This is a genomic window from uncultured Draconibacterium sp. (assembly GCF_913060805.1).
Classification (GTDB): domain Bacteria; phylum Bacteroidota; class Bacteroidia; order Bacteroidales; family Prolixibacteraceae; genus Draconibacterium.
In genome coordinates this window covers 1-57671 of sequence record NZ_CAJXTC010000014.1, presented here as the reverse complement: position 1 = coordinate 57671, position 57671 = coordinate 1, and the positions used below count along the sequence as shown (strand labels likewise).

The following is a 57671-nucleotide window of genomic DNA, read 5'->3' as shown; positions in this document are numbered from 1 at the left end:
ACAATGGTTAATGCCGATGCTACAACAAAGGCGCAGTCGGAGCGAAGTGAACGAATACGACATTTTGTTGTTAAATCGGTATTATTGGAAATAGTCGGTAAAAAAATTTTACTTTTACTCCCCGAAATTGAATGGGTATGAAGCAGGTTAAACTAGCTGTTTTTGTTTTTATAATCATATTTTTAAGTGGTTGCGGATCGACCAGATATGGGCGCGATGCTACGCTGTCGCAGGATATTGGCGAATACTACAAAGCCATTGAAAAATACCGCAAGGCCAGAAAAAAGGAAAAGAACCGCCAAAAACGGATCGATTACGCCTATCAGTTGGCTGAATGTTACCGGGCAATCGGAATGTACGATTACGCCGCCCAGAACTACAAATTTGCCATTCGTTTAGGTTATGATGACACGGAAGCTTTGTTGCATTATGCCGATATGTTGCGCATTACGCAAAAATACGAAGAGGCTTACGAAACCTACCGAACTTATCTTGATTCGGTTCCGGGCGACCAGCGTGCTTTGGATGGTGTTGAAGCCATGCAAAAAACACAGGAATGGGTGGCCAATCCTACACGACACATCATAAACCCGATAAAAGAAATTAACTCGCGCGAGAGTGATTTCGCTCCTGTTTTTGTTGGTGGCCGCGATAACGAGATATTTTTTACGTCGTCGCGGGAAGCGTCAACCGGAAAAAAAGAAAGTATGATTACCGGGCAAAAATACACCGATATTTATCGTGCAACTTTTGGTATTCAACGGCAGAAATGGGAAAAACCCAAGTTGCTGGAAGAGGGAATGATCATTAACACAGGCGATGAAGAAGGCGCTATTACTTTAAGCTCAACCGGCGAAGAGATGATTTTTACGCGCTGCCGTTACGATAAATCTCAGCCTATGGGAGCCGAGTTGTATTCCACTTCGCAATCGCGAGGATCGTGGTCAAGTCCGATAAAATTACAAATTGTTGGCGACAGTATTATTGCTGCACATCCGGCACTTAGCCCCGATGGACTGGAGATCTATTTTGTTTCGGATATGGTCGGCGGACAGGGCGGAAAAGACATTTGGAAAGCAACGATTGATGGCGGTAGTTTTGGAAAACCGGTAAATCTTGGCCCCACAGTAAATACTTCGGGCGACGAGATGTTCCCGTTTGTTCGCGATAACGGAGATCTATATTTTGCCTCGAATGGCCACATTGGTCAGGGAGGTTTCGATCTTTTTCATGCCTACAAAAACGATGATGGAATTTTGGTGGTTGAAAATATGGGATCGCCAATGAATTCGCCTTCCGACGATTTTGGAATTGCATTCGTAACCGGCGAAAACAAAGGGATGTTCACCTCGAACCGCAAAGGATCGCGTGGCGATGATATTTACTCTTTTGTAGTTCCTCCGAAAGTTTACCAAATAGAAATTGACGTTTTCAATAAAGAAACTGCATCGCATCTCGATGGCTCGACAATGCGTGTGATCGGCACCGACGGAACCAACCTGAAAGTGCGCGCTCGCGGTGGTAAGTTTAAAATGAAACTGAAGCCCGAAACAGAATATGTTTTTGCGGCCTTTAAAGATGGTTTCCTGCGCGATAAAGCGGCGGTGAACACCATTGGAATGGAGGACAGTAAAGACTTCCGTTTTACCATGAATCTGACTCCAACCGATGCGCCGATAAAAGTTGATAATATTAACTACGAGTTTGGCAGCTGGGAATTACTCGAAAGCTCGAAAACGGCACTCGACACCCTGGTTGAGATATTGGTTTTTAACCCAACGATTACCATTGAGTTGATGGCACACACCGACTACGTTGGCAGCGATCAGTTTAACTTCGATTTGTCGCAAAAACGTGCACAAAGTGTAGTGGATTACCTGATTGAAAAGGGTATAAATCCGGATCGTTTGGTAGCGAAAGGTTATGGCGAAACATGGCCAAAAACCGTGAATCGAAAATTGGCTAATCAGTACGATTTCTTAAAGCGTGGCGATGAACTGACGGAAGAGTTTATTCTGAAGTTGCCTGAAGCGCAGCAGGAAATTGCCCGTGGAATTAACCGTAGAACGGAGTTTAGAGTACTGTCGACCGACTTTATCGAACGGTTTGATGCCGAGCCGGAAGGTTAATTCTCCTCGTCCGGTTCTTTTTCTTTTTCCTCAATTGGTGGTTTTACTACTTTTCGGGTAGAATAATAATCCGTCCGGTACATTTTACGCTTTTTCCGTTTTTGTACTGCTTTGTCAATTGCTTTCAACGGAACACCCAAAATTGGTAAGAAACTTATTGATCCGGCTTCGGTTCGCATCAACCGGTTGTGCTCGGTCATTATCGTTGTGGTTGGATCGCTCTCCGGTTTCATTTTATTGTACTTCAACGGTTTGTAGCTGTCTAAAAAGTCAAGGTTTTCCTGGGCGCGTTTTAAATCTGTTTTGTGCTCCGGGCTAACCACTATTTCAGGTATTTGCACATTTTCTGATTCCATGTTAACGATTGGGTTCTGCAGCAAATTATACACTTTAACCGATACGCGAAAATAGGAGATATGCGAGAATATCAGCGAGTCCTGGGCACTTACAGAAAGTTTAAAAACACCGTTGGCTCTTGTAATGTCTTTTTCTAAAGTTCTTGGATTTATTACATAAACATCGGCAATGGGGAGGCCTTCGTTATTCACCGTTTTTCCTTCGATGATAAAAGTAGGCGGGTCTTGGGCATACGCATTAATACAACAGGTAATGGCTAACAGAATGGTTATTGTTTTCATTTTTGTTTAGTTTTCAGCACAAAGATCGGGATTAGTTATTTTAAGGTTGCTGAAAAAAAACTAAACTATGTTAATTGATTTTATGGGCGAAAATGAGAATCTGAGGAGGCAGGAGTAAACGGAATTCGGAAGTAAAACGTGGTTCCTTTTCCGATCTTTGAGGTAAAACCAATATCTCCTTTTAGCAGATCGATGTTGCCTTTACAGATTGAAAGTCCCAAGCCAACACCGTCGTAAAACTCTTTATGTTCGTTATGCGCCTTTTGAAAACGTTGAAAAATGTATTGCTGTTTATCGAAAGCAATGCCAATTCCTGAATCTTCAATGGTAAATCTCAACATGTCTTTTTCAAGCTTGTAGCTTAATTTTATGGTGCCTGCTACGGTGTATTTATTGGCATTGTTCAGTAAATTCATAATTACCTGGCGAAGTTTACCTGCATCGGTAACAATGTAACTTTCTTCATCGCTCAGTCCTTTTTCGGCCACAAATTTTATCGAATCCTTTACAATGGGCTTAAAAGCTGCATTAATTTCATCGATCATATTGTTCAGCGTAAAAGTGTTTTCGAATACCTTTACATTGCCCGATTCAATCATGGAAATATCAAGCAGTTGATTAACGATATAAAGCAATTGGTTCGAGCTGTTTCGAATGATGGCAAGATACTGATGCACCTCTTCCTCATTAAATTCGTGGGTGTTCAGAATGTCGGAAAAACCAACGATACTGTTCATCGGAGTTCTTATCTCGTGCGAAATATTTTGCAGAAATGCAGTCTTCAGATCGTTACTTTTTTTCGCCTCGGCTTCAGCTTCGCGCAGTTTTTTCAGGTGCGATTTTAATAGCAAAAACAAAAGAACAGAGGTAGCGGCCACATAAAACCAGCCTTTGTAGGTTTGAAATTTCGTTAAGATTTCCTGATCGCTGGTAATCGTTAGCAAAAACTTATCGGAGAAAATGATCCAGAGCCCACCGATGAGGAGATAGATTAACGTGATTCGGTATTCAAATTTTATCTTTTTCATAAAACAGAAGCATAAAAATACAAATAAGTATTTTTACTGTTGTCAGGATTATCAAAAACGGGGGTAAAGTTAAATTTTTTCTCGAATGTCGTATGCAACCAGCACTTTACCATGCCTTACCAAAAGCATTCCGTTATAAATGGCCGGCCTCGACCAATACGGACCTGAACCATATTTTATTTTGAACTCACTAACTTTTTCAAACTTTTTCGGGTTTGCCTTCACGAGTGCCATATTGCCTCGTTTTTCGTCACACAGGTATAACATATTTTCGGCTGAGATTATCGGCCCTTTGGTATTGAAATCGGCAATCCATACAATTTCGCCAGTGTCCCAGTTCATGCAAATCCATTTTCCGCTTTGCCGGCCTGTAAAGTTCGAGCCATAAAGAAAACCATCAATCAGCACAACTCCGTGGTTGGCATTATCGAAAGTGTGATCGGCAAATTTTTCGGTAAACGACTTCCCGTCAGGAGCGATTTTCAACATCGACGACTTAACATCCCATCCGCTGGTAATCCACACACAGCTGTCGTGATAGGTAGGCACGTTGGTTAAAATAGTCGTATTGTCTCCATTATTATCGAGGTAATTATGATGAAAACTCCACATAATTTCGCCGGTTTCGGCACTCAGGCTAATAACATGCGTTTGGTTGGCCGTAATAATGTATTTTTTGCCACAGTGTTCAATCAGTGCGGGTGTAATGTTCGAGCGTTTGGCATGCATCGTTTCCGATTTCCAAACCAACTCTCCGGTCATTTTATCAAGCGCAACTACCATTGCTGTTTCGCCCCCGATCGATGCGATTACTTTGTCGTCAACCAAAAGTGGCGACTCGGAAACACCAAACATGTCCCAGTCGCTTTGATATTTTTCGTGTAAATCAACCTTCCAGATCGTTTCTCCGGTTTCCGCATTTAAGCAGGCCATCTGATCCAATCCCGATAGCAGGTACAACCGGTTATCTTCAAGTGTTGGTGTGCAACGTGCTTCCGGGTAAGAATTTTTCCAGGCTTTTCCATACGGTTTTTGCCAAAGAATATTTCCCCGCAAATCGAGGCAGCTCAAGTATTCCAATGAGTCGATATTTCCGGTGGTGTAAATTCTGTTGTCGGTGGCAATTGTTGATGCATTGCTTTTTCCAAGGTCTTCGACTACCCACAAGATATCGGGACCATTTTCCGGCCATTGTTTTAGCAAACCTTTTTCAGGGAAAACACCATCGCGGTTAGGACCGCGGAACTGAATTATTTGGGCTTCAAGGTTCAGGAAACAAACAAAACTAAAAATTACGATTAGGGAAAACGGCAGGTATTTCAACTTGAACATACTTATTTTTTTAACTGAACTTCACTTTCCATTACTTCTTTCAGGCGTTTTATCTGGTCCGGATTTCCCAAAACAAAAAGCTGATCGTTACGCGAAAGTATCATTTGCGGATCGGGATTAAAAACGTAACGGGCACCACTTATTTTTATTCCAATAATGTTGGCTCCTGTGGTTTCCCGAACTTTGAGCTCGGCAATTGATTTGCCTACAAAACGTTGTGCCAGGCGTTTGCACGAAACTTCTTCAAGCGTAACATCCTGCGATTTTTGCAGCAAAATATATTCGATAAACTCAACAACATCAGGTTGATGAACCAACTTTGCCATTCGCTGACCACCAATACGTTCAGGCATAATTACATTGGTGGCGCCGGCGCGTTTTAATTTCATTTGGCTTTCCAGTTCCGAAGCACGGCTGATAACAGTAAGTCCCGGGTTCATGCTTCGCGCGGTAAGCACTACAAAAACGTTGTCGGCATCGTTCGGTGTAGTTGCAATTAACGCGCGCGCCCTGTTAATTCCTGCTTGTTCCAGCGTTTCTTCGTGGGTTGCATCGCCCTTTATATACAACAGGTTTTCGTTCTCCCGAATTCGTGAAATCACATTGTCGCGTTTATCGAGAATAACAAACTCCACCTCGTTTTCGGCCAGTTCCATGGCTGCCTGTTCGCCATTTCGGCCATATCCCACAATAATTACGTGGTCTTTTAATTTTGCAATTTTTTTATCCACCCTGTACGTTTTTATATAGTTAGCCAATTCTCCGTCGAAAACAAAACGTGCCATATTTGAGCCTACATACACTACACTACCCAGACTTATAATAATTAAAGCAATGGTAAATATCTTTCCGTCGGGGGTTAATGGATGCGAGCCAACCTCTTTAAAACCAACGGTTGAGATGGTGATCACAGTCATGTACACACTGTCGAGCAGGGTCATTTCTTCGATGTAATAATAACCCATTGAGCCAAAAATTAAAATCGATGAGAGCAGACCAATTCCGATCTTGACAGTTTTGCTCGAAACCGCTTGAAATTTATTATACTGTTGGCTACTTGTTGGCATGTTAGTCGTCCTGATTTTATACTGATGAAACTAATTTCACCCCTAATTGGCAATTTAAACATTTTTTTGATTCACAGTAATAGTTTTTTAGTTGAAGTAAGGCTTGCGAATCAAAAGCTGAGCGCGCCTGAATACCCAAATCTGACCAATTTGAAATGATAGAATTGCTTTCTGCCGGAAGGTTTTCCAGAAACTCGAGCGCCCGGTTTTTTAAGTGGTGTTTGTTTTGTTTTTCGCCGTAAACAAACAAAAACGGAACGATAACATTGATAATCAGAATTTGGGCAGCGGTGTCGCCAAGTTCCTTTGGCTTAGTGTTTTTCGATGCTTTATTGAAATTGTAATGCGTGTCCCAGTATTCCGAAGCTTTCACCTTAAACAATTGTTTTAGTTCATCGGTAGATTCAATTTCCAGTATTTTTGAAAACAGACCTTCCGTTTGATAAATAAGCGCTGCCAGTTGCGAAATGCGAATAGTTGGAAAGTTCGGCGGACGCAGGCGCATAAATTTCCACAAATGGCCTTCAATTCCTTTTAGCTTGTACTTTTTGTACAGAAAAGAGTACTCCTCACGAAGCCGTATAAAATAATCGTCGCCCAGTAATTGTTGGTTCAGTAATCCGGAGTTTCCAAACAATAAAGCTTCCAACTGAAAAAGACTGTTTTTGTGTTTGAGCAAGGTTTGTACGGTAAGCGATTTGGCCAGTAATTCAAAGGGCACTGCATTAACTTTAAAACCAAACATTCGAGCCAGGATCTGAAAAAATGTCTCCTCCCAATTGTTGTTATTTTGCTCCAGTTGCTCAACGATTGCTTGTGTTTTTGTTTCCAGTCGCTCTATCATCAGTCGGTTAAAACCCAACTGCAACATAATCGGGTCAACTTTGTGGAACTGGTTTTCGCAGGCGATCCAGGTTTGTGCATTAATCAGGTTTTGGTAGTTGTGCTTTAGTTGCTCGGGGTAGTGCAAAATCAATGTCGGAATAAGCTCGCCATTAGTTCGGGTGACGGAAGTGTCGGCCGTTTCAACAACATGCAAAATAACATTATCGTAGGCTTTGTCGTTGGTATGCTCGTGTTTTTGCCAATCGGATGCCGATTTGTGGATTTCGATATTGCCGACCCAAATTGTGTCGTCTAATTTGATCCTGGCATTAAAAAAATCGGGACCGGAATCGGTATTTTTTCTGCCTTGGTCAATAATTTCCAGTCGATCGCCTTCAACGGTTTGTAACTGATTTGTTGCGAAAAGTTTGTTTTGCCAAATGTATTGAAGAAATTCTTCGGGCATATTTTGTGGGTCAGTCATTTGGGAATATTTTAGTTTCCCTTAAAAATAAGGAAAATGTTTGAGATTCCAGAAATTGATGGTCTGACTCTGAGTCAGGCTATCAATAATTTAGCTTGACATTTAAACGATTTACCACGATGAATACCAGGCCGCTAAGTTTATACGTATTCTTCTTTGTGTCCTTCGTGTCTTAGTGGTTTGTCCTTTAATTTGAAATTTTCTGAAAAATATCCCACAAAACAATTCCGGCACTTACCGAAATATTGAAAGAATGTTTGGTGCCGTACTGGGGAATTTCAATGCTGCCATCGCAAAGATCCACCACACTTTGTTTTACGCCTTTTACTTCGTTGCCAAAAACCAATGCAACTTTTTCATCGTCTGCAGGTTGGTAATCGGGCAGCATAATACTGTTTTCCACTTGTTCAATGGCATAAACTTTAAAACCTTCCTGCTGCAGTTTTTTTACCACTTCTTCGGTGTGCTCAAAATATTCCCAGTCAACCGATTTTTCAGCGTCGAGCGCAGTTTTCCTGATTTCGTTATTGGGAGGGGTGGCTGTAATCCCACACAGGTAGATTTTATTAATCAGTAAAGCATCCGATGTGCGAAACACCGAGCCAATGTTGTTGCAGCTTCTGATATTGTCGAGCACCACAACAATGGGTGTTTTGGTCGATTGTTTGTATTCCTCAACGCTTAAACGGCCAAGTTCTATATTTCTGAGTTTGCGCATAAATCTTTTCTTTTCAATGTCATTTACCAGTTGACTGCGGCTCGTCTGAATGGTTGCGACATACAACGCGCACCGCCACCGCCGCGCGCCAGTTCCGATCCGGCAATGGTTACCACACACTTTTTGTAATCGTCAACCGAAACTTTTCCCGAAATAATATCCGTAGCTGCAACTACTTCGTAACCGTTGTTGTTCAGCTCTTCAATGGTGTGAACGTTACGTTGGTAGCCAATTATTTTCCCCGGAGCAAAAGCCAAAAAGTTTGCACCACTATGCCATTGTTCACGCTCCTGAATCCACTCGTCGCTATTGCCTCCGCACGAAATCGGTTTTAAATCCATACCCAGTTTTTTCAAGGCTTTTGGTAGGTTTGGCATTTCTTCAATTCGGCTAACATTGCCATTTTCAATTTCAAGATGAATGGTTTTAAAACGACTCATTCCAAAAATTACCGGCGGATAAACCATACATTCATCGGTGTTCAGAAAAGTAAAAACCATGTCGAGGTGAATAAACGACTCGGGTGTTTCGGGTAGCTCCTGAACGATAATATGTTGTTTCCCTTTTTTCTGCTTTTTAATGTTTTCAATGATAAAATCAATACCCTGTGTGCTGGTTCTAACACCGGTGCCGATCACAAAAATATCGTCGCGGGCAATTTGTACATCACCGCCTTCTACCATCGATTTTCGGTTCACCATAATGTTCGACTCCGGTTTTGCAGGATTTAATACATGGCTCTCAATATCCGGGTGGTATTTGTAAATGGCCTCCATAATCAGCGATTCCCGCTCGCGCACCGGGTTGGCCATTTTACCGATCAGCATATTGTCATTCATTGCCATGGCCGAGTCGCGCGTGAAAAACAGGTTGTGCAAGGGACGCAGCAAAAAACGCTCGTTGCTCAGGTAATTGGTAAGGTTGTTTTTCTCCAGCACCACGCCTTCAATCAGCATTGTTGCCAATGTCTTTGCATCGGTATCAATCATTTGCTGGCACGAATCGATGTATTCGGTCATGCAGATTTCATTCAGCAGCTCTTTTTTTACTTCGTCAATAGCCAAAATGTCGGCCAGCAGATCCTTCACCTGGTATACCTTCGATACTTTTTTTAGCACACCCTCAAACTGGGCATATTCGGTCGAAGCAATCGATAGATTTAAAATGTCGCTGTACAGTGCACGTTCGGCATTTGCCGGTGTCATGTTTTCAACTTCCGAGCCCGGAGTGTGGATAATTACGCCTTCTAATTGGCCAATTTCTGAATGAACCGATGTTTGCATAATCGCGTATAATCTTTTGTTTTCGGGATCAAAGATATAAACTTTGCATGGTCTGTAATTGATTAACGATTATTTCATCTGTTTATAATTGGTTATTTTACGGCAACAGATGTAACTCGCATGATTATATTCACTCGCCGTTGTATGAAAAAAATCGCTCATTCAATGTGTATTACAACAGACTTTTTAGTATACTCGTTTCGTTCTACTTTTATGTTGCTAAAAATGTTTTGATGAGGAGGTTTGTCTTTATAACGATTTTTTTGATGGGAGCGTGGCTGGCCGGGGCGCAGGAAAACGATACTTCTGAGATTAATATTGGCTATGTTCAGGATGGCGACACGATAATTTTTAAGAACATAAAAGAGATACCTGTTTTCCCGGATCGGGAGTTTAAAAACAAACGACAATACAGGCGATACACGCGTTACATACAAAAAGTGAAGAAAGTGTACCCGCTGGCTGTTGAAGCGCGCGAATTGTTAAAAGAGTACGAGCCCGAATACTACGCTTTGGAAACACGGAAAGAGCAACGGAAATTAATGAAACAGCTTGAGAAAGAGTTGCTCGACAAACACAAAGAAGAACTGAAAAAGTGGTCGATTTCGGATGGGCGGATTTTGCTGAAACTCATCAATCGCGAAACGGAACGAACGCCATACAGTTTAATAAAAGATTTCCGTGGAGGATTTAGTGCTACCTTTTGGCAGGGAATTGCCAAACTTTTCCGAAACGACTTAAAAGCCGGCTACGATCCGGATGAAGAAGACCAGATACTGGAAGAAATAGTAACATTAATTGAATTAGGATACTATTAAAATGCGAGACCACATCAGAACTTTTATAGCCATAAAAATTGCTCCTAATAAGGAAGTACTGAAGCTGCTGCAGCATTTTAAAAACTTGTTTCCCAACGACCGCATAAACTGGGTTGACACCGAAAATTTTCATCTAACACTACGATTTATTGGTAACACAACACGCGAGCAACTGTACGAATTAGTCGATCGAATAGAGGATATATTTTCTGATAAATCGAAATTTGAGATTACCCTAAAAGGAACAGGCTACTTTAAAAGCAAAAATCAGCCACGCGTTTTGTTTCTAAAACTCAACGATTCGGAAGATTTGTTGCAATTGGTCCCGGAAATTGAGGAGCAGGTAGTTGCCTGTGGTTTTGATGGTGAGCAAAAAACATTCAGGCCACACTTAACTTTAGGCCGCATAAAATCGGTAGAAAACAGAAACCGGTTTTTCTCCATTTTAGATGAAATGCCCGCAGTAGAATACCAGAAAGTTGAAGTAAAAGAGATAATTCTGTTTCAGAGTATATTAAAACAAACCGGCCCCGAATACAGGCCAATAAAAACATTCCCATTAAAATGATTGCCAATACACCAAAACCACCTTATTACGCAGTGATTTTTACCACAGAGCGCAGCGCGATTGAAGAAGGTTATGCCGAAATGGCTCAACAAATGTTGGAACTGGCCAAACAACAGCCCGGATTTTTAGGTGAAGAATCAGCGCGTGATGGATTGGGAATAACCGTTTCGTACTGGGAGAGTTTGGAAGCCATTAAGAACTGGAAACAAAATACCCATCATTTGCAGGCACAAAAACTGGGGAAAGAAAAATGGTATAAAAAGTACAAGTTAAGAGTTGCTCTTGTGGAGCGCGATGCGGAATTTGGTTTTTAATACGGTTTATTTTCCGTTGCCTTTTACACTTACCATGACAGTGTAAATCAGGATTTTAAAATCGATGTACAAGGAGATGTTTTTCAGGTACATCATGTCGTAAGTTAAACGCTCCAACATTTCATCAACATTCGAAGCATAACCATATTTTACCTGTCCCCACGAAGTAATTCCCGGACGCAGTTTATGCAAGTGCGTGTAATGCGGTGCGCGTTTTACAATTTGTTTAATGTAAAATTCCCGCTCGGGACGAGGTCCAACCAACGACATACTTCCCTGGATTACATTGAAAAACTGTGGAATTTCATCGAGGTGTGTTTTACGCAGAAAGCGACCGATCGGAGTAATCCGTGCATCGTTTTCAGACGAAAGTGCAGGCGAGCCATTTTCTGCTTCGGCAACCATGCTTCGCAGTTTGTAAATATAAAATGGTTTCCCGTATCGTCCTACGCGCTGTTGCTTGTATATAATTGGCCCTTTGGATGTTGTTTTAATAATAAACGCCAGCACAATAAATACCGGGAAAAACAGGATTAGCGCAATTATGGAGAACAGAACATCCAACAATCGTTTCATGTTTTCCTGCCAACCGGGCATTAAGCCGTTACTGATCTTTATCAGCGGACTTCCGAAAATCGTGTTGGTTTTTGTCATTCCTGACAGCAAATCGTACAAATCGGGGATTCCCCAAATGGTGATTTGCCTGTTTTCAATAATCGTAAGAATTTCGCTCAGTTTATCGTGTTCGCTTGTTTCCAGCGCCAGAATAACTTCCTCAATTTGTTGTTTATCCAGAATGTCGATGATGTCTTTTATGTGGCCGAGCATGGGCAACTGCTCACTTAAAACGGAGTCGCTGTTTTCATCCAATTCGATAAAACCAACAAATTTATTTCCGGCAGGCCGCACCTGGCTCGACATTTCGTTGTATACTTTCAGCGCCTTCTCGTTACTTCCGATAATAAGCGTGTTAAAACCAATCTTACGTTTGTGAATTTTGTGAATGGTTTGTGTGGTCAGTATTAATCGGAAAATATAGGTGAGCGAAAAATGTAATCCGAAGAGCGTGAACACCAGATTGTAATAGTTTTTGTACGATCCAATCCAGTCGTCTAATAAAAAAGCAAAGAAAATTACCACCACGCCAACTATCGATGTGGAGAAAGTTTGTCCCAGTTCAAGCAGTCGCGATCGGCGATAAATATTATTGTAAAACCCAACAATGTAGTAAAATGTAATCCAAAAAGCAGGGATGATCAACAAGCCCAAATAGAATTGCGGAGTGAGTTCAAAAGGAACGTCCCATCCGTTAAAATACTGGGGTTCAATAATTTCTTTTCGGTACACAAAAAAAGCAGCCCAGGCAAGTGCTGCGGCAAAAAAATCGAAAAATAAATATTTGGCTGTTTGCCACGATTTATTCATTAACAAGCGATTAAGTCAGGTCGTTTTACAATCAGTATTTAAACGGCCTGTAATGCAAAATATTGCGGCAAAAATAGTTTTTTATTGGCATTAATGAATAGAAAACTGCGCTATCTTTTTGTTGATCTTTTGCGCCACGTGCATGGCAATTAAATAATCGTCAAGTGTCGATATTTTTTTGATCTTTCCTTCAATTGCCTGAATAAAAATATCCAGCTCGCTAATCCTGCAATCGTCATCAAATTCAATAGGCTCATTGTCAGACAAAAACTTCTCCTTGCTGAAGTTAAACGTAGCAAACTGGTTGTCGGAATAAATTCTGACTTTAAAATTCTTCAGCGACTCCAGCTTCCCGAAGTTCAGGTTAACAACCGACGCGTCGCCAAACTCCAGGCGAACGTTGGTAAATTTCGAGTTATTAAACCCCGGGAAAGTAACTGCTCCTATTTTTTTCGGAGAAATGCCCGTAACCTTCAACAGCATGAGCAACATCGGGTACAACGATTTCTTTTCGGTTACATCCTGCTCAAAATTTGAATAATCGATAAAAGCCGGTGTTTTTACATTTTTATTTACCCACTGAATGGCCGGAGAGAAATAATACGGATTGGTAACCTGCACCACCGATCGCGATTCGTTTATCAGTTTATTCAGTTCAGTACACTCGTCGATGGTGAGATCGGGATATTCCGCGCAAAATATGTGCTTCGATTTTTTTACAATTTCGCGCATAAATTTAAACGGCATGGGCGTTGAGTTGTCCATGATAATCACATCCGCGCGTTCAATTAATTCAACCCGGTTAAACTCCGGAATGGAATAATGAAAACCGGTCAGCTCTTCGCTTGATCCAACAGATGCTTTCCCAATAATATTTATTTGGGTATTTTTCTTGATCTCCATTACAAAAGGCTCAAGAATTTCAGTGTTCCCGATTAATCCAACATTCAGCATAGTGCGCTATTTAAAATGAATTTAAATGCAAATATAGAATACAGCCCAACATCTTTTAAATGTACCAGTGTTAATTTATCAACGTTAAATGTTAATATTCATTATGTGCAGCAACTGTTGTTGGTAACTATATTCGATTAATTTTGTGAACATAGCAACGTAAAAATGATAAACGAAACATCGCGACATAAAGGCTTGCGCAAGCGTTTGGTTGAAGGCCTGAAAGTGAAGGGTATCCGAAATCCATCGGTTTTGGAGGCTATTGGCAATGTGCCGCGCCATTTGTTTATGGACAGTGGTTTTATAAATTTTGCATACAAAGATCAGGCATTTCCAATAGGTGCCGGACAAACCATTTCGCAACCGTACACGGTAGGTTTTCAAACCCAGTTGCTTGATGTGCAAAAGGGCGAAAAAATTCTGGAAGTTGGAACCGGATCGGGTTACCAGGCTGCGGTTTTGGTTGAAATGGGAGCAAAAGTTTTTACTATTGAACGACAAAAAGAGTTGTACACAAAAACACATAAATTTTTGCCATCGATCGGGTATAAACCGGCTTGCTTTTTTGGCGACGGTTATAAAGGATTGCCCGATTTTGCGCCTTTCGATAAAATACTGGTAACTGCAGGTGCTCCATTGGTTCCGCCCGAATTAAAAACGCAGCTTAAAATTGGGGGGAAACTTGTTGTGCCGGTGGGTAACGATAAGCATCAGGATATGTGCGAAATTATCCGAACCGGCGAAAATGATTACACCATGAAAAAACATGGAGGCTTTGTTTTTGTTCCTCTCTTAAAAGGAACCGTAAATTTCTGATAAATGATAAAAGTTGAAAAATTTGTAGTAAACCCTTTGGGCGAAAACAGCTTGGTTTTAAGCGACGAAGCAACAAAAGAATGTGTACTTATTGATCCCGGGTTTTATTACGGAGAAGAGCAGGACGAGGTAAAATATTACATTGAACGAAACGAACTGAAACCGGTAAAAATTATTAATACGCATTGCCATTTCGATCATATTATGGGTGTTGATTTTATTCGCGACGAGTATAAAATCCCGTTTTATGCGCATGCCGACGATGCCTTTTGGGTAGATCGGGCTGTTGACCAGGGGAAAATGTATAATTTCGAAATGCAGCCGGTAAAACCCATTGATGAATTTATTGAAGAGGGACAAACGATTGAGTTTGGCGAATCAAGTGTTGAAGTTATTCATGTTCCCGGACATGCTCCCGGCCATGTAGTTTTTTACAGCAAAAACGATAATTTGTTAATTGCTGGCGATGTAATATTTTATGGCAGTATTGGCCGAACCGACTTGCCCGGTGGCGATTTTGATACTTTGATTACCAATATTAAAGAGAAACTTTTTCCGCTACCAAACGATACAAAAGTTTACTGTGGTCACGGACCGGAAACGACGCTTGGCTTTGAAAAAGAGAATAATCCGTTTTTAACCTGAAGGTAAACACTTTAAAATTGTTTAAAATCATGTTTTAGAATCGGTTGAGTTTATATACTTGCAGAAAAATTCACCTAAATAAATATTTCGAATGTCTCAGGATAGATTTGTCACCCGCCACATTGGCCCGCGAGGATTAGAAGTTGCCGAAATGCTTGAATTTGTTGGTGTTTCGTCGATGGAGGAATTATTGGAACAAACAGTTCCTTCAAACATCAGGTTGCAACAGCCTTTAAAAATGAAGGAAGGATTGTCGGAACGTAAATACTTCCGCCGTATTCTCGACCTGGCATCAAAAAATAAAGTATTCAATACTTACATCGGAATGGGATATTACGACACGATCACTCCCGCAGTGGTTTTGCGTAATGTACTTGAAAATCCGGTTTGGTATACTTCCTACACGCCATATCAGGCCGAGATTTCGCAGGGACGATTGGAGGCTTTGTTGAACTACCAAACTATGGTTTGTGGTTTAACCGGAATGGACATTGCCAATGCATCGTTGCTTGATGAGGCAACTGCAGCTGCCGAAGCGATGGTAATGATGGCCAACCTGAGATCGCGGAAAATGGTAAAGGCAGATGTGAATACCATTTTGGTAGATGAAAAGATGTGGCCACAAACGCACGACGTTTTAGAAACCCGTGCACTGCCGCTGGGATTCGAATTGAAAATCCTGCCAAAAGACGAATTTAATTTTGATGAGAATGTATTTGGCGTACTTGTTCAATATCCGAACTCGGATGGCGAAATAACTGATTATTCTGAATTGGTTGAAAAAGCGCACGAAAAAGAGATAAAAGTTGCCGTTGCTGCCGATTTGATGTCGCTGGCCATTCTGACTCCTCCGGGAGAGTGGGGTGCCGACATTGTATTTGGTAACTCGCAGCGTTTTGGCGTTCCAATGGGTTATGGCGGACCACACGCAGCATTTTTTGCTGCCCGCGAAGCTTTCAAGAGAAATATGCCGGGACGAATTATTGGCGTAACCAAAGATATACATGGTAACCGGGCGCTTCGTATGGCACTGCAAACCCGCGAGCAGCACATTAAACGCGAAAAAGCAACATCGAATATTTGTACAGCACAGGCGCTGCTGGCTATTATGGCCGGTTTCTTTGGTGTTTACCACGGCCCTGAAGGTATTATCGGAATTGCCGAGCGTATTCATAATATCGCTGCATTCCTTGCTATTGAAATTGAAAAACTGGGTTACACTCAAATCAATAAAAACTTTTTTGACACCATCCGTTTTGCGTTGCCAAAACATGTAATGCGCGAAGATATTGAATGGTTGTCGCACGAGCTGGAAATGAACTTCCGCTATTTCGAAAATGGCGATGTGGGTATCAGTATCGACGAAACTACCAACCCGCAGGATATTGGCTGGATTATCGAAGTGTTTGCAAAAGCTGCCAACAAAAAATGGCAGGTTGCCGAAGAATATCCTGAAGATTTTGAGATAGATGCTGCGTTTAAACGAACTTCGGAATTCATGACTGAGGAGGTATTTAATAAATACCGTTCGGAAACAGAAATGGTTCGTTACATTAAACGACTGGCTAAAAAAGATATTTCGCTAACACAATCAATGATCTCTCTGGGATCGTGTACCATGAAACTGAATGCAGCAACTGAAATGCTGCCGTTGAGCTGGATCGAATTTAACGGTTTGCATCCGTTTGTTCCTAAAAACCAGGCACGCGGTTACCAGGAAATGATGGAAGAACTGCGCCGCGATTTAGCAGAGATTACCGGAATGGCTGACGTAAGTTTGCAGCCAAACTCGGGAGCTGCAGGCGAGTATGCCGGTTTGATGGTGATTCAGGAATACCACAAGAGCCGAGGCGAAGGACAACGCGATGTAGTGATTATTCCTTCATCGGCGCACGGAACTAACCCTGCAAGTGCGGTTATGGCCGGTACAAAAGTGGTTGTGGTAAAATGCGACGAAAAAGGAAACGTCGACATGGAAGATCTTCGTGCCAAAGCTGAACTGCACAAAGACAATCTTTCGGCTTTTATGGTAACTTATCCATCTACGCATGGGGTCTTTGAGGCTTCAATTATTGAAATGTGTGAAGTGATTCACGAAAATGGTGGACAGGTTTATATGGACGGTGCCAACATGAATGCACAGGTTGGATTGACAAATCCACGTATGATTGGTGCTGATGTTTGTCACCTGAATCTGCATAAAACATTTGCAATACCTCACGGTGGTGGTGGTCCTGGTGTTGGACCGATTGGCGTTGCCAGTCACTTGGTAGAGTTTCTGCCATCGCACCCGATTATGAATAACGGCCACGTTGGAATAACGGCTGTTTCTGCAGCTCCGTGGGGAAGTGCTTCGGTATTGCCGATTACTTACGGTTATATTAAAATGATGGGTGCTGAAGGGCTAACAGAAGCTACAAAACTGGCCATTCTGAATGCCAATTATATTGCAACCGCTTTAAAAGATAACTACGGCATTTTATATACCGGCGAAAACGGTCGTGTGGCACACGAATTGATTTTAGAGTGCCGCCACCTGAAAGCTTCGGCGGGAATCACGGAAGAAGACATTGCTAAGCGTTTGATGGATTATGGTTTCCACGCGCCAACGCTGTCGTTCCCGGTTCATGGCACGTTAATGATCGAGCCAACAGAAAGTGAATCGAAAGATGAGTTGGATCGTTTTATCAGTGCTTTAAACTCTATTTTCGATGAAGTGAAAGAAGTGGAGAACGGTGTTGCCGACAAAGCAGATAACGTTCTTAAAAATGCGCCGCACACAGCCGAGAGCGTTTGTGCCGATGAATGGACACACGCTTATGGCCGCGAGAAAGCTGCTTATCCGTTGGATTGGGTGCGCGAGAACAAATATTGGGTGCCGGTTGGCCGTGTTGATAATGCATGGGGCGATAGAAACCTGATTTGTACCTGTGGTTCGCCGGAAGAATACGAAGCTTTTGCTGACTAAAAAATAAATATTGATATAAATATGGGAAGCCGTCTGAATTTTCAGGCGGCTTTTTTATTTTTGTGGCATGATCACATTTCCCAATGCGAAAATAAATATCGGGCTCAATGTTGTGGAGAAACGACCGGATGGTTACCACAACCTGGAAACGATTTTCTACCCCGTAAAATTAGCGGATGCTTTGGAAGTGATCGAAGCTCGGGAAACGGCTTTTACTTCATCAGGAATTGAAATTGATGCTGCTCCGGAAAATAACCTCGTTTATAAAGCTTATTCTTTGCTTGCCGGAGATTATGACCTTCAGCCGGTAAAAATGCATTTACATAAAGTTATCCCGTTTGGAGCGGGCCTTGGTGGTGGTTCTGCCGACGCAGCTTTTGCATTAAAAATGCTGAACGATTATTTTGAGTTGGGATTAGCAACAACAAAGCTGGAAGATTACGCTGCCCGAATTGGTGCCGATTGCCCGTTTTTCATCCAAAACAAACCCACTTTTGCACACGGCATTGGCGATCAGTTTAAACCGGTAAATCTCGATTTATCAGCTTACGAGATTGTAATCGTTAAACCGCCTTTTTCGGTGAGTACACCGCAGGCTTATCGAAATATCGTTCCTGCAAAATCGGATTTTAACCTGCTGGAAATTGATCAACTTCCCACCGAAGATTGGAAAACAGTGGTTAAAAATGACTTCGAAAAAAGCGTATTTCCGCAGTTCCCCGAAATTGAAGATCTAAAAAACAAGCTTTACGAAGCAGGCGCCGTTTACGCTTCCATGTCGGGGAGTGGCTCGGCTGTATTTGGCATCTTTCGCCATTCACCGACAAATTTGGATATATTCCTACCTGAAGGTATTTTTATTTACCGATAACCCCGGACGTTTACCGACCTTAAGAACTCATTAACATTTTTTTTATTCTTTTTAACAAAACGATATGTAACCTTTGTACTCGTTAATAGTCATATTAACTGAAAACAAGAAAACAAAAAAGTCCTTTACGAAGGCATTTGAAAACAAACAATTAGTAAGAAAACAGTTAAAAACAGAAAACATGAAAACTAGATTTAATTTAAAAACAGTTGCACTTATAATAGCCGTCATTTTTACAGTAGGAACAGCTAATGCAACAGAGAAAGTAACAAAAGCCTCGAGCCATGAAAACATTGTTGAAGCATCGTTAAACGTTGAAAACTGGATGACAGACGACGCGATTTGGAGCACTTCGGATGTATCGAATTTTGCTGAAGCGCAGGAAGAGTCGCTGAATCTTGAAAACTGGATGACAAACAACGATGTGTGGTCTACTTCAAGCGATTGGGCAGCCAATACCAGCGAAGCCGGCATTGAGTTGGAAAACTGGATGACTGACGACATTGCATGGGAAGTAGCACCAACAGCAACAGTAGAAACAGAAGGACATTTAAGCCTTGAGGACTGGATGATTAACGACAGAGTTTGGAATTTGTAGATAAATAGAAAACGCGATTAGTTTTATTTGGATTTTTGAGAGTTGCCGCTTAGTTGGGGCAACTCTTTTTTGTTTATATCCTTTGAGTATTTGCATAAAAAAAACCGCACAAATTAATTGCGCGGTTTCAATATCTCTAAACTCGTTACGAGTTACTTTGTCGGTTTAATCACAATCATTAAATGACGGTTGGGAATAACCTCACCTTTTTTGACGTGAATTTTTACGATCTCTCCATCAAAAGGCATGCGTACCTGGTTCTCCATTTTCATTGCTTCAAGCAATAAAAGTGTTTCGCCTTCTTTCACCTTTTGTTTTGGTTTTACAAAAAGATCGATGATCGTTCCCGGAATAAATGAATAAAGTTCATTCGGATCCGGAGACGTATAATTAACCCTGTTCTCAAACTTTTTGGTGTACGTAGTTTTGTAAACCGCACCTTGAACAACAAGATTTTTAAGCTCTTTTTCTTCTGCCATAATGCAATTCTTTAAGTGGTTTAAAACGGAGGAATTCCATGTTTTTTAGCTGGCATTGAAGCGCTTTTGTTTTCCGAAACCTGCAAGGCATGTAAAATGCGCGAACGTGTTTCGCTAGGCTCGATTACCTCGTCGATATAACCTTGTGCAGCAGCAACATAAGGATTGGCAAACTTTTGTTTGTACTCCTCGATTTTTTGCTGACGCATTTCTTCAGGATTCTCAGCTTCGGCAATTTCTTTACGGAAAACGATGTTTGCAGCACCTTCTGGTCCCATAACCGCAATTTCGGCTGTTGGCCATGCAAAAACAAAGTCGGCACGCAAGTGACGCGAGTTCATTGCAATGTAACCACCACCGTATGCTTTACGCAAAATAACGGTAATTTTTGGCACTGTAGCTTCGCTGTATGCATAAAGAATTTTTGCTCCGTGACGGATTACACCGGCATGCTCCTGGTCAACTCCTGGCAAGTATCCCGGAAGGTCTTCCATGGTAACAATCGGAATGTTGAAAGCGTCGCAGTAGCGGATAAAACGAGCTGCTTTGTCAGAGCTGTCAATATCCAATACACCTGCAAGAACCATTGGCTGGTTGGCAACAAAACCAACAGTTTCGCCATTCATTCTACCGAAACCGATAATAATGTTTGGTGCAAAATCTTCCATTACTTCCAGGAACTCAGAACCGTCGCTGATGCTTTTGATCACCTCGCGCATGTCGTACGGAATTCTTGGATCTGCAGGAACGATGTCCTCCACTTTTTTACCTTTTAGCGGCGCTTTTGGTTTGTGTGCCAAAGCTTTCCGTGAGTTGTTACGCGGAATATAACTGATAAGTGTTTTTATCTGCTCGAAACATTCCAACTCGGTTTGTGCATAAAAATGTGCGTTACCGGTTACTTCGGCATGTACACGTGCACCACCCAGTTCTTCCATCGAAACTTCTTCGCCCAATACCGATTTAACCACTGATGGTCCGGTAATGAACATTTTCGAAATGTTTTCTACCACAAAAACAAAGTCGGTAAGTGCAGGCGAATAAACCGCTCCACCGGCGCAAGGGCCAAGAATTACCGAGATTTGAGGAATAACACCAGAAGCCAGTGTGTTGCGGAAGAAAATCTCTCCGTAACCGGCCAATGAGTTAACACCTTCCTGAATACGAGCACCACCCGAGTCGTTGATACCAATTAAAGGAACGCGCATTTTCAGTGCGTGGTCCATAATTTTTGTAATCTTGCGGGCGTGCATTAATCCCAACGAACCACCTGCAACGGTAAAGTCCTGGGCGAAAACGCAAACCGGCTTATCGTAAATAGTTCCGGTACCAATGATAACACCATCTCCGTGTAGTTTTTTGCCTTCCATCCCAAAATCTTTGGCGGCGTGCTCAACAAATAAGTCGTATTCGTGAAATGAGTTTTTATCCAACAGGGCCAGGATACGTTCACGGGCTGTGAGTTTCCCCATCTTAACCTGTTTCTCAATGGCTTTATCTCCACCACCTTTTTGTACTTCTTTCTTTCTTTTACGAAGATCGAGTACGTTACTTCTTAGTGACATAAAGTATTTTTTTAGTTATAAATTTCCCGGTTGCAGACCGGTGTTATTTTTATTTAGCGTGGGCAAAATTATAATTTTTTTTAATTGCCGTGGACTTATGTATTCCTGTACTACGGAAATTAACCAACATAGGTTCAATGCCTTCGAATTATTGTATTGTATGTTTGAAAAATTGTTGGATATAGTAACATTTATCAGGCTTTGGTGGAAGCAAATGTTATTTCTGAAATTTACCGGGCAGCCCAGCGGTACACAAACAATGCTAGCACAGCATACACTATGTTAGGGAGCCAGATTGCAAAAACGATTGGTACCGTGCCACTTACGGCAAATACGGTTGAAATTTGCATAAATAATATGTAGGAGAATGCCAGAAGCAGCCCCAAACCGATGTGTAGACCGAGTCCTCCTTTTACTTTTCGCGATGCCAATCCGGCGCCGATAAGCGTAAGAATAAAAGCCGCAAACGGATTCGCAATACGTTTATGTTTTTCAATTTCCCATTCGATAGTGTTCACCCCGCGCATCTTCATCAATTTAATTTCTTTAAGAAGTGATGGAGTGGTATATGTTTCCATTTCGTTTTTCAAACGTTGAAAATCGCCCGGAACCATATTTAGTGTGGTGTCCATGCGGTAACCTTTTTCGAAAGTTTCGTGATCTTCAAAAATATTACGTTTCCAGTATGAGTTAATTACCCATTTCCCGGTTTCTTTATTCCAGCTAATGTTTCTCGCTGTGAGTTTTTCTACCAATTCCGAGTCTTCAAAACGCTCCAACGTAAAGCGTTGCCCAACATTGTTGGCATTAAAACTTTGCATATAAATATAAGTGCCGGGTTCAATTTGCCGGTGAATATTTCGTTCGGTACCAACCGATTTGCTTTTAATATAATTGTGCCTGAAATTGTTCATGGTTTTATTGGCCGGCGGAATAACGTAGTTGCCCAACATAAACGAAAACAGTGCAATTACAAATGCCGAAACCAGGTAAGGCCGCATTAAACGTCGGTAAGAAACACCGTTGCTTAAAATGGCAATAATCTCGGTGTTGTAGGTCATTTTCGAGGTAAAATAAATTACCGCAATAAATGTAAACAACGGGCTAAACAGGTTGGCAAAATAGGGGATAAAGTTCATGTAATAGTCAAAAACAATATCCTTCAGCGGAATGTCTTTCGAAAGGAATTCGTCGAGGTTTTCAGAAATATCGAAAACAATGGCGATACTTAAAATCAGACCAATGGCATAAAAGAAAGTTCCCAGGAACTTTTTCGAAATGTAAAAATCTATTGTTTTATACCACTTCATATTCTTTTATAGTCTTTCTTTCAGTTTTATTACCATTTCGTTTTTCCAGCTCACAAAATCGCCGCTTTGTATTTTCTGGCGGGCTGTTTTTACCAGCCACAGGTAAAATGCCAGGTTGTGCTGACTTGCAATTTGCGCGCCAAGCATTTCGTTCGAAATTATAAGGTGGCGAAGATAAGCTTTTGAATACTGGTCGACAAACGATGTTCCGTTTTCATCGATGGGAGAGTGGTCGTTTTCCCATTTTTTATTGCGGATGTTGATGATACCTTCGCTGGTGAATAACATTCCGTTGCGGCCGTTTCGGGTGGGCATCACACAATCAAACATGTCAATTCCGCGGTGAATTCCTTCCAGAATATTTACCGGTGTACCAACTCCCATCAAATAACGCGGTTTATTTTCAGGAAGATCGGCAGTGCAAACTTCAGTCATTTCGTACATTTCCTGCTCGGTTTCGCCAACCGACAAACCACCGATTGCATAACCGTCGGCATCAAACGTTTTTACGTTGGCAACGGCCGCTTTTCGCAAATCGGTAAATGTATTTCCCTGAACAATGGGGAAAAGCGTTTGCGAATAACCATATTTTGGTTCGGTACTGTTAAACTGTTTAAAACAGCGTTCGAGCCAGCGTTGCGTCAACTCCAGCGATTTTTTGGCATAATTGTAATCAGCATCGCCCGGTGTACACTCATCAAAAGCCATAATAATATCGGCGCCGATCGTACGCTGAATGTCCATCACATTTTCTGGTGTGAACATATGGTATGATCCATCGATATGCGACTGAAAACGTGCTCCCTCTTCGCTGAGTTTACGAATATCGCCCAGCGAAAAAACCTGGAAACCACCGCTGTCGGTTAAAATCGGGCGGTCCCAACGATTGAATTTGTGCAGGCCTCCTGCTTTTTCAATCACATCAATTCCAGGGCGTAAATACAAATGGTAGGTATTCCCCAATATAATCTGGGCATTAATATCTTCTTTTATATCGCGGGTGTGAATTCCTTTCACCGATCCGGCCGTTCCAACCGGCATAAAAATTGGCGTTTCAATTGTTCCGTGGTCGGTGGTAATTACACCGGCCCGGGCGCGCGAGTTATCTGCTGTTTTCTGTAATTCGAATTGCATTTGTGTAAAATTGCGTGGCAAATATAGCTATTTCACCCGAATTGCACTTGTTTTAAACCCGCCCGAGGCTGTTAATAAAAACTAATTACTGTAAACAAAATAGAACTTATAACACAAAATGATACCGGTAATTTTGCTACTATTGCTTAGTTTTTAATACCGAATTTTCTTCTCTTTATGATCCGGGAGTTGTTGGATACTTTTAACACCTTAACAGCTATGCAGTTGGTGGTGTTTGTGGTGGTAGCTTTATTGTGGCTGTTACGGCTTTTGTATTTGCTTTTTTTCCCACTGCGGGTGCTTGTTAAAACCAAAGCAAAATCGGTTGCAACCGGAAAAGCACCGCTAACGGTATTAATGGTGGTGCGCAATGAAGAAGAAAATTGCCACGAAACTTTGCCGCGTTTACTCAATTTGGAAAACCCGGATCTGGAAGTTGTGGTTGTAGATGATTTCTCGCAAGACAATACTTTGTCGGTTCTAGGATTATTAAAGCAGCGTCATCCACGAATGAAGCTTTCGTCGCTGAGCCAGGAAACACGGTATTCCGAAAAATTATCGCAGAACATTGGATTAAAATCGGCCGAAAAGGATTGGGTTTTAGTGTACCCGGTAAGTGCACAAAATCCGTCGCAGGATTGGTTGAACGAAATGGATAAATCAACCGCCGATCCGGTTTTGGTAAAAGTGGCTTACACTACGATTGCAGAAAATAAAAACCGGTATAATAAATTTTATCGCATCGAAAATTTCTTTCAGCAGGTGAGGAGTGCTTCTTTTTCGCTTAACGGTTTAGCCTTTGTTTATAACGAGGAAAATGTAGCCTTTAAAAAACAAGAATACTTTAAGCTGGGCGGGTTTGGCACTAAAGTGCAGGAGCCTTATGCCAATCTCGAGCTGGTAATAAACCGTTTCATCAGCAAGAAAAATGTTGAACTCTGTTTTAACGATAAAAGTATCCTGGAAAAACAGGTTTCTGTTGATCGTTCAGCGTTCAAAGATTTGGTTCGAAAAAGCATTCGTATTGAGAATCATCTGAGTAAATGGAAGCAGTTTGTACTGCTTCTCGACCGCTTAACACAGCTCTTATATCCCCTTTCTATTGCATTGGTATTGCTGGTTGTATTCAAGCTATGGCCCATTATTGCAGCCTTTGTAGTAGTTAAGTTGCTGGTTTTCATGGTTATCATAAAAATGTTGCAGAAACGTTTGAATGAACGTAAATTATTCATAACTTCGTTAGTGTTCAGTTTTATAATGCCTTTTTATAAACTTTTTTTCAGGTGGAGCTTTAATCGGCAAAGTCAAAATCACAAATGGAAAAACAGGGGGTAATACTATCGGAAAAAGCGCGGCAGGACTACGAGCTTGTAAAAGCTGCGTTAGCTGGCGACGATAAAGCTTTTGCGCGATTGTTAAACCGCTACAAAGACGCCATTTATTTTATGCTGCTAAAAATGGTGAATAACCGCAGCGACGCCGAAGACCTGACACTTGAAGCATTTGGAAAGGCATTTAAAAGTCTTCACCAATACTCGCCTACTTACGCATTCAGCACCTGGTTGTTTAAAATTGCATCGAACAATTGCATCGATTTCTTACGAAAGAAAAAGGGAGTGCATGTACCCATTGAAAACAACGGGCAGGATGATAACAGCGAAACCATAAAACTTCGGTCGAAAGATCCTGATCCGGAAGAAAAGTTGATTCGTCAGCAAAAGGCCATTTTACTGCGGCGCGTTGTGCGAAAGTTAAAACCGCGTTATCAAATTCTGGTCGAACTTCGTTATTTCAGGGAGTTTTCGTACGAAGAAATTGCAAAAGAGTTAGATTTGCCGCTCGGAACAGTTAAAGCACAGCTTTTCAGAGCTCGCGAAATGCTGTTTAAAATGATTGAAAGCACCGAGATCGGACGAAAAGATTAACTTTTGTATGGACTTAATTCTAAAGTATTTTCCCCATTTAACTGTAACCCAGATTGAACAGTTTAAACAATTGGAGCCGTTGTATGCCGATTGGAATGCAAAAATAAATGTGATCTCCAGGAAAGATTTTTCTGAATTTTACGAGCGTCATGTGTTGCATTCGCTGGGCATTGCCAGGTTTATTCGCTTCAACGATAAAACAAAAGTACTTGATGTGGGAACCGGTGGAGGTTTTCCCGGAATTCCGCTGGCAATTCTTTTTCCGGAAGTGCAGTTTCATTTGGTTGATTCGATCGGAAAGAAAATAAAAGTAGTGAACGGAGTTGCCCATTCACTTGGGTTAAAAAATGTGCGTGCCGATCAAATTCGTGCCGAGGAGTTAAAAGAAAAGTACGATTTTGTAGTAAGCCGCGCCGTTACTCGTTTGCCCGATTTTGTGAAATGGATAAGAACAAACATCTCGAAGAAACAACAAAATGCGCTGCCCAACGGTGTAATTTATCTAAAAGGTGGCGATCTTACCGAAGAAGTAAAACCTTTCGGGAAACGGATCTTCTTGCAGGATCTTTCGCAATATTTCGAAGAACCTTTTTTCGAAACGAAGAAGGTACTGCATTTGCCACTGTAAAACTTCAAAAAGTTCTAGAAATCAGCAGCAGAAATGAAAATATTTTGTGTTCTGATTGATAATTGGTCTGACCCCCCTATAATCCCCCGAAGGGGGATATTTCCTCCCCCTCGGGGAGGTCAGTAGGGGTGATAAATTGTATTTTTAAAATCTTAGATAAAACAAAGCCGGCTTGCTTCAACAAACCGGCTTTCTTTCAATTTATCCTTAATCGATAATCTTTAATCCTTCCTAAAGGTATTCGTCGCCAAACGAAACGCCCATTCTGCGTGCTTTTTCAATGAGACCAAAGTCGGGTTCCACCAGACGTAGCTTTCCTCCAACTTCTTCTAATGGTACAGTAGATAGTTCGTTATTTTTTATGGCCACCATGGTGCCAAAATTTTCTTCGGCAATACATTGTGCTGCAAAAGCTCCGTAGCGTGTGGCCAGAATCCGGTCCATTGGAGTTGGTGAGCCACCGCGCTGAATGTAACCCAAAACTGTTTCGCGGGTTTCAATGCCGGTGTAAGTTTGTATCGCCTGTGCAATATGTGTAGCAGCAGATACTTCTTTCGGGTGGTCGATACCTTCGGCAACCACCACAATTGAATAAGGTTTGTTGCTTTCGTAACGGCTCTCTATTTTCTTGCAAACCGAGCGGATGTTATAATCCAGTTCAGGAAGCAAAATAATGTCGCCACCACCTGCAAGTCCAGAGTACAGCGCCAGCCAACCGGCGTGGTGTCCCATAATTTCAATAATCATTACACGCTGGTGCGAGTTGGCAGTGGTGTGCAAACGGTCGATGGCATCGGTGGCAATTTGCACGGCCGAATCGAATCCAAAAGTTACATCGGTGCCCCAAACATCGTTATCAATGGTTTTGGGAATTCCAACCACATTCATACCTTCCTGTGCCAAAAGGCTTGCGGTTTTCATGGTGCCGTTTCCGCCAATACAAACTACGGCGTCGAGGCCCAGTTTTTTATAGTTCTTAACTATTTTGTGAGGTTTATCCTCTGCATCTTTTCCGTTTTTCTTGCCTTTGTAGGGCTTTTCGCGCGAAGTTCCCAGGATGGTTCCGCCAAGCGTTAAAATACCCGATAGTGCCGATTCTTTCAACTCAGTATAGTCGCCGTTAATTAATCCCGAATAGCCGGCATTAAATCCCAGCACTTCCATGCCGTATTCAACTATCGCTGTTTTTCCAACGCCTCTAATTGCTGCATTTAGTCCCGGGCAATCGCCCCCTGCAGTCAAAATACCAATTCTTTTTGGCTTTGCTGAAGTACTCATAGTTTTTATTTAAGATTCCTGTATTTTCTAATTATCTACCGAATTTACAAAAGAACTTTATAAAAACGATGCTCAAAGCCCGCTAAATACAGTAATTCATAATTTCTTTTTAGCTGTGATAAAAATCCGTTTAACAAAATTCGTACATTCGCGGGTCGTTTGAAAAAATGGCATTTTAATCTTTAACCAATTAAATGTAATAGAAATGAGAAAGTTTTTTTCACTTTTAATGGCTACTGCCTTGGTGTTTTCGATCTCGTGTAAGAGTACAAAAACAGGAGGTTCGGCCGCTTTAAATCAATTAACAAAAAAAGAAAAAGAAGAGGGCTGGGTGATGCTTTTCGATGGCAAAACCAGCGAAGGATGGCGTGGTAACAACAAAGATCATTTCCCAACAGGCTGGGAAGTAGTTGACGGAACATTGCACTGCAAAAAATCTGGTCAGGGTGAAGCCGGAGCACGCGATGGTGGCGACATTATCACTACGAAAGAATACTCGAACTTTCACCTGAAAATGGAATGGAAAATCGCTGAGGGCGGAAACTCAGGTATTTTCTACTTAGGAAAAGAGCACGAAGGGTGGCCGGTATACAAAACGGCTCCAGAAATGCAGGTGTTGGATAACGAGCGTCACCCTGATGCATTGCTGGGAAAAGACGGTAACCGCAAAGCCGGTTCGTTATACGACCTGATTCCGGCAAAACCACAAAATGCAAAACCTGCCGGCGAATGGAATACCGTCGAGATTATTTGCTACAATGGAACGGTTGTGCACAAGCAAAATGGCGAAACAGTTGTGGAGTACCACTTGTGGACCGACGACTGGAAAGAGCTGGTAGCCGGATCGAAATTCCCTGGATTAAATCCTGACTGGGCAAATGTTGCCAAAGAAGGAGTTATTGCATTGCAAGACCACGGCGACGATGTTTGGTTTCGCAACATCAAAATTAGAGAAATGAATTATTAAGCTTTTTAGCTGATAATGAATGGCCCGGTAGATTTCTGCCGGGCTTTTTTGTTTTTTAGTTTCGAGTTGCAAGAAACTAGTGGCTCGTAGCTATTTACTCAGGATTATACCCCGAATCGTTCAAAATCTGCTGAAAATCGTAATTTGCCATTAATTCAGATACGGTTACTTCCGGGTGCTTTTTCATGTACTGGCGTACAATTTGCCAGCCAATCCATACACCGGTACGTCCTGGCGAATCGAGCGGAAAACCACTGGTTGACGGTGCCGGGTTAATGTAGCGGATAATATCCATACGTTTGCTGGTATACAACATTTCGTGCTCAATAAGGTAAGTCCACATTTGCGGCTCGTTCATTTCGCACCACTCCAATTGTTGTGTGGTGTAGCCAATTTTCAGCGAATCTTCCATATCGGGAAGCATGGCATCAACCAGGTACATCAGTTTCCCTTTTTCAATCATATTGCCCAGTAGGTTAGTAGCGCGGTCTTCGTGCTCAAATTCGGTAATTGCCCACGCAAATGCCACGTCCGACAAAATCTTGTCTTTGTGCATATTTTGTATTTTGTATTGCGGCGTTGTGCTTAGTTGTTGGTAATATTTGCAATCGCGCCCCAGGTATTTGTCGAGGCTGATGCCAATAATATTTTCGGCCGTAACCACCGATTGATTAAAACCTGAAGTGTAGGTGTAAATGGTCGGCAATTCTTTCTCCGGGAAATGGTAGCTGTAATATTTAAATGCTTTTGTCAGTCCTTTTTCCAGCTTTCGCAGGTTGGGGAACACCGAGTCGGTTTTTAGTTTCACCTCTGTAATCATCGAGTCGTTTAAAAACAGGTTCATCATTTCTTTAAAATCGTCGTCGCCAATTCCGCCCACCTTAATAACGCGGTAAGTATACAAATTGAAAAAATCGGGGTACGCGTTGCTCAGCTCCGTAAGTGCTTCCAGCGTGTCTTTTCCTTCGAGGTTAAAAAGTTGCTCACCAAACCGCACCACTTCAACTTCCATTTCAACTTCAGAAATATTTACTTTTAATGGATTTCGTTTGCATGAAAAAAATAACAGGGCAATTAAGCCCATAAAAACCACTGTTTTTGTCCACTTCATTTTACAAGAAATTTAAATCATTACGCTTACACTTCTTATTTATTGCAAAACTGAACTAAAAATTGAACTTTTGCAAGGTTAAAAAGAATGATCGGAATGATGAGGTTGATATCGGGTTTTAAAACTCGCAACTCGTAGCTCTGAACTTTAAACTAGAATCATGAAAGTTGCACTGGCACAGTTAAATTATACCATCGGCGATTTTGAAGGAAATGCGTCGAAGATTATTGCAGAGATCAACCGTCTGAAACAGGAGGACGTTGATCTGGTTGTTTTTTCCGAATTGTCGGTAACGGGTTATTACCCGCACGATTTGTTGGAGAAAAAGGAGTTTATTGCAAAAGCCGATGATGCTGTTGCCGAAATAGCAAAACATTGTCACGGTATTGCTGCTTTGGTTGGTGCGCCGCGTATTAACCAGCACGAACGTGGGAAAAAGCTTTTTAACTCGGCACTTTTTCTGGCCGATGGCGAAATAAAAAGCAGCCACAACAAAACGCTGCTGCCTACCTACGATATTTTTGATGAATACCGCCATTTTGAGCCTAACCGCGAGTTTAGTTTGGTAGAATACAAAGGCGAAAAGATTGCAGTAACCATTTGCGAAGATTTGTGGGACGAGCAACCAACGGCCAACGAATTTGGTAAAGACAAGTTGTATTCGATATCGCCAATGGAAGAGCTGGCTAAATTGAAACCCGATTTTGTGGTAAACCTTTCGGCATCTCCATTTTCGTACAACCAGGAAGGCTGGCGCAAGAATGTACTCATTACAAAAGCTAAAAACTACGGCATCCCGATTTTGTATTGCAACCAGGTTGGTGCACAAACCGAGCTGGTTTTCGATGGCGGATCAGTTTACATCGATGCCACCGGCGAAATTGTAAAAGAGCTGAAATATTTCGAAGAGGATTGTCTGGTGCTCGATACTACTTCGCTTGGCGAAAAAGAGTTACAACAAAAGGTCGACTATATTGAAAAAATACACGACGCGCTGGTGCTGGGCATCCGCGACTATTTTAAAAAGATGGGCTTCAAGCAGGCAACGCTTGGTTTGTCGGGTGGAATTGATTCAGCAGTAACCGTTGTGCTAGCCGTTCGTGCTTTGGGTGCCGAAAATGTTCGCGTGTTGTTAATGCCTTCAAAGTATTCGTCGGACCACAGTGTGAATGACGCCCGCGAACTAGCCGAAAATCTGGGAATTCGTTACGATGTAGTGAATATTCAATCGGCAGTCGATCAGTTTGAGTCGGCACTTTCGTCAATATTCGAAGGCCGCTCGCCCGATGTTACCGAAGAAAATATTCAGGCCCGTGCCCGCGGAATTTATATGATGGCGATTTCGAATAAATTTGGCCATATTCTGTTAAACACAACCAATAAAAGCGAGTGCGCCGTTGGTTACGGTACACTTTATGGCGATATGAACGGCGGCCTGGCAGTACTTGGAGATGTCTACAAACTTGATGTGTTTAAACTGTCGCGGTTTATGAATAAAGACGGCGAAGTGATTCCGGAGAATACCATTGTTAAACCGCCGTCGGCCGAGTTACGCCCCGATCAGAAAGACACCGATTCGTTGCCGGAGTACGAAGAACTGGATGATATGCTTTTTAACTACATTGAGTTGAACAAATCGCCAAAAGAAATTGCCGCATTAGGTTATGATGAGGCTGTAGTTCGTAGAGTGATCAGAATGGTAAACATGAATGAATACAAGCGCTTTCAGGCTGCTCCTATTTTAAGAGTAAGTTCAAAAGCTTTTGGCTTCGGACGAAAAATGCCGCTGGTTGCCCGTTACTAGCTATGTCCATTTTTTATCAACAGTTTTATGGGCTGTTGTTAATGATATTATTCAGATCTGAGGTAAAATAACTGTTAAAAAAGAATCAATTTTAACAATTTTTTTTAGCTTTGATGCTGTAAAACATACAGACGGGTATATGTTAAATTCAGATATTGGACTTCGAGATCTAGTTGACAATCAGAAATCAATTTTTTATTTGTTGGGGCAGGAAGATAAAGACGACTTGCAACACCATATTTCTCTTTCGCAGTACAAAAAGAATGAATTTATTTACAAAGAAGGAGACAAACCAAATGGATTTTTGGTTTTGATTGACGGAAAGGTCAAGATTTTTAAAGAAGGAGTTGGCGGTAGAGAGCAGATTATTCGAATGACGAAACCTTTGGGTTTGATCGGTTATCGTGCTTTGCTTGCCGATGAAACACACAACGGCTCGGCGGTTACGCTTGAAGAATCGCTTGTTTGTACCATTGATCCGGATTTTATCTTTAAACGTGCTTTAAAAAACCCTGATTTTTCATTTAAGATTATCAGTAAACTTTCGAAAGAGCTTGGTTTCTCGAATGCCCGAACCGTTACTTTAACACAAAAACATATTCGTGGACGTTTGGCCGAATCGCTGATTTTGCTGAAAGATAAATACGGTTTTGAAAACGACGGAACAACGTTGAAAGCGTTCTTGTCGCGCGAGGATATTGCTAACCTCTCGAATATGACCACTTCGAATGCTATTCGTACCTTATCGACTTTTGCCAGCGAAAAAGTAATTGCTATCGATGGAAGAAAAATTCGGATTCTGGATGCAACGCGTTTAGAGCGCATCAGTAAATTAGGATAACAGTTTCAATAAAATATTGTGAGTGCCACTTGAGAAATCAGGTGGCATTTTTTATTCCTGCAAATTCAATGTAAAGTTCCTTGAATTATTTTTTGCACCGTTCTTTAGAGCGGTGTTCTGAGATAGAGAAGAGCTTATGATTTTTTAGGATTTTTGAAAAATGGAAGTTACAAAAATCCTAAAAAATCAGTCTGAGCTAATGAATTTCTGTCACCACCTTAAAAGGCGGTGCAAAAAATATCATAATTTGGAATTGATTTTATGTTTCAAACATGCATTATTCCTGCAAATACACCCGTTTTACGCGTTGTGAAATGCCTGTTAAAATCTCATAAGGAATAGTTTCCAGTAGTTGGGCCACCTTCAAAATGGAAATATTTGGCCCAAAAATTTCAACGCTGTCTCCCGGGTTAACTTCCAGGTTGGTAACGTCGAGCATCAACATATCCATGCAGATATTTCCGATCATCCTTGCTTCTTGTCCGTTTACAAAAGCGCTGCCTAAACCGTTGCCCAGTCGGCGGTTTATTCCGTCGGCATACCCCATCGGAACAACAGCTACCCGGCTTTGATGTTTTATTTCTCCTTTTCGGTTATATCCAACGGTTTCGTTTGTGTTAACAGTTTTAACCTGCGAAACAGTGGTTTTAAGGGTACTGATTTGTTGCAGCGGTAAACCAGTTTGCGAGATACCGTAAAGGCCAATTCCCAGCCGCACCATATCCATTTGATGATTGGGAAAACGTTCAATACCGGCTGAGTTTAAAATGTGCTTGTCGATTTTGTAATCAAAAGCTTTTTCAATCAACTCTGATAAATTTGCAAATCGCTGGAACTGTTCTTGGGTAAAATCATCGAGTTCCGTTTCGTCACTGCCGGCGAGATGCGAAAAGACAGATTGAATTTTTAAATGCTTATTGTTTTTGGTAAATGTGATTACTTCCTCAATCTCTTTTTTCGTTTTCAGACCAAGGCGGTTCATGCCTGTATCGATTTTAATGTGGATGGGGAAGTTATTTAATCCAAATTCTTCAACAGCCTTTGTAAATTGTTGCAAAAGTTGGATGCTGTAAATATTTGGTTCCAGGTTAAAATCGATGATATTCTGAAAACTGTCGTGTTCAGGATTCATTACCACAATCGGAATGCTGATGCCTGCATTTCGCAATTGCACACCTTCGTCGGCCACCGCCACTGCCAGGTAATCTACATTTTGGTGTTGTAAAAGCCTTGCAATTTCCACATCGCCGCTACCGTACGAAAAAGCTTTTACCATTACCATTATTTTGGTTTCCGGGCGCAGTAATTTTCGGAAAGTATTCAGGTTATGCACCAGTGCGTTCAGGTTAATTTCGAGCACTGTTTGATGTGCTTTTTGTTGTAGCAGCGATGAAATCTTTTCAAATTCAAATTGCCGCGCACCTTTTAACAAAATTGCAGATGATGAATAATTGCTTCGAACAAAATGTTTTTCAAACTCACTTCGATCTGTATAAAATTCGCTTTCCAGCTGAAAAATATGCTGGTGTTGGTAGAGTTCTTTTCCAATTCCGGTGAGTTTGTTAATTCCCCACTCTTGTAAAAGCTGGTTTACTTTCGAATATAGTGCAGCTGTTTCAATACCCGTTTGTTGAATGTCGGACAGAATTACGTGCTTAAACAAGTGACTTTTGGCGGCTTGTTGTTTCAGTACTGACAGTGCAATACTCAGCGAATTTAAATCAGAATTGTAATAGTCGTTAATCAGCAAACAGTTGTTTATTCCCTGTTTTATTTCGAGGCGCATAGCCACCGGTTGCAGTTTGCTGAATTGCGCCAGAAAGTCTTTTGGATCTTTCTTAAGTGCGATGATCGTAGCAAAACAATGGCAGGCATTTTCAATGGCCGAATCATCAGTGAATGGAATTGAAAATGAATAATGCTTGTCGTTAATTCTGACCTCAATTTCGGTGTCAATCGATTTTACTTTGCTCATGAAGTGAATGGCTGCGTCGTTATTTCCCAACGACCAGTTTATCGGTTCAATATCATTTTGCGAGCAAAATTCAGATATGTTTTCTGAGTAGAAGCGATCGGAACGAAATACCAGTTTTTTTGCATCAACGAAAAGTTGTAATTTTTCGTTCAGCTTCTCCTCAAGCGAGTTGAAATTTTCCTGGTGAGCATCGCCAATGTTGGTTAAAATTCCGATGTTGGGCCGAACGATCGGTGCCAGCTTTTGCATCTCTTTAGGCTCCGAAATTCCTGCTTCTAAAATAGCCAGGTCGTACTGGTTATCAATTAACAATGCCGATAAGGGAACACCCACCTGTGAGTTGTAGCTTTTCGGGCTTCGAACGATTTTTAAATCACTAGAAAGCAGATCGTACAGCCACTCTTTTATAATCGTTTTTCCGTTACTGCCCGTAATTCCAATTACAGGCTTCGAAAACAGGCTTCGGTTATAAGCGGCTAGTTGCTGAAGTGCAAAACCTGTGTCCTTTACCAAAATATAGTTGGCTTCATCATCTATAAAATTCTTGTCGGAAACGATAAATAGCTGAACGCCTTTTTTGCGTAGTTGAGCAATGTAGTTGTGCCCGTTAAAAACGGGGCCGCTTAAGGCAAAAAAAGCAACGTTTGCTCCGCCGAAGAAAGTCCGGCTGTCGGTAATAATTTCTGAAACAGTAAAATCCTGAAACGATGAGGAAGTGAAAAACTCACCATTTACAACGGCACTTATTTTTTTTGCCGTCAGGTTGATCATTATTCCTTATGTGCTTTGTTGTAACAGCTTCGGCAAAGTGGCTCGTAAATGTCTTTTTCGCCCAGCAGAACCACTTGCTCTTTTTCCGAAAGACGATGAGAGAATTGCGCGATGCTTCCGCACCGAACACAAATTGCATGTACTTTGGTAATGTAATCGGCCACCGCCATCAGTCCGGGAATCGGGCCAAAAGGTACGCCTTTAAAATCCATGTCAAGTCCGGCCACAATTACACGGATACCCATATTGGCCAGCTGGTTAACAACCTCGATAAGGCCTTTGTCGAAAAACTGTGCTTCGTCAATTCCAATAACGTCAACATCTCCGGCGAGCAATAAAATATTGGCCGAGTTTTCAACCGGAGTTGAGTGGATTGCATTTTCGTCGTGCGAAACCACTTCCGTTTCCGAGTAACGAATGTCAACCATCGGCTTGTAAATTTCCACCTTTTGTTTGGCAATTTTAGCACGTTTCAGCCGCCTGATCAACTCCTCGGTCTTTCCCGAAAACATCGATCCGGCAACAACTTCAATGGTGCCAACTTTTTTATGGCCGTTTACATCTCTTTCAATAAACATTTATCGTTACTCTTTTTGGTAATACTTTTCTTACAGGGTATTTTTATTTACTACTTTTACAAAAATAAAATTTACAGGCTTGATTGGGCACTGTGAAGCACGATTAATTTACCAACATCGCGTTAAAAGCTTGGATGAATGGACAATAAAAAGTTATTTAAATTTCTGCTTAAAGATATTTCGGAGATAGAAGAATTGTTTGCCGAAAAGGGGAACGAAGGTTTCGATGAACTGGAAATGGAATTTATCCGTACTCGTTTCAATGGAGCCAAACACATCATTCAGCTGTTGAGCGATAAAGATGTGCCCGCACAAAGAGTTGTGGTTTCAGCACCTAAAGTGGTGTCTGAGCCGGTGAGCGTAGAATCCAAAAACTCAGTTGAACCACAAACACAACTTTCGGAGGACGAAAAGGAAAGCTTAGCCGCTTTATCGGATTTTGAGGAGGAGTTAAAACAGGAAGAAAAGAAACCTGAACCGGTTGTGCATGAAGAGGAAGTTGTAGCGCCCAAAGAAGAAATTGAAACGATAGAAGAACCTTCCGAAGAAGCCGAGGAAACGGTTGTTGCCGAAATGGAGGAGGAGAGTGCTCCTGAAGTAGAGGAAGAAACTCCCGGGGAAGAACCAAAAGCAGAAGAAGTAAAAGAAGAACCTGTAAGCGAAAAAGAACCACATCAAGTAGATGAGCCGGAAGACGAACCGGAGCCTGTTGCAACAAGTAACCGGATTGGCGATCGTGTTATTACTGAAAAATCGGTTAACGACTTGTTGAGCGGTAACGGCGATAAAAAACTGGAATATAAAATCTCGAACAGCCCGGTACAAAGTATTCAGGCTGCCATTGGAATAAACGATCGTTACCAGTATATCCGCGAGTTGTTCGATGGCAGCGCCGAATCGTTTGCAAAAACAGTTGTCGATCTCGATAAATTAGGAAATATCCAGGAGGCTGTAACTTATTTGCAGGAGAACTTTAAGTGGAAGAAAACAGAAACCAGCCTGAAATTTGTAAACCTTGTAAAGCGCCGGTTCCCCAATGGATAACGAAGCAAAATTAATACTCGTTCCAACGCCCATTGGAAATCTTCAGGATATCACATTGCGGGCAGTTGAAGTTTTAAAAGCAGCCGATATTATTTTGGCCGAGGATACTCGTGTGTCGTCGAAACTTTTAAAACACCTTGAAATTGATAAAAAACTGCTTGCACATCATAAGTTTAACGAGCATAAAACTACGGGCTCAATCGTTTCAAAAATTGAGCAGGGAAATACTGTCGCGCTAATATCTGACGCAGGAACACCTGCCATTTCGGATCCCGGTTTTTTGTTGGTGCGTGCCTGCGTGGAGAAAAACGTGAAAGTGGAATGTTTGCCGGGAGCAACAGCATTAATTCCTGCTTTGGCGGTTTCGGGTTTGCCAACCGATAAATTTGTTTTCGAAGGGTTTTTGCCACAGAAAAAGGGACGACAAACACGTTTGAAAATTTTGGCAGAAGAGCCACGGACAATAGTACTTTACGAGTCGCCATACCGATTGGTAAAAGCTCTTGGACAGTTTGCCGAATTTTTTGGCCCCGAAAGAAAAGCCTGTGTTTGCCGCGAGCTTAGTAAAATGTTCGAAGAAGTGAAGCGGGGAACTGTAACAGAGCTACAAGAATACTACACTGAACATACTCCCAAAGGCGAAATAGTGATCGTTGTTGAGGGAAAAAACGATTAGTCGTTTCTGTCGCAGCAAATAACCTTGCCCAAAGAAATGAGGAAAAAATACACACATCTTTTTTTTGATTTGGATAACACATTGTGGGATTTTAAAACCAATTCAATGTATGCCATGCAGGAAACTTTTAGGTTGCTCAATCTGGAAAAGAAAGGTGTGGAATTTGGCCATTTTTTTAATACTTATTCCTTGCATAACGACAGCTTGTGGGCTGCTTATCGTAAAAAGGAAGTAACCAAAAAAGAGCTTACCCGACAGCGTTTTCAATTAACTTTCGATTCATTAGAAATAGATAATGTTGATGCCTTGATGATGAACGATATGTATTTGAAGGAAATGCCCAAACAATCGCATTTGATTGACGGGGCCAGAGAAATTCTTGATTATACAAAATCAAAAGGCTATCGTTTATTTATAATAACCAATGGTTTTAAAGAAGTTCAACACGAGAAGTTAAAACAATCGGGTCTCCAAAACTATTTCGAAAAGGTATTTATTTCGGAAGAAATAAAAATGCCAAAACCCGGTCGCGAAATATTCGAGCATGCTATTAAATCTTCCAATGCAAAGAAAAAATCGAGCCTGATGATCGGCGACGATTGGGAGGTTGATATTCGTGGTGCATTGAATTTTGGAATTGATGCAGTTTATTTTAATCGTTTAAAGCAGCCAAAAAGTAACTCGGCCGGAGATGTTAAAATCATCGATTCGCTGAAGGAGTTGTTTCTGGTTTTGTAATTGGTCTGAAAAGTTTTCTACTTCTGCACTCGAGTCTACCTGGTTCAGGTTATCGGCTTTCATTTGCAGTATTATTTTCCGCGTTGGCATCTGCTTCAATTGATCGGACCTTTCCATTATTTTATTTAACACTCATATTATTGGCCTTTTCATGTCGTATTGGTGCGTTGTAAGTGTCATTTGATGACAATTTGTAGCACAATGTGGGTTTATTCTATCTTTTAAGCGTGATTTGTTAATTTCTGTTAACATTTATTTAATATGTAATAATGCATATATGTAATTTTTACAAGAAGTTAAAAATGAATGATTTGTGTTTTGTGGATTCGAGTTGTGTTGTCAATGAATGGTGTGAAAATATAGCAAAAAGAAATAAAATGTGTCTAGTTGACATCATTCAGTTGTGCGATAGGAATAAAATATGAATATTTGAGTCGCTCAAATTAAGAGTTGAAAATGAAAGTTTGCTGTTGATGTAAAGTTTTACAGGAACAAATTTGGGGGAATTTGATTTTCATTTTCAAAGACGAAAAATATCAAAACGCTGTTTAATTAATGCTTAAAATGTTTTTATCAGGGAGTTCAATATCCAACAGACTTATCGAAAGAAAAATTATATCAATTGTACATGTGCAAGGTGCTGAAAACCCTAGTGCGTGTGACATTAAAGTTATATCCGACGAGTTTCAAATCTAGTTTTTAATATTAATCTAAAATTGTTTTTTATGAAAAAAATCGCGCTTATTATGTCATTTCTGGTTTTGCTGGGAGTGACTGTGGTAAATGCTCAGACCAAGATCGTTACCGGTACGGTTACATCCAGCGAGGATGATCTGCCAATTCCGGGAGTTTCTGTTTCTGTTGCAGGAACAACTCTGGGTACCGTAACCGACATTGACGGAGTTTTTAATTTGAAAGTTCCACAAGATGCAGAGGCTTTATTGGCCAGTTTTGTGGGTATGAAAACACAAACCGTTGAGTTGGGAGAGGGTTCAGAATACAGTATTGTAATGGAGCCCGACCTTGTTGGTATCGACGAAGTTGTGGTTACTGCATTAGGTATTTCTCGCGAGAAAAAATCTTTGGGGTATTCAGCTCAGCAGCTAACCGGCGAAGATATTGCCGCAGTTAAAGATGCGAACGTTGTGAACTCCTTATCGGGAAAAGTTGCCGGTGTGCAGGTAACAGGATCGCCTGGTAGTCTTGGTGGTTCTTCGCGTATTGTTATTCGTGGAGTAAACTCCATTTCAGGTAACAACCAGCCATTATTTATTGTGGATGGTACACCAATCGACAACTCAAACTTTAACACTACCGGAACACAAAACGGTGGTGGTGGTACTGACTGGGGTAACTCTGCAGCAGATATCAACCCTGAAGATATTGAGTCGATGACAGTGCTGAAAGGTGCCAATGCTGCTGCGCTTTACGGTTCGCGTGCTGCCAACGGTGTAATCCTTATCACCACTAAAAAAGGTACAAAACGCAAAGGTATTGGCGTTTCTGTTACTTCGGGTGTAAATGTTACAACAGTTTCATTGTTGCCTGATTATCAGGATGAATACGGTGGTGGTTACAAACAGTCGTTTGACATTTATGAGCCAACCGGTGAGCCTATTGTAAACTACGCAGCCGACGAAAGTTGGGGACCACGTATGGAGGGCCAGTTGGTGCGTCAGTGGTATAGCTGGTACGAGGATGATCCAAACTACGGACAGATGACTCCATTTATTCCTCATCCTGACAACGTGAAAGACTTTTACGAAACCGGTATTACAACCAACAATAATATATCTATTGAAGGTGGTGGTGAAGGTACACTGTTCCGTTTATCTTATACTAATTATCAGCAAACTGGTACATTGCCTACTTCTGAATTAAACAGAAATACAATTGCCTTTAACGGAAGCTCAAAACTTACTGAAAAATTAACTGCTTCAGCAAGTGTTAACTATGTTAAAACCAAAAACGATGGTATTCCTTCTCAAGGATATTCTGGTGTTCAGGGTAACGTTGTAACCAGTTTTAACCAGTGGTTCCAGCGTCAGATCGATATGGATCAACTGGCCAATTATAAAACAGCGGATGGTATGGACCGTACCTGGAACATTAGTTCGCCAACTAATACACATCCATTATACTGGGAGAACCCATATTGGGTAATTAACGAAAGTCCTGCAAATATGATGAGGGACCGTGTATACGGTAATGTTTCGTTGAGATACGATTTGCTTCCTGGTCTTACTGTTCAGGGATGGGCACGTACCGACTTCTACAACGACCGTCGTGAACAAAGAATTGCTTCAGGATCTATTCCTCAGGCCTGGTACGAGGAGCAAGTTCGTCAGATTGAAGATAATAACTTCGAATTCCTGGCAACTTATACTAAAAACCTGGGATCTGACTTTTCTTTAGATGCCAACCTTGGTGCCAACAAACGTGTACGTAACTATTATAACAACACTGCCAGTACCAATGGTGGTTTAAGTGTACCTAACTTCTTTAATGTAAGTGCTTCAATCGACCGTCCTTCTATTACCGATTACAAATCGAAAAAAGTTGTAAACTCGGTATACGGTAGCGCAAGTTTCGGTTACAAGAGTATGGCTTTCGTTGATGTATCATTACGTAACGACTGGTCTTCAACTTTACCTGACGGAGACAACTCTTACCTGTATCCTGCTGTAACAGGTACATTCCTTTTCTCAGAACTAATCGAAGACGACTCATTCCTTTCATTAGGAAAAGTTAGAGCAAGTTGGTCGCAGGTAGGTAACGATACCGATCCTTATCAGTTGGCCGTAACCTATTCTTCTCAAAATAACTACGGAAGTTATCCTGCCTATGCAGTACCTAATAACCTGAAAAATGCCGACCTGAAACCTGAAACCATCGAAACTGTGGAGTTTGGTGCTGAGTTTGGTTTCTTTAAAAACCGTTTAGGTTTGGATGTTACTTACTACGATATTAAATCGAAAGACCAGATCCTTGGTTTAAGTACTGCAAGTACAAGCGGTTATAGTTCGGCAGTTGTTAATGCCGGATTGATTACCAATAAAGGATGGGAAGTAATGTTGCGTGCACGACCTGTTGATAGAGAGTTTTCATGGGATGTTGTTGTGAACTGGGCAAAAAATAATAACAAGGTGGTAAGATTGGCTGAAGGCGTTGATAATTACGTTTTGGCAAGTTGGGGACCTTCGATTAATGCTAAAGAAGGTGAAACCTACGGTACATGGGTAACCGACGGTTTTACATACAACGACAACGGAGAGCGTTTAGTGGATGAAGATGGTTACTATGTTCGTTCAACCAACCAAACTTACGGTTCGTATTTACCAGATTGGACTGGTGGTGTAACCAACTCATTCGCTTACAAAGGAATTTCGGTAAGTGCTTTGGTTGATTTCCAAAAAGGTGGTCAGCTTTATTCAGTAACTAACCGTTACGGTGAATATTCTGGATTGTTGGCTTCAACTGCTGGTGATAACGCTAAAGGAAACCCAATGAGGGATCCGGTTAGCGAAGGCGGGGGTATGCTTGCAGAAGGTGTACATGAAGACGGAACTCCAAACGAAGTTTACATCGAAGCTGTTGATTACTGGAAAGCGATGAGAAACTACAGAGAGAACTATTTATACGATGCAAGCTTTATCAAGTTGAGAGAAGTGAAAATTGGTTACTCACTGCCAAGCAGTTTGTTTGCCAATACATTTATCAACGGAGTTAATGTTGCATTGGTAGGACGAAACCTGGCTATCCTTCATAAAAATATTCCTAACGTTGATCCTGAAAGTGCATACGGTTCGGGCAACATCCAGGGATTTGAGAATGGTCAGCATCCAAGTACCAGAACTGTGGGTTTCAGCGTAAATGTTAAATTTTAACAAGTTAAGAAGAAGATATTATGAAGAGATATATTAAGAAATCAGTTTTTGCCCTGCTATTTGCTAGCTTATTTGTGGGCTGTACAAAAGATTTCGAAGAAATCAATACCGATCCGAACAACGTTACGGATGTGCCAACTGCATACCTGATGACTCAGGCGCAGCGTTCAATATTAGGACAGCGTTTTAATACAACATCTTTGCTGTATTCGCAGCAGTGGTCTGAAACGCAGTATACCAATACATCGAGATACCAAACTGCCGAAGCAAGTTTTAACGGTTTTTATACAGGGCCTTTGGCAGATTTAGAGCAGATTATTACTATTAACTCTGATGAGGCTACTGCGAGCGATGCTACAGCTTCAGGTTCAAATGCCAACCAGATTGCTGTTGCAAGAATCCTGAAAGTATATACTTTTCAGTTGATAACTGATGTTTGGGGTGAGATTCCTTATAGCGATGCATTAAGAGGATCGGAAGCCTTTAAGCCAACTTACGATACGCAGGATGCGATTTATGCCGACTTTGTTACTGAATTAACTGAGGCTGCTGCACAGATTGATGTAAATGCTGCTGGTATGGAAGGCGACATTATTTTCGGTGGTGATATGGCTGCCTGGAAAAAATTCGCCAACTCACTAAAAGCTCGCGTTGGAATCCGCATGAGTGAAGCCGATGCAGCTGCTGCACAAAGCGCTGTAGTTTCTGGTTTGGCAGGAGGTTTCGAAAGCAACGCTGACAATGCCTTGTTTACCTACCTGGCAGATGCTGCAAACTGGAATCCATACTACGACCACTTCTTAACAAGAACTGACTATGCAATCAGCAACACATTGGCTGATTATATGGCTGCAATAAGCGATCCACGTTTACCTGTTTATGCCGATCCTGCTCCAAATACCGGAACTGTTGTTGGTATGCCTTACGGAGTATCCGATGCTATATCAGGTAGTATCACCAATGCCGAGATTTCTTTCCCGGGTATTGCTGTACGTTCTGCCGACAGTCCGGGTATCATGCAAACTTATTCTGAGTTGCTGTTTATTAAAGCCGAAGCCGCAGCCAGAGGATGGATCAGCGACGATCCTGCCACTGTGTACGAAGAAGCTATTACTGCCAGCATGGAATTCTGGGGAATTGATGAAGCCAGCATTGCTGATTATTTAGCACAGGAAGCGGTTGCTTATGACGCAGCTAACTACAAAAAATCAATTGGTGAGCAAAAGTGGGTAAGCTTATACATGGATGGTCAGGAAGCATGGTCGGAGTGGAGACGCCTCGATTATCCTGAACTGGCACCTGCGCCTGCTGCATACCAGGACAGAGAGATTCCTCGTCGTAGAGCATATACGCAAAACGAGTACGACCTGAACGAAGAAAATGTAAAAGCAGCTGTTTCTCGTCAGGGCGAAGATGCAATGGAAACTCACATTTGGTGGGATAAATAATATTAAAAATACTTATCGACCCTGTTGAGGGACTTTAGGTTATTAATTAAAGAGCGGCCGGTAAGATTTCTTACCGGCTTTTCTTTTGGTTTTTAATTGTATGACAAAAATCATGTATTTGAGATAAAGATCATAAGTAATTTTTAAAAACATGTAAATTGCATAAAATCAACAAGTTTGCAGTGCTTGTGCTTGTGGTGTAATTGTTGTATTGTTTCTTTAATATTATCTATTTGTCAGTTATACTGAAAAAAAACTTACACTTTCTTTAAAAAATCAAATCTTCTTTTAATATTTGTAATTGTCAAAAAAGAATAAATAGTTCTTTTAATTGTGAGGGGTATTACTGAAAATAGGGATTTGGGGGAATCCTTTTCAGAAATTACAAAAAATAAATGCTGTTTAATTATTACTTAAAAATGTTTCTATGAAGGGGGTAAACATTCATTTGATCTTAAATCAAAATCTTAGGTTCCATTTAAATCGGTTCAGTAGTTAGCTGTCGATTAGTGTTCTGCAATAGCGTTACTCGCATGTCGGGGGTAATAACGTTGTTGGAAAGGTCTGGGAAATTGGCTAACTGTTAAAAAAATTAACAATTAGTAAAAGTTTCAGCGATAAACAAAGAATCATAATAAACCAAAAAAGAAAATTCGTTTTTAATCTTAATAAAATTTTTCTGAATGGAAGGGATTAGGAAAAATAGCTTTTTAAAGACAGGAATCTTGAGAAGTGAAACAATATTAAAAATGGTAAAAGTATATGACCGGGAGGTATTCACTCTACATTTACTCACAATTACCCTTCGTAGAATCTTAAATCCTCCCGGTTTTTCTCGAATATGAATAAAAATGCTTAAAACAATTTTTATAGCGCTTTAATTAATAACTTAAAATTATTTCTATGAAAAAATTTGCGATTTTTTTATCGATACTCCTTTTCATGGGTAATTTGGTAACTTTCGCTCAAACGAAGACAATAACCGGTACGGTTATTTCTGCTGATGACGATATGCCAATACCCGGAGTTTCGGTTGCGGTACTAGGTACTACATTAGGAACAGTCACCAACATTGATGGTGAATATACTTTGAAAGTACCTCAAGATGCACAATCACTGGTTTTCAGTTTTGTTGGAATGAAAACTGAAGAAGTAGCGATTTCAGGTTCTACTGTTGATGTTACTTTGCAACCACAAGCCATTGGTGTTGACGAGGTTGTTGTAACAGCACTTGGTATTTCCCGTGAGAAAAAGTCATTGGGATATAGTGCACAAAGTGTACAAAGCGACGCTTTAACTAAAGCTGCATCACCTAACGTAATGAACTCGCTTTCTGGTAAAGTAGCCGGTGTTCAGATTAACCAAACCGGTGGTCAGGTTGGTGCTTCTTCGCGTATCGTTATTCGTGGTAACAGTTCGTTTGGCGATAACCAACCACTTATTGTAGTGGATGGTATTCCAATTTCAAACTCTAACCACACTGCTGGCGACGTTGACTTTGGTAGTGGTTTGAACGACATCAACCCACAGGATATCGAGAACATCTCGGTACTTAAAGGTGGTGCTGCTGCTGCACTTTATGGTATGCGTGCAGGACACGGTGTTATCCTTATCACAACGAAATCTGGTAAAGGTTCTGCTAAAGGTGTTTCTGTAACTTACGATGGTAACTACAATTTCGACCAGGTTGCACGTATCCAGGAATTCCAGGATAAATACGGACAAGGTTACTTAGGTAGTGAATTCTGGCACCAGTATTATGCACCAGAAATGTCATACCAGGACTTTGCAACCGGTGGTTTCGATCCGGGTGTAGGTTTTACTTATTACGACGGTATTGGTAACGGTGTAAACGACGGTGTTGACGAAAGTTGGGGACCACGTTTGGATATTGGTTTAAATATTCCTCAGTACAACAGTCCTGTTGACGGAAGTGGTAACAGAGCTGCTACTCCATGGATTTCTCGTCCTGATAACATTAAAGACTTATACGTTGTTGGACACACAACAAGCCACAACATCGGAATCACTTCGGTAGGCGATAACTCAAGTACTCGTTTCTCATTAGGTTTTATGGACCAGGCAGGTACATTACCAAATACAGGTTTGAAACGTTACAATGCAGGTGTTAATTCAAGAGTAACTCTGAATAAATACATCGAGTTTAACACTACTATTAACTATGCGCGTACCGAGAGTGATAACCTGGTACAAACAGAGTACAACGCAAGTAACCCATTGCAGTCAATTGGTCAGTGGTTCGGTCGTCAGGTTGATATGGTTGACCTGAAAGAAAACTGGAAAACTTCAATGGATAATGGTTTCCCATACAACTGGAACAGTAACTACCACAATAACCCTTACTGGAGTTTGTATAACAACACCAACGAATTGCAAAAAGACAGGGTATTTGGTAAAGCATCTATTTTTGTGAAACCAGTTACCGGTTTAACTATCGAAGGTCGTTTAGGTATGGACTACTATAGCCAGCGCATGATGCGTGTGACTTATTCTGGTTCAAACGAAACAATCTTGAGCGCTTCGAATGCTGAATTCCACGGTGGTAGCTTCTACCAAAACAAAATCAGCCGTTCGGAAATAAATGCAGACATTATTGCAACTTATCAGAAACATTTTGGTGATTTTGACCTGAGTGCAATGGCAGGTGCTAACTACCGCGATATGCAGTACGAAAGCTCTGACCTTGGAGCATCTCAGTTAACAGTGCCAAACTTGTTTACTATTTCTAACGTTAGCGGTAGTCCTTCTACCGGCATGGATCACTCGTGGGTTCGCACAAACAGTGTGTACGGTTCTGCTTCATTAGGTTACGCTAACTGGATTTATTTAGATGTAAGTGTACGTAACGACTGGAGTTCTACTATTGAAGATCCTTTCTTCTACCCTGCAGTTAGTATGAGTTTCTTGCCTCTTGAGGCATTCGATATCGAATCAAACACTATCTCGTATTTGAAACTGCGTGGTGGTTGGTCTCAGGTTGGTGCTGCAACAAGTGCATACCGAACTGATCCTTACTTCTCTGCAAGTTCAAGTACCATTTATGGTGTAACTCAGTATTCTCAGGCAACTACATATCCTCCGTTAAGTTTGAAACCGGAAAATATTGAAACTACAGAGGTTGGTCTTGAAGCGAATTTCTTTGATAACCGTTTAGGTGTTGATTTAGCGTATTACGATAAAACAACTACCGACCAGATTATGAGTGTTTCAATCTCAAAAGCTACCGGTTATAACTCAACTCTGGTAAATGCCGGTGAGATTAACAACAAAGGTATCGAAGTACAGTTAACAGGAAGCATTCTTAAAAAACGTAATGGTTTAAACTGGGATGTAACATTAAACTGGGCTAGAGATAAATCAGAAATTATTGAGCTTTATACTGACCCAAATTCAGGTCAGGAACTTGAATCATACCAAATTGGTGGCCAGTGGGGAACTACTGTTGAAGCACGTCCTGGTGATGAGTGGGGTGTAATTTACGGAAACGGTATGGTACGCGACGACAATGGAGCTATTGTTGTTGGATCAAACGGAAGACCATTAATCGAAGGTCCTAAAAAATTGGGTGCTGTTAACCCTGACTGGATGGGTGGTATCAGCAACGAATTCTCATACAAAAACTGGAGCGCCGGTTTCTTAATCGAAGTACGTAAAGGTGGCGATATCTTTAGTGTATCGAACATGTTTGGTGCTTATGGTGGTCAGCTTGGCTTTACTGCTACTGGCGATGTTCGTGAAACAGGTATCGTTCTTGGCGAAAACTTCTTTACAGATAAAACTTTCGTAAAAGAAGATGGTACGCCTAACGATCTTACTACTTCTGCTCAAAGTTTCTTCGAGTCGTACTACAGTAACCGCGAACTTTCAGTATACGATGGTTCTTATGGTAAATTACGTGAAGCACACATTACTTACAATTTCCCTAAAGGATTGTTTGGTGCTGGCAACTTTATCAAAGGAGGTTCTGTATCGTTGGTTGGAAACAACCTGGCTATTTTATGGTTGCACGATTCAAACATGGCAAAAATCGATCCTGAGAACGTAACAGGTTCAGGTAACGGCGGTGTTGGTCTTGAGTCAACTTCTCTTCCTTCATCAAGAAGTTTTGGTGTTAAATTGAATTTGAAATTCTAAACCATATTGAGAGATGAGAACACATGTTATAATACGTAACCTTTTCGGAAAAGGGAAGTATTCGAGCGATGTTCTAAATTCAATTGATAAAATAAAAATGATAGATATGAAAAATATAATAGGAAAATTACTAGCAGTTAGTTTTCTCATGGCCTTCCTTGTAGTAGGATGTACCGACGATTTCGAGGAGATTAACACTGACCCGGACCGTGCAAAAGATGCGCCGGCAACGAACGTACTTGCCTTTGTGCTGCGTTACCATACTGACACCTTTTACGATTCATGGAACAACTTGAATGAGCCTGAATCATACGGAGGTCACATTGCAAAGATTCAGTACATTGATGAAGCTCGTTACAACTTCCGTCCAGGAGTTGTTGAAAATAAATGGTACTATGGTTATATTCAGTTAAATAACCTGTACGAAATTCGTAAAAAAGCGGAAGCTGATGAAGCTGACAACATGTTGGCAGTGGCTAAAACTTTGGAAGCAATGATCTTCCAGATTTTGACTGATACATGGAGAGATATTCCTTACACTGATGCAATTCAGTTGGGCGAAGGTGTATTACTTCCATCGTATGATACTCAGGAAGAGATTTATCCTGCAATGTTAGCTTCGCTTGAAGAAGCCAACGCTTTGTTTAACGCCGGATCGAATGATAACTTAGGCGACGGAGATGTTCTTTTTGATGGTGATACTGAAAAATGGCAAAAATTCTGTAACTCTTTACGTTTGCGTATGGCAATGCGTATTTCAGATGTTGATCCATTAGGAAAATCTACTATCGAAACCATTATGGGAAATCCTTCGGCTAACCCAATTATGGAAAGCAACGACGATAACGCTTTCTTCTGGTACCCGGGAAGTACTCCATACCAGGAGCCTTGGTACGAAGATGGAACAGGTCGTGATGACCACGGTGTTTCTGACGTTTTAATCGATGCATTGAAAGATCTTAACGACCCAAGATTGTCGATTATTGCAAAACCTGCCACTGAAGATGGTGAGTACCGCGGTTTCACAATTGGTGGTGTTGCACAGCCAGCTTTACCAACTATTTCGCGTATTGGTGCTCGTTACAGAGACGATGCTGCCGGATTCTCTCCTTACATGCGTTATGCAGAGGTAATGTTCCACATTGCTGAAGCTGCTCAAAAAGGATACAACGTAGGAATGAGTGCTGAAGAAGCATACGAAGCTGCTGTTACTGCTTCTTGCGAAGAGAATGGTGTTGAGGCTGCTGATATCACTGCTTATTTAGCTGCTGATGCTGCATTCGACGGAACATTGGAGCAAATTTACTGGCAAGAGTGGATCGCCTTATTTAAACAAGGTATGGAAGCTTGGTCGTTGTACCGCAGAACTGGTGTGCCAACAACACACTATGTTGCTCCGGGATCAGCATATACAGGTCATAACACTCCTCCTTTCCGTTACCCTTACCCGAACAATGAGCTTACATTGAACGGTGGTAACTCAAGTTCTTTTGCTGCTGAGGTAGTAGATGACTTCTGGGGAAAACAAATGTGGTGGGATACCCGTACAGGTGTTCAATAGATCACAGTTAATCGATATTAATTGATTAAAAATATAGAGAGCTGCGGCATTTGCCGTGGCTCTTTTTTTTGAAAGCCCCCATCCTTTTATGAATATTGCCGTTTGCGTTTCGTCCGGGAGAACCAATTAGCTTCGATCAGCATACTTCGCCGGACGATTCCTTTCGGTTATTTCATCCCGGCGCTAGGCACCGGGTTAATTATATTCAACGCTTTCAGCGCCATAAAAGGATTGGAATTCTGCCATAGCAGGTCAGGTAACTCTGCATAACTTTCTAACTCTTCTCAATATCCCGAAGGGATAAAATATGATTAACCTCGGGTGAAACCCGGGGTTGATGTAAAAGTAAATTAAAGGCGCAATCAATAAGCTATTCAGAGAACAATCGTTGTATGCGCCTCGTAATCTGAATGTCCTTAAGAAATGCTATCTACAGGCCTCACTTTCATTCCTGTTGGTGATTCCCGGGAATCATGAAAGTTTTTTAGAATAAACAAATTGCAGGTATATACGCGCTGAAAGTGCGTTGTCATTTAAACCCGGGGCAGCGCCTTGGGGAAAAGGAAGTAAGACGTTAATTGTGCGGCGAAATTGGTCAATCGAAGCTAGTTGCTTCTTCCGGACACTAAAAGAAGACAATACTCATGAAAAGTTTTTTCTGTAAAAGGAGGCTGAATGACAAATAGAAACCTGCAGCAGCAAACAAAAGTCCCGGACTATATTAAAGTAGAAAATAAAGTCCGGGACTCTACATTAAAAGCCATTGAGCAGGTGACTCCAAGTCACCTGCTCAATAACTCTTTACAACGAGTTATAATAATCAACAAGTTGAGTTAGATCTTCGGCGCTTTTAAATTTTAATTTGTTCTTCTTAATATAAGCGTCAAGCTCTTTTTGGTGCGCATCGATTACCTCATCCAGATCTTTGCTTTTTTTAATTTTTATGGCCGGAGCTCCGGGTTTTTGCACGTATAATACATCGGGTTTTGGAATAAACTTAGGTGGCTGTGCTTCTTTGTAGGCAGCTTCTTCTGTGGCTTCCTGGTAAAAAATATCAGGTTTGGCCAATAAGTTAAGATTGCCTTCTGCCAGTACTTTAAAAAATCCTTGTTTGGTATTTCTAGTAGTGGTTAAGTAGTCGGTATAAATCATTTCTGTTTCGCCCAATTTTGCCCGTTCAACTGTTTCCGGTTGTGCCAGTTCCAAAATAGTACCATCGCTTGTTTTAAATTCAAGGTTGTCGTTATAAATGTTGTAACGAAGTGGTACATCGGGAACCTGGGTTTTTGCCGTAGTATAAATTGTGCCGTTCACAAAAGCATCATCAAGGTAAGGCGATCCTTCTATTGCATATTGAGGTACATTGTTGCTTGGTCTGTTGGTAGTCATCTGGTTGGTTCTCAGATAATCCATTTTCTCAATAATCTCGTAATTCAGGTATTGAGCCTGCGAGAATGCTACGCAAATTATTACGAGTAAAAATGTTAATGCCGATTTCTTCATTTTCTATTGTTTAATGTTTCGTTTAAAGATATAAAATTAAGATAAACTGTAAACCATAAGATCTGCTTAAGGTCGTATGTCCTTTTAATTTGTTCTTTTGTATCAGAGCTTTCCTGGTAATTTCGATGTTGTAAGGCGGGATAGTCTTAGGATTGCAGAAAAGTTTCTGAGGAGAAAGAGTTGCCGTCTGCTTAGTTGAAGTCTCGAATTAAAGATGCACCGGGCGAGAATAGTTTTAAGGTCATATTTACCATTACCTTATGAATTCGCTAACAATCGGCTAAAAGTTTTTAATATTCAATTAGAAAAGTTATGTTTAACAAAATATTGAAATGAGTAATATCATTACATACAAAATCTTTCCTGAGATAAAATTGGTGCTGGAGCTTGCCATAGGAGAACTGCATTATAAGCCTTTTGAAGATTACAAAAGGAGGCTAATCGATGATAGTGCTTTTGACAGTTCTTTTAATCACTTGTCCGTTTTTTATCATAGTGAATTTTGTTTTGCCAAAGAGGATATTGAGAATTATAAAAATTTTTTAGCGGAGAATAAAAAAGTAATTGGTGACAGAAAAGTTGCGGTATTAACAAGTGCGCCCAAGCATGTGGCTATTAGCACAATATATGCAAATGCGGTGAAAGATCTTCCGATGAATTTTATGATTTTCAGCACCTATAAAGCTGCACTATCCTGGTTAGATATCCCTTTAGAATATGAATCAAAGTTTACCCAGGTAATAAACGATATCGCATCGTCTTAAGCAAGTGGTGTTTGACATTTCATCTGACTGATCTTCGTTTGAGAAAAAGCCTTCGAAAGTAAAATTCCTAAGTTTTCCGTTTCTTTTTCTTAGCCGCCGGGAACAGCACATTATTTAAAATTAGCCGGTAACCCGGAGAGTTGGGGTGCAGGCTCAGGTCGGTTGGCGGATCACCGATCAGGTGGCGGTAATCTTCCGGATCGTGGCCACCGTAAAATGTCCAGAATCCTTTGCCTTGCTCACCATGGATATAGCGCGCTTCGTTGGCCGGTTTGTTTTCGCCCAGTACAAGCACGTTCGATTTTAGTACCTCTTTGCGGTAAGCTGTTGTTTGCCCCATAAAACCTTTAATCAGGTTGTGGTGGTTTTGGCAAAGCATAGTAGGAATCGGATCCCACTTGGCCGAAAAATCAAACAAGGTAAAGTAATCGTTCTCACGGGCTACATGCCTGTGTTCGGTAGCATCAATATTCGAAAACTCGTAGGCATAAGGACTTTTTTCCAGCTTAAAATTCTCGAAAGCAAAAGTGTTGTGGAAGTCGAGTTTCTCATCAACGTTAGCTTCCATGGGATCGCCGTCGAACATACTTTCGCAAATGTCAACACCCACTGCTGCCAGCGAAATATCGTAAGTATCGGTAGCCGCACACATGGCAAACAGGAAGCCGCCGTTTTGCACGTATTTTTGTATTTCGCGCGTTACAAACGATTTCATTTCCGACACCTTCATAAAACCCAGTTTTTGTGCAAGCTGTTTGTTAATGCTCACTTCCTCCTGGTACCACGGCATGTGCTGGTACGAGCGCCAGAATTTACCAAACTGCCCCGTAAAATCTTCGTGGTGCAGGTGCAGCCAGTCGTAATCCTTCAGGTTGCCGTTTAGTATTTCTTCGTCGTAAATAATATCGTAGTTAATTTCGGCGTAGGTTAAAACCATAGTAACCGCATCGTCCCAGGGTTGTTTGTTGGGTGGCGAGTAAACGGCAATTTTCGGTGCTTTATTCATCGCCACGGCATCCTGGTTAACATCGGGCTGCGCAATTTCGTTTAAAATTCCCGACGCTTGTGCATCACTTATTACCTCGAAACTAACTCCACGAATCACGCACTCATTTTCAATTTCGGGGTAGTGCTGCATTAAAAAACTGCCTCCACGGTAGTTGAGCAGCCACTTTACCTCAATGTCCTGTTCCAGCACCCAATAAGCAATACCGTACGATTTCAGGTGGTCCTTTTGCGTGTCATCCATTGGGATGAGCAGCGAAATGGCTCCGGCATGCAATGCCATAAAGAGCAGAACCGGCAAAAGGAATATTTTTATGAGTGTGCGCATGTTGTTTTTGTATTATTACAGCGAAACGGGATTTTGGTTCAACTTGATTTGCCAATGATGATTAACGATTTTTGATTTCAGAAGTGATTTCATCGCGTACTTGTATTTATTTTAATCTCAAATCTTCAATCGTTAATCTAAATTCATCATTTATTATTCATCCTTAATCCTTTCTAAAACGGTGCATCGCTGGTTGATGAGCTTTGGCTGTCGAACCCACTGTTGGATGACATTCCTGCAGCCAGGCTGTCGTCGTCCTGATTCATCGATGAACCAAAGGTTTGAACCTCCTGCGAGAAATCTCCCGAATCGAATTGCGGATCGAGATCGGAGAAACGCGCCATTTCTTTCTGGAAACGAAGTGGAACATCGGCGGTGGCACCGTTACGGTGTTTTGCAATGATCAACTCAGCAATTCCCAGCAGCGAATTACCCGATTCGTCTTCGGTAATACCAAAATACTCCGGACGGTGGATGAAACACACAATATCGGCATCCTGCTCAATCGCTCCCGACTCACGAAGGTCGGATAGCTGCGGGCGTTTGCCTTCGCGCGATTCAACGGCACGGCTCAACTGCGAAAGTGCAATAATCGGTACATCCAGCTCCTTGGCAATAGCTTTCAGCGAGCGAGAGATCATACTTACTTCCTGTTCACGACTTCCGCGGGTATCGGTTCCGGCGGTCATCAGCTGCAGGTAATCGACAATGATAATGTCGACATCATGCTGCATTTTCAAACGGCGGCACTTTGCCCTGAATTCAAAAATCGAAAGTGCAGGTGTATCATCGATAAAAATAGGTGCTTCATCAAGCGTTTTAATTCGCTGGTTTAGCTGTGCCCATTCGTAATCTTCAAGTTTACCGGTCTTAATTTTTTCACCACCTAATTCCGATTCTGCCGAAATTAAACGGTTTACCAACTGTAACGACGACATCTCGAGCGAGAAAATTGCCACTGCCTGTCGGTGATCAACAGCCATATTTCGGGCCATTGATAACACGAAAGCCGTTTTTCCCATCGCAGGACGTGCAGCCAGAATAACCAGTGCCGAGCGTTCCCAACCCGAAGTAATCCGGTCTACCGCAGTAAATCCTGATGGTACACCACTTAATCCGTCGGGTTTGCTACGTGCTGCTTCAATTTGAAGCACTGCCTGGTTCAGGATAGGCTTGATCGGTACTGTCTCCTTTTTAATATTTCCTTCGGATACCTGGAACAATGCCGACTCTGAAAAGTCGATCAGGTCGTCAACATCGATGGTATCGTCGTAAGCTTTTGTCTGAATTTCGGAAGAAACACGAATCAACTCGCGCTGCATAAATTTTTGGGCAATAATACGCGCGTGAAATTCGATGTGTGCAGCCGAAGCAACACGGCGGGTAAGCTGGGTGATATAACCCGGTCCGCCTACCTCGTCTAATTGGTCACGGTCCTTTAATTCCTGTGTTACCATCAACAGGTCGACAGGCTTTTCCTTTCCCGAAAGGGTTTTAATCGCGTCGAATATTTTTCGGTGTTCCTCTTTGTAAAAACTGTTCGAATCAATAGTATCGGCAACCGTAACATACGCGTCGCGCTCAAGCATTAGCGCTCCAAGCACAGCTTCCTCAACATCAACTGCCTGAGGCGGCAATTGGCCATATTGCGCGTTGATTTGTTCTACTGTATTTTGTTGTTGATTGGTTTTTTTTCGTTGTGCCATATTGCTTCTGTATGCATAAAAATTTACCGCCACCTTCTGTATTAGCGGGTATCAAAAATAGAAATTTAACTTGCCTGATACAAGAAATTCTGCGCTCTCTTATCAACTCGCGCTATTCACAATTGTTGATAGTTTTCTAACCTAATTTCTCCTCAATAATTTGAGTAATAATGCTTTTTAGTGTGCTCCCCATTGCGCCGATTTGCTGCGGAATAAAGCTGGTAGCAGTCATTCCGGGCGTGGTATTTACTTCAAGGAAATAGAACTCTTCGCCTTGCAAAATGAAGTCAATTCGAACGATTCCTGAGCATTCGCACAAGTCGTAAATCTGCGAAGTTAATTCCTGACACTTTTTGAAAAGCGGTTCGGGTAACCTCGCAGGGGTAATTTCCTGTGTAGCTCCCGGCGTATATTTTGCTTCGAAATCGAAAAACTCATTTTGCGGAATTACTTCGGTAATCGGGAAAACCACTTTCTCGCCTTTTAAACGAACGGCGCCACAGGTAAACTCGTGTCCGTCGATAAATTGTTCCACCAGCGCTTCTTCGCTTTCTTTCCAGGCTTTTTCAATGGCCGCTTTTACTTCACCGGTTTCTTTAACTTTGGTAATTCCAAAGCTCGAACCTCCTGCATTAGGTTTTACGAAAATGGGCAAACCCAAATCTTTAACAATAGCTTCGGCATCAATAGCTTCGCCTTTTGTGAATTTTTTCGATATCGCCATTTTTATGCCGTGCGAACGCAGGTAGTTGTTGCAAAACCACTTGTTAAAAGTAAGCGACGACGAATGAACGTTGCAAGTAGAGTAGGGAACATTCAGCAATTCGAAATAAGCTTGTAAAATCCCGTCTTCACCCGGAGTTCCGTGAATGGTGATGTAAGCAAAATCGAATTTTATTTTTTCGTTGTTTACGGTAAAACTAAAATCCGATTTATCGATGTCGGCAATTTTTTCCTCGTTTTGAAAAACTTCCCAGTTTAGTCCCTGCATTTGAACTAGCCATGGTGTAAATTTCTCGCTGTCGACAGCTTTTAAAACGTTTGCTCCGCTTTTTACGGACACTACAAATTCCGATGAATCGCCTCCGGCAATTACGGCTATATTGGGTTTGTTGTTCTTACTCATTTCTGTTTGCTATATAATTTTCCCATTTATCAATTGCGGTGGCCATGTCTTCAGGCATTTCCGAATTGAATAACATTTTTTCTCCTGTTGTTGGATGAATAAATCCGAGTGTTTTGGCGTGCAGCGCCTGGCGGGGCAACACTTTAAAACAGTTTTGTACAAACTGCCTGTATTTGCTGAAAGTGGTGCCGCGCAAAATCTGGTCGCCACCATAATTACTGTCGTTAAAAAGCGTGTGGTTAATGTGTTTCATGTGCACCCTGATCTGGTGTGTGCGCCCGGTTTCCAGACGGCATTCAACCAGTGTAACATAACCAATGCGGCGCAGCACTTTATAATGCGTAACCGCATGTTTCCCGTAATCGCCTTCAGGAAATACGGTAAAAACCTGCCTGTTTTTAAGGCTTCGCCCGATGTGTCCGGTTATTGTGCCTTCGTCTTCTTTTACACTTCCCCAAACCAGAGCATGGTAGCGGCGCTCGGTGGTTTTTTCAAAAAACTGTAGCGCCAGCTTATTTTTTGCCAGTTCGGTTTTGGCCACAACCAACAGTCCCGAAGTATCTTTATCGATACGGTGAACCAGTCCCGGTCGTGGATCTTCGCTGTTAAACAACGGAAGGTCGCGGAAATACCAGGCCAATGCATTCACCAAAGTACCGGTGTAGTTGCCATGGCCGGGATGCACCACCAGACCAGGTGGTTTATTTATTACGATCAGCTGATCGTCTTCGTAAACAATATCCAACGGAATATCTTCGGGGATAATCTTTAGCTCGCGCCGCGGAAAATCCATCACGATCAAAATCTCCTCGTTGGGTTTTATTTTGTAATTGGGTTTTACTGGTTTTCCGTCCACCAGAATATTTCCTGCATCGGCAGCAGCCTGAATGCGGCTTCGCGAGGCGTTGTCAATTCGGTTCGAAAGAAACTTATCGATACGCAGGGGAGATTGCCCCGGATCGACAGATAAACGGTAATGTTCGTACATTTCGCCTTCTTCCGGCTCTTCGTTTTCCTGATTGTAATCTACCATTTTTAAAAATTTCTTTCGTACGACTGGTTAATAATTGTTGTGTCGGTGGTTAACCAAATGTCAACCGATGATCCCAGGTTTACATTTTTTGTAAACTTCGGATCGGGAAGTTGTTTCCATATTCTTGCACTTGCCGAGTCTTCGGCTGTTTCAGCAGTTTCGTCGTAAATAATGGCTCCCATATTCAGCATAGCATCGGTAATAGTCGACCTGGCTTCTTCCATTGAGAATCCGGTAAGGTTGGGCAGTGTTGTTTGCATATTTCCCTGGCTGCGACCAACAACCAGATCAACATCAGAGCCTTTAATAATTTTGTCGCCTTCGAAAATTTCAACAGAATCCTGAAGCGATTTAAGAACCAGATCGTTGTATTCCGATGGTTGATACGAAATATTACCCACTTGTAATCCGGTGCTTTCAATAAGTACCTGTGCCTGGCGGAACGAAATATCGGTCAATCGCGGCAGAACAACTTTTTCGGGCTCGTTTGAGTTTATGGTAATGCGGATTACACGGTTTTCTTTTACATGCGAATTGGCCAACGGCAATTGATCGACAACCGTTCCCGGCTCGAAATTTTTGTTGTAAACCGAATCGATTACTTCTACACGCAGCTTATTGTTTTCGGCGCTGGCAGTAGCTTCATCCAAACTCAGACCTGTTAAAGCCGGAACCGGATAAGAAACACCATGTTGGGTGTATAGTTGCAATCCTTTAAAGGTTATAAAAAGGAGAAGCGCCACTAGCCCGATGGCAATTAACAGGTGCATTATAAAAGCACGGCTGGTGATAAATTTTCCTAAACTCATTTTTTTTGTACAGTACTTATTTAAGAGAACAAAAATAAGTC

At 41.5% G+C, this 57671-nt stretch carries 46 protein-coding genes; 23 read left to right on the top strand and 23 right to left on the bottom strand.

The genetic code is table 11. The features are described 5' to 3' along the window. Nucleotides 1-137 precede the first annotated feature (137 nt). The gene (locus QZ576_RS10470) at nucleotides 138-2129 is read left to right on the top strand and encodes an OmpA family protein (RefSeq protein WP_297096837.1); all 1992 of its coding nucleotides are present in this window, start codon (nucleotides 138-140) and stop codon (nucleotides 2127-2129) included. On the opposite strand, the gene QZ576_RS10465 is transcribed toward QZ576_RS10470, so the two are convergent. The 7 genes from QZ576_RS10465 to QZ576_RS10435 form a co-directional block, all read right to left on the bottom strand. Beyond that, nucleotides 2126-2767, bottom strand: a complete 642-nt coding sequence (locus QZ576_RS10465) for a hypothetical protein (protein ID WP_297096836.1) — start codon at nucleotides 2765-2767, stop codon at nucleotides 2126-2128. The two genes, QZ576_RS10470 and QZ576_RS10465, sit on opposite strands and share 4 nt — an antisense overlap. 80 nt (nucleotides 2768-2847) lie before the next feature. Beyond that, on the bottom strand, nucleotides 2848-3795 hold the full coding sequence (locus tag QZ576_RS10460; protein WP_297096834.1) for a HAMP domain-containing sensor histidine kinase: 948 nt from the start codon (nucleotides 3793-3795) through the stop codon (nucleotides 2848-2850). 69 nt (nucleotides 3796-3864) lie between these two features. Next, complete coding sequence (locus QZ576_RS10455) at nucleotides 3865-5127, bottom strand: PQQ-binding-like beta-propeller repeat protein (RefSeq protein ID WP_297096832.1); 1263 nt, start codon at nucleotides 5125-5127, stop codon at nucleotides 3865-3867. A 2-nt stretch (nucleotides 5128-5129) separates the two neighbouring features. Continuing rightward, complete coding sequence (locus QZ576_RS10450; RefSeq protein ID WP_297096830.1) at nucleotides 5130-6194, bottom strand: TrkA family potassium uptake protein; 1065 nt, start codon at nucleotides 6192-6194, stop codon at nucleotides 5130-5132. Nucleotides 6195-6210: 16 nt separating this feature from the next. Continuing rightward, nucleotides 6211-7503 (bottom strand): DUF2851 family protein, encoded by a 1293-nt coding sequence (locus QZ576_RS10445; protein ID WP_297096828.1) that lies wholly within the window; start codon nucleotides 7501-7503, stop codon nucleotides 6211-6213. 187 nt (nucleotides 7504-7690) lie between these two features. Continuing rightward, a complete protein-coding gene (locus QZ576_RS10440) occupies nucleotides 7691-8221 on the bottom strand; it encodes an RNA methyltransferase (RefSeq protein ID WP_297096826.1) in 531 nt (176 codons plus the stop codon). Nucleotides 8222-8244: 23 nt separating this feature from the next. After that, entirely contained in the window at nucleotides 8245-9504 is a 1260-nt protein-coding gene (locus tag QZ576_RS10435; protein ID WP_297096824.1) for an arginine deiminase family protein, read from the bottom strand. Nucleotides 9505-9737: 233 nt separating this feature from the next. Here QZ576_RS10435 and QZ576_RS10430 point away from each other — a divergent pair, with 233 nt between their 5' ends. Genes QZ576_RS10430 through QZ576_RS10420 form a run of 3 tightly spaced genes read left to right on the top strand, consistent with a single transcriptional unit; the run spans nucleotide 9738 to nucleotide 11204 of the window. Next, nucleotides 9738-10322, top strand: a complete 585-nt coding sequence (locus QZ576_RS10430) for a DUF4294 domain-containing protein (protein ID WP_297096822.1) — start codon at nucleotides 9738-9740, stop codon at nucleotides 10320-10322. A 1-nt stretch (nucleotide 10323) separates the two neighbouring features. After that, nucleotides 10324-10890, top strand: coding sequence for an RNA 2',3'-cyclic phosphodiesterase (gene thpR / locus QZ576_RS10425; RefSeq protein ID WP_297096819.1), 567 nt, complete (start codon nucleotides 10324-10326; stop codon nucleotides 10888-10890). Beyond that, nucleotides 10887-11204, top strand: a complete 318-nt coding sequence (locus QZ576_RS10420) for an antibiotic biosynthesis monooxygenase (protein ID WP_297096817.1) — start codon at nucleotides 10887-10889, stop codon at nucleotides 11202-11204. Before thpR ends, QZ576_RS10420 begins: the two co-directional genes overlap by 4 nt. A 6-nt stretch (nucleotides 11205-11210) precedes the next feature. Here QZ576_RS10420 and QZ576_RS10415 read toward each other — a convergent pair whose 3' ends face one another. Then, nucleotides 11211-12629, bottom strand: a complete 1419-nt coding sequence (locus QZ576_RS10415) for a sugar transferase (RefSeq protein WP_297096815.1) — start codon at nucleotides 12627-12629, stop codon at nucleotides 11211-11213. Nucleotides 12630-12719: 90 nt separating this feature from the next. After that, nucleotides 12720-13583 carry a hypothetical protein gene (locus QZ576_RS10410; RefSeq protein ID WP_297096813.1) on the bottom strand — a complete coding sequence of 288 codons (864 nt, stop codon included), beginning with the start codon at nucleotides 13581-13583 and terminating at the stop codon, nucleotides 12720-12722. A 165-nt stretch (nucleotides 13584-13748) separates the two neighbouring features. Here QZ576_RS10410 and QZ576_RS10405 point away from each other — a divergent pair, with 165 nt between their 5' ends. From QZ576_RS10405 to QZ576_RS10385, 5 genes are all read left to right on the top strand, one after another. Further along, nucleotides 13749-14399 (top strand): protein-L-isoaspartate(D-aspartate) O-methyltransferase, encoded by a 651-nt coding sequence (locus tag QZ576_RS10405; RefSeq protein WP_297096811.1) that lies wholly within the window; start codon nucleotides 13749-13751, stop codon nucleotides 14397-14399. Between the two features lie 3 nt (nucleotides 14400-14402). Continuing rightward, complete coding sequence (locus QZ576_RS10400; RefSeq protein WP_297096809.1) at nucleotides 14403-15044, top strand: MBL fold metallo-hydrolase; 642 nt, start codon at nucleotides 14403-14405, stop codon at nucleotides 15042-15044. A gap of 91 nt (nucleotides 15045-15135) precedes the next feature. Further along, nucleotides 15136-18012, top strand: coding sequence for an aminomethyl-transferring glycine dehydrogenase (gene gcvP, locus QZ576_RS10395; RefSeq protein WP_297096807.1), 2877 nt, complete (start codon nucleotides 15136-15138; stop codon nucleotides 18010-18012). A gap of 67 nt (nucleotides 18013-18079) precedes the next feature. After that, nucleotides 18080-18883, top strand: a complete 804-nt coding sequence (gene ispE, locus QZ576_RS10390; protein ID WP_297096806.1) for a 4-(cytidine 5'-diphospho)-2-C-methyl-D-erythritol kinase — start codon at nucleotides 18080-18082, stop codon at nucleotides 18881-18883. Nucleotides 18884-19064: 181 nt separating this feature from the next. Beyond that, a complete protein-coding gene (locus tag QZ576_RS10385; protein WP_297096804.1) occupies nucleotides 19065-19481 on the top strand; it encodes a hypothetical protein in 417 nt (138 codons plus the stop codon). 152 nt (nucleotides 19482-19633) lie between these two features. On the opposite strand, the gene QZ576_RS10380 is transcribed toward QZ576_RS10385, so the two are convergent. The 4 genes from QZ576_RS10380 to tgt all read right to left on the bottom strand — a co-directional run bounded on the left by QZ576_RS10380 (nucleotide 19634) and on the right by tgt (nucleotide 23969). Further along, a complete protein-coding gene (locus QZ576_RS10380) occupies nucleotides 19634-19960 on the bottom strand; it encodes a biotin/lipoyl-containing protein (protein ID WP_297096801.1) in 327 nt (108 codons plus the stop codon). Nucleotides 19961-19980: 20 nt separating this feature from the next. Next, nucleotides 19981-21525, bottom strand: a complete 1545-nt coding sequence (locus QZ576_RS10375; RefSeq protein WP_297096799.1) for an acyl-CoA carboxylase subunit beta — start codon at nucleotides 21523-21525, stop codon at nucleotides 19981-19983. Nucleotides 21526-21755: 230 nt separating this feature from the next. Further along, nucleotides 21756-22835, bottom strand: coding sequence for an LptF/LptG family permease (locus QZ576_RS10370; RefSeq protein ID WP_297096796.1), 1080 nt, complete (start codon nucleotides 22833-22835; stop codon nucleotides 21756-21758). Nucleotides 22836-22841: 6 nt separating this feature from the next. Continuing rightward, entirely contained in the window at nucleotides 22842-23969 is a 1128-nt protein-coding gene (tgt, locus tag QZ576_RS10365; RefSeq protein WP_297096794.1) for a tRNA guanosine(34) transglycosylase Tgt, read from the bottom strand. A 177-nt stretch (nucleotides 23970-24146) separates the two neighbouring features. Between tgt and QZ576_RS10360 the strand changes: the two genes are divergently transcribed. From QZ576_RS10360 to rsmG, 3 genes are read left to right on the top strand one after another with little or no spacing between them, the layout of a single operon-like run. Then, nucleotides 24147-25304 (top strand): glycosyltransferase, encoded by a 1158-nt coding sequence (locus QZ576_RS10360; protein WP_297096792.1) that lies wholly within the window; start codon nucleotides 24147-24149, stop codon nucleotides 25302-25304. Further along, nucleotides 25286-25894 carry a sigma-70 family RNA polymerase sigma factor gene (locus tag QZ576_RS10355; protein ID WP_045032364.1) on the top strand — a complete coding sequence of 203 codons (609 nt, stop codon included), beginning with the start codon at nucleotides 25286-25288 and terminating at the stop codon, nucleotides 25892-25894. The genes QZ576_RS10360 and QZ576_RS10355 overlap by 19 nt, the downstream gene beginning before the upstream one ends. 7 nt (nucleotides 25895-25901) lie before the next feature. Next, nucleotides 25902-26522, top strand: coding sequence for a 16S rRNA (guanine(527)-N(7))-methyltransferase RsmG (rsmG, locus tag QZ576_RS10350; RefSeq protein WP_297096786.1), 621 nt, complete (start codon nucleotides 25902-25904; stop codon nucleotides 26520-26522). 231 nt (nucleotides 26523-26753) lie between these two features. On the opposite strand, the gene QZ576_RS10345 is transcribed toward rsmG, so the two are convergent. Then, complete coding sequence (locus QZ576_RS10345; protein WP_297096784.1) at nucleotides 26754-27800, bottom strand: ATP-dependent 6-phosphofructokinase; 1047 nt, start codon at nucleotides 27798-27800, stop codon at nucleotides 26754-26756. A gap of 205 nt (nucleotides 27801-28005) precedes the next feature. On the opposite strand from QZ576_RS10345, the gene QZ576_RS10340 reads away from it, so the two are divergent. Beyond that, the gene (locus QZ576_RS10340) at nucleotides 28006-28767 is read left to right on the top strand and encodes a DUF1080 domain-containing protein (RefSeq protein WP_297096783.1); all 762 of its coding nucleotides are present in this window, start codon (nucleotides 28006-28008) and stop codon (nucleotides 28765-28767) included. Nucleotides 28768-28861: 94 nt separating this feature from the next. Here QZ576_RS10340 and QZ576_RS10335 read toward each other — a convergent pair whose 3' ends face one another. Continuing rightward, the gene (locus QZ576_RS10335; RefSeq protein ID WP_297096781.1) at nucleotides 28862-29878 is read right to left on the bottom strand and encodes a hypothetical protein; all 1017 of its coding nucleotides are present in this window, start codon (nucleotides 29876-29878) and stop codon (nucleotides 28862-28864) included. Between the two features lie 160 nt (nucleotides 29879-30038). Between QZ576_RS10335 and QZ576_RS10330 the strand changes: the two genes are divergently transcribed. Together QZ576_RS10330 and QZ576_RS10325 are read left to right on the top strand one after the other, a co-directional pair. Continuing rightward, the gene (locus QZ576_RS10330; RefSeq protein WP_297096779.1) at nucleotides 30039-31682 is read left to right on the top strand and encodes an NAD+ synthase; all 1644 of its coding nucleotides are present in this window, start codon (nucleotides 30039-30041) and stop codon (nucleotides 31680-31682) included. 139 nt (nucleotides 31683-31821) lie between these two features. Beyond that, entirely contained in the window at nucleotides 31822-32523 is a 702-nt protein-coding gene (locus QZ576_RS10325; RefSeq protein WP_297096777.1) for a Crp/Fnr family transcriptional regulator, read from the top strand. 277 nt (nucleotides 32524-32800) lie between these two features. On the opposite strand, the gene QZ576_RS10320 is transcribed toward QZ576_RS10325, so the two are convergent. Then, nucleotides 32801-35269, bottom strand: coding sequence for a bifunctional UDP-N-acetylmuramoyl-tripeptide:D-alanyl-D-alanine ligase/alanine racemase (locus QZ576_RS10320; protein WP_297096775.1), 2469 nt, complete (start codon nucleotides 35267-35269; stop codon nucleotides 32801-32803). Further along, a complete protein-coding gene (locus QZ576_RS10315) occupies nucleotides 35269-35847 on the bottom strand; it encodes a thymidine kinase (protein WP_297096773.1) in 579 nt (192 codons plus the stop codon). The genes QZ576_RS10320 and QZ576_RS10315 overlap by 1 nt, the downstream gene beginning before the upstream one ends. A 138-nt stretch (nucleotides 35848-35985) precedes the next feature. Between QZ576_RS10315 and QZ576_RS10310 the strand changes: the two genes are divergently transcribed. The 7 genes from QZ576_RS10310 to QZ576_RS10280 all read left to right on the top strand — a co-directional run bounded on the left by QZ576_RS10310 (nucleotide 35986) and on the right by QZ576_RS10280 (nucleotide 49356). Further along, a complete protein-coding gene (locus tag QZ576_RS10310) occupies nucleotides 35986-36891 on the top strand; it encodes a hypothetical protein (protein ID WP_297096771.1) in 906 nt (301 codons plus the stop codon). Continuing rightward, nucleotides 36884-37567 (top strand): 16S rRNA (cytidine(1402)-2'-O)-methyltransferase, encoded by a 684-nt coding sequence (rsmI, locus tag QZ576_RS10305; protein WP_297096769.1) that lies wholly within the window; start codon nucleotides 36884-36886, stop codon nucleotides 37565-37567. The genes QZ576_RS10310 and rsmI overlap by 8 nt, the downstream gene beginning before the upstream one ends. 36 nt (nucleotides 37568-37603) lie before the next feature. Further along, complete coding sequence (locus tag QZ576_RS10300; RefSeq protein ID WP_297096767.1) at nucleotides 37604-38305, top strand: YjjG family noncanonical pyrimidine nucleotidase; 702 nt, start codon at nucleotides 37604-37606, stop codon at nucleotides 38303-38305. A 725-nt stretch (nucleotides 38306-39030) separates the two neighbouring features. Next, nucleotides 39031-42192, top strand: coding sequence for a SusC/RagA family TonB-linked outer membrane protein (locus tag QZ576_RS10295; RefSeq protein ID WP_297096764.1), 3162 nt, complete (start codon nucleotides 39031-39033; stop codon nucleotides 42190-42192). A gap of 20 nt (nucleotides 42193-42212) precedes the next feature. Continuing rightward, the gene (locus QZ576_RS10290; protein WP_297096762.1) at nucleotides 42213-43640 is read left to right on the top strand and encodes a SusD/RagB family nutrient-binding outer membrane lipoprotein; all 1428 of its coding nucleotides are present in this window, start codon (nucleotides 42213-42215) and stop codon (nucleotides 43638-43640) included. Between the two features lie 903 nt (nucleotides 43641-44543). Next, nucleotides 44544-47795, top strand: coding sequence for a SusC/RagA family TonB-linked outer membrane protein (locus QZ576_RS10285; RefSeq protein ID WP_297096761.1), 3252 nt, complete (start codon nucleotides 44544-44546; stop codon nucleotides 47793-47795). Nucleotides 47796-47901: 106 nt separating this feature from the next. Then, entirely contained in the window at nucleotides 47902-49356 is a 1455-nt protein-coding gene (locus tag QZ576_RS10280; protein ID WP_297096759.1) for a SusD/RagB family nutrient-binding outer membrane lipoprotein, read from the top strand. A gap of 801 nt (nucleotides 49357-50157) precedes the next feature. On the opposite strand, the gene QZ576_RS10275 is transcribed toward QZ576_RS10280, so the two are convergent. Continuing rightward, nucleotides 50158-50859: a hypothetical protein gene (locus QZ576_RS10275; RefSeq protein ID WP_297096757.1), complete on the bottom strand. Its 702-nt coding sequence runs from the start codon at nucleotides 50857-50859 to the stop codon at nucleotides 50158-50160. Nucleotides 50860-51191: 332 nt separating this feature from the next. Between QZ576_RS10275 and QZ576_RS10270 the strand changes: the two genes are divergently transcribed. Next, entirely contained in the window at nucleotides 51192-51623 is a 432-nt protein-coding gene (locus QZ576_RS10270; RefSeq protein WP_297096754.1) for a hypothetical protein, read from the top strand. A 67-nt stretch (nucleotides 51624-51690) separates the two neighbouring features. Here QZ576_RS10270 and QZ576_RS10265 read toward each other — a convergent pair whose 3' ends face one another. The 5 genes from QZ576_RS10265 to QZ576_RS10245 all read right to left on the bottom strand — a co-directional run bounded on the left by QZ576_RS10265 (nucleotide 51691) and on the right by QZ576_RS10245 (nucleotide 57630). Continuing rightward, entirely contained in the window at nucleotides 51691-52956 is a 1266-nt protein-coding gene (locus tag QZ576_RS10265) for a hypothetical protein (protein WP_297096752.1), read from the bottom strand. A 173-nt stretch (nucleotides 52957-53129) separates the two neighbouring features. Further along, entirely contained in the window at nucleotides 53130-54662 is a 1533-nt protein-coding gene (gene dnaB / locus QZ576_RS10260; protein ID WP_297096750.1) for a replicative DNA helicase, read from the bottom strand. A gap of 136 nt (nucleotides 54663-54798) precedes the next feature. Next, a complete protein-coding gene (locus tag QZ576_RS10255; protein ID WP_297096748.1) occupies nucleotides 54799-55788 on the bottom strand; it encodes a D-alanine--D-alanine ligase in 990 nt (329 codons plus the stop codon). Then, entirely contained in the window at nucleotides 55781-56821 is a 1041-nt protein-coding gene (locus tag QZ576_RS10250) for an RluA family pseudouridine synthase (protein ID WP_297096745.1), read from the bottom strand. The genes QZ576_RS10255 and QZ576_RS10250 overlap by 8 nt, the downstream gene beginning before the upstream one ends. A 2-nt stretch (nucleotides 56822-56823) precedes the next feature. Next, nucleotides 56824-57630: a PASTA domain-containing protein gene (locus QZ576_RS10245; RefSeq protein ID WP_297096743.1), complete on the bottom strand. Its 807-nt coding sequence runs from the start codon at nucleotides 57628-57630 to the stop codon at nucleotides 56824-56826. Nucleotides 57631-57671 lie beyond the last annotated feature (41 nt).

Coding starts and splice junctions, on each gene's coding strand:
- QZ576_RS10450 (WP_297096830.1), bottom strand. CDS start 6,194: ATGCCAACAAGTAGCCAACAGTATAATAAATTTCAAGCGGTTTCGAGC.
- QZ576_RS10410 (WP_297096813.1), bottom strand. CDS start 13,583: ATGCTGAATGTTGGATTAATCGGGAACACTGAAATTCTTGAGCCTTTT.
- QZ576_RS10285 (WP_297096761.1), top strand. CDS start 44,544: ATGAAAAAATTTGCGATTTTTTTATCGATACTCCTTTTCATGGGTAAT.
- QZ576_RS10430 (WP_297096822.1), top strand. CDS start 9,738: ATGAGGAGGTTTGTCTTTATAACGATTTTTTTGATGGGAGCGTGGCTG.
- QZ576_RS10335 (WP_297096781.1), bottom strand. CDS start 29,878: ATGAAGTGGACAAAAACAGTGGTTTTTATGGGCTTAATTGCCCTGTTA.
- QZ576_RS10320 (WP_297096775.1), bottom strand. CDS start 35,269: ATGATCAACCTGACGGCAAAAAAAATAAGTGCCGTTGTAAATGGTGAG.
- QZ576_RS10375 (WP_297096799.1), bottom strand. CDS start 21,525: ATGTCACTAAGAAGTAACGTACTCGATCTTCGTAAAAGAAAGAAAGAA.
- QZ576_RS10245 (WP_297096743.1), bottom strand. CDS start 57,630: ATGAGTTTAGGAAAATTTATCACCAGCCGTGCTTTTATAATGCACCTG.
- QZ576_RS10470 (WP_297096837.1), top strand. CDS start 138: ATGAAGCAGGTTAAACTAGCTGTTTTTGTTTTTATAATCATATTTTTA.
- QZ576_RS10275 (WP_297096757.1), bottom strand. CDS start 50,859: ATGAAGAAATCGGCATTAACATTTTTACTCGTAATAATTTGCGTAGCA.
- QZ576_RS10460 (WP_297096834.1), bottom strand. CDS start 3,795: ATGAAAAAGATAAAATTTGAATACCGAATCACGTTAATCTATCTCCTC.
- QZ576_RS10380 (WP_297096801.1), bottom strand. CDS start 19,960: ATGGCAGAAGAAAAAGAGCTTAAAAATCTTGTTGTTCAAGGTGCGGTT.
- dnaB (WP_297096750.1), bottom strand. CDS start 54,662: ATGGCACAACGAAAAAAAACCAATCAACAACAAAATACAGTAGAACAA.
- QZ576_RS10325 (WP_297096777.1), top strand. CDS start 31,822: ATGTTAAATTCAGATATTGGACTTCGAGATCTAGTTGACAATCAGAAA.
- QZ576_RS10345 (WP_297096784.1), bottom strand. CDS start 27,800: ATGAGTACTTCAGCAAAGCCAAAAAGAATTGGTATTTTGACTGCAGGG.
- rsmG (WP_297096786.1), top strand. CDS start 25,902: ATGGACTTAATTCTAAAGTATTTTCCCCATTTAACTGTAACCCAGATT.
- thpR (WP_297096819.1), top strand. CDS start 10,324: ATGCGAGACCACATCAGAACTTTTATAGCCATAAAAATTGCTCCTAAT.
- QZ576_RS10420 (WP_297096817.1), top strand. CDS start 10,887: ATGATTGCCAATACACCAAAACCACCTTATTACGCAGTGATTTTTACC.
- gcvP (WP_297096807.1), top strand. CDS start 15,136: ATGTCTCAGGATAGATTTGTCACCCGCCACATTGGCCCGCGAGGATTA.
- QZ576_RS10270 (WP_297096754.1), top strand. CDS start 51,192: ATGAGTAATATCATTACATACAAAATCTTTCCTGAGATAAAATTGGTG.
- QZ576_RS10330 (WP_297096779.1), top strand. CDS start 30,039: ATGAAAGTTGCACTGGCACAGTTAAATTATACCATCGGCGATTTTGAA.
- QZ576_RS10405 (WP_297096811.1), top strand. CDS start 13,749: ATGATAAACGAAACATCGCGACATAAAGGCTTGCGCAAGCGTTTGGTT.
- QZ576_RS10455 (WP_297096832.1), bottom strand. CDS start 5,127: ATGTTCAAGTTGAAATACCTGCCGTTTTCCCTAATCGTAATTTTTAGT.
- QZ576_RS10295 (WP_297096764.1), top strand. CDS start 39,031: ATGAAAAAAATCGCGCTTATTATGTCATTTCTGGTTTTGCTGGGAGTG.
- QZ576_RS10445 (WP_297096828.1), bottom strand. CDS start 7,503: ATGACTGACCCACAAAATATGCCCGAAGAATTTCTTCAATACATTTGG.
- QZ576_RS10290 (WP_297096762.1), top strand. CDS start 42,213: ATGAAGAGATATATTAAGAAATCAGTTTTTGCCCTGCTATTTGCTAGC.
- QZ576_RS10255 (WP_297096748.1), bottom strand. CDS start 55,788: ATGAGTAAGAACAACAAACCCAATATAGCCGTAATTGCCGGAGGCGAT.
- QZ576_RS10280 (WP_297096759.1), top strand. CDS start 47,902: ATGAAAAATATAATAGGAAAATTACTAGCAGTTAGTTTTCTCATGGCC.
- rsmI (WP_297096769.1), top strand. CDS start 36,884: ATGGATAACGAAGCAAAATTAATACTCGTTCCAACGCCCATTGGAAAT.
- ispE (WP_297096806.1), top strand. CDS start 18,080: ATGATCACATTTCCCAATGCGAAAATAAATATCGGGCTCAATGTTGTG.
- QZ576_RS10310 (WP_297096771.1), top strand. CDS start 35,986: ATGGACAATAAAAAGTTATTTAAATTTCTGCTTAAAGATATTTCGGAG.
- QZ576_RS10300 (WP_297096767.1), top strand. CDS start 37,604: ATGAGGAAAAAATACACACATCTTTTTTTTGATTTGGATAACACATTG.
- QZ576_RS10315 (WP_297096773.1), bottom strand. CDS start 35,847: ATGTTTATTGAAAGAGATGTAAACGGCCATAAAAAAGTTGGCACCATT.
- QZ576_RS10415 (WP_297096815.1), bottom strand. CDS start 12,629: ATGAATAAATCGTGGCAAACAGCCAAATATTTATTTTTCGATTTTTTT.
- QZ576_RS10360 (WP_297096792.1), top strand. CDS start 24,147: ATGATCCGGGAGTTGTTGGATACTTTTAACACCTTAACAGCTATGCAG.
- QZ576_RS10440 (WP_297096826.1), bottom strand. CDS start 8,221: ATGCGCAAACTCAGAAATATAGAACTTGGCCGTTTAAGCGTTGAGGAA.
- QZ576_RS10400 (WP_297096809.1), top strand. CDS start 14,403: ATGATAAAAGTTGAAAAATTTGTAGTAAACCCTTTGGGCGAAAACAGC.
- QZ576_RS10435 (WP_297096824.1), bottom strand. CDS start 9,504: ATGCAAACATCGGTTCATTCAGAAATTGGCCAATTAGAAGGCGTAATT.
- QZ576_RS10465 (WP_297096836.1), bottom strand. CDS start 2,767: ATGAAAACAATAACCATTCTGTTAGCCATTACCTGTTGTATTAATGCG.
- QZ576_RS10355 (WP_045032364.1), top strand. CDS start 25,286: ATGGAAAAACAGGGGGTAATACTATCGGAAAAAGCGCGGCAGGACTAC.
- tgt (WP_297096794.1), bottom strand. CDS start 23,969: ATGCAATTCGAATTACAGAAAACAGCAGATAACTCGCGCGCCCGGGCC.
- QZ576_RS10370 (WP_297096796.1), bottom strand. CDS start 22,835: ATGAAGTGGTATAAAACAATAGATTTTTACATTTCGAAAAAGTTCCTG.
- QZ576_RS10265 (WP_297096752.1), bottom strand. CDS start 52,956: ATGCGCACACTCATAAAAATATTCCTTTTGCCGGTTCTGCTCTTTATG.
- QZ576_RS10385 (WP_297096804.1), top strand. CDS start 19,065: ATGAAAACTAGATTTAATTTAAAAACAGTTGCACTTATAATAGCCGTC.
- QZ576_RS10340 (WP_297096783.1), top strand. CDS start 28,006: ATGAGAAAGTTTTTTTCACTTTTAATGGCTACTGCCTTGGTGTTTTCG.
- QZ576_RS10250 (WP_297096745.1), bottom strand. CDS start 56,821: ATGGTAGATTACAATCAGGAAAACGAAGAGCCGGAAGAAGGCGAAATG.